Here is a 56,109-nt window from a genome sequence, read left to right as displayed (position 1 = left end):
CATCCAGCCGCGACCCCCGCTCCAGCACCTGCAAGCGCTGGCTTTCAGGAATGCCTGGGCCATCGTCGTCGACCCATAACCGGTACCCGTCGGCAGTAGACACGATACCCAGCCGCACCTCGCTGTCCGCCCACTTGCAGGCGTTGTCCAGCAGGTTGCCGAGCAGCTCCAGCACGTCCTCGCGGTCCCACGGCAGCAGCAAGCCCGGCGGCACATCACGTTCGAGCAACAGCCCTTCGCCATGAATCATGCCCAAGGTGGCCAGCAACCCGGGCAGCTCGGCATCACAGTCGAATTGCGCCCCAGGCAGCGCATCGCCGGCAAGCCGCGCCCGGTTCAACTCACGGGCCAGGCGTTGCTGGATCTGCTCCAGTTGTTCACGCAGTTGCGCACGCACCTCGGGCAAGTCCTTGAGACGCTCGCTGGACGCCAGGCTCAGCAGCACCGCCAGCGGCGTCTTCAGCGCATGGCCAAGGTTGCCCAACGCATTGCGCGAGCGGCGCAGGCTGTCTTCGGTATGGCTGAGCAAGTGGTTGATCTGCCCCACCAGCGGCGCCAGCTCACTGGGCACCTCGGCATCGAGTTGCGAGCGCTGGCCTTGCTGCAACTGGGCGATCTGCTGGCGCGCACGCTCCAGCGGGCGCAGCGAGCGGGTGACGGTAATGCGCTGCAGCACCAGCACCAGGATCAACGCCACCAGCCCCATGCCCAGGCCGATCTGCTGCAGGCGCCGGAAGCCCTCGCGCACAGGCGAATAGTCCTGGGCCACGCTGATCGAGATGTCCTGCCCCAAGCGCCGATAGTCAGCCCGCAAGGCAAGCAACTGCTGCCCTTCCGGGCCGAGTTCGTGGCTGTCGGAAAGCCCCGGCGCAGAGGGCTTGGGCATATCAAGGTCCCACAGCGAGCGCGAACGCCAGGTACCCTGGTCGAAATCGATGCGGAAGTAATAGCCGGAGAATGGCCGTTGATAGGCCGCGGAAATGCGCCGCTCATCCAGCTGCAAGCCCGATGGCCCACGCACCAGCGCCACCAGCAGGTTCTCGCTTTCCTTGCGCAGGCCGTTTTCCAGGTAGCGCTGCAAGCCGGCCTCGAACAGCCACAAGGTGAGCTGGGCGAGCACCACGCCCACCACCACCAGCACGGCCACCAGGCCCAGGCTCAGGCGTGCCTGGATCGACTTCACGCGGCGCTCCCGGCGTAGATGTAGCCTTGCCCGCGGCGGGTTTCGATGACGCTGCGGCCGAGCTTGCGGCGCAGGTGGTTGACGTGCACTTCAAGCACATTGGAGTCGCGCTCGGTTTCGCCGTCGTACAGGTGCTCGGCCAGGTGGCTTTTGGACAGAATCTGCTGCGGGTGCAGCATGAAATAACGCAACAGCCGAAACTCGGCGGCAGTGAGCTGGATGTCTACCCCCTCGCGGCTCACGCACTGACGGCTTTCATCCAGGTGCAGGCCGGCAGCTTCGAGCCTGGGCTGGTTGGCCAAGCCCCGGGCGCGGCGCAGCAAGGCCTGGATGCGCAGTTGCAGTTCCTCAGGGTGGAACGGCTTGCTCAGGTAATCATCGGCACCGGCCTTGAGGCCCTCGATGCGCTCGGCCCAGGAGCCGCGTGCGGTGAGGATCAGCACCGGCGTGGCCAGGCCGCCTGCACGCCACTGCGCCAGCACCTCCAGGCCCGGCAACCCCGGCAGGCCGAGGTCGAGGATGATCAGGTCGTAGGGCTCACTCTGGCCCTGGTACACCGCATCACGGCCATCGGCCAACCAGTCCACGGCATAGCCCTGGCGCTGCAGGCCGGCGATCAACTCGTCAGCCAGGGGTACGTTGTCCTCGACAAGCAACAGGCGCATTCAGTCGTCTTCCTCGTCTTTGAGCAGGGCGCCGGTACTGGCGTCGAGCTTGATCTCGCGCACCACCCCTTGCGGGGTCAACAGCTCGACTTCGTATTCGTAGCGATCATCGTCTTCTTCCAGCTCGGCCTCCAGCAGACGCGCCCCGGGGTAGCGCCCCAGGGCGGTCTCGAGCAGTTGTTCGAGCGGCAGGATGATGCCCTTCTGGCGCAGCTGCAGGGCTTCATCCTGGTCCAGGTCGCGGGCCGCGGCCAGGGAGCAGACGGCCAGCAGCGATAACGCCAGGTAACGCGCCGGCCGGGATAAGTGGATCATCAGCGGTCCTGTTCGTCCTTCAGTACTTCACCGGTCTTGGCATCCAGATCGACGTCCCACTCGACGTTCTGCTGGTCACGCAGCTCGACCTTGTAGATGTAGCGGCCGTACTCGTTTTCCAGCTCTGAATCGGTGACGGTGGCGCCTGGGTGCTTGGCTACGGCGGCGGCCTTGAGCTCATCCAGCGACTTGATGGTCTTGGCGTTGACCAGCTTGACCACTTCGTCAGGCTGGACGTCTTTGGCCAGGGCAACGTTGGCACCCAAAGCAAGCGCAGCGGCAGTGAACAGGGCAGTCAAAGTTTTCATGGGTTCTCTCCATCGAGATGTGTAATTTGTCTACGGGGTTAAGATTATCCACCGGTCCTTAACTCAACCTGAAAACAACTGGCGCCATGATAGCGCAGGTAAACTGCGTTGCCTGCTTCGCCGGCAAGCCCGCGCCTACAAGCCCTGGAGTCCAATGAGCGCTATCCATATCAAATTTCCCGCCCTGACCTTCAAGGCCGGCCAGCGTGCCTTGCAGCAAATCCGTGAACGCGGCCTGCAGGCAGCTGATGTGGGCGTGCTGCCGGGTGCGGCGGGTGGGCCCAAGCCCTTGGGCATCCAGGGCCTGGACCTTGCACTGTTCGGTGAATGGCTGCCTTCGGCGCCACGCCAGCGGGCCTTGATCGGGGCCTCGATCGGCTCTTGGCGCTTCGCCAGCGCCTGCCTTGACGACCCGGTCGAAGGCCTGCGGCGCCTGGGCGAGCTGTATACCGAACAAGATTTCGCCAAGGGCGTCACGCCGGCCGGCATAAGCCGCAGCTGCCAACGCATGCTCGACGACCTGCTGCAGGGCCGCGACGGGCAGATCCTCGCCAACCCGCACTATCGCCTGAATATCCTGGTGGTCAAAAGCCATGGCCAACTGGCCCACGACCACCGCGGCCGCCTGGGAATGGGCCTGGGTTCGGTGATCGCCAGCAACCTGCTGGGCCGCGCGCGCCTGGCCCGGCATTTCGAGCGCATCATCCTGCACGACGCGCGCGCTGCGCCGCCGCTCGATGCACTCACCGACTTCCCATCACGCTGCTTGCCATTGGCCCTGGGCAACCTGCGCCATGCCCTGCTGGCGTCTGGGTCGATCCCGATGGTGATGGAAGGCGTGCGTGACATTCCAGGCGTTGGCAGCGGCACTTACCGCGACGGTGGCCTGCTCGACTACCACCTCGACTTGCCCTACCGCGGCGACGACCTGGTGCTCTACCCGCATTTCACCGACAAGGTGGTGCCCGGCTGGTTCGACAAGGCCCTGCCTTGGCGCAGGGGCGACGCCACGCGCCTGCAAAACGTGCTGCTAATGACGCCGTCGCCGCAGTACCTGGCCGCCCTGCCCTTCGGCAAGCTGCCCGACCGCAACGACTTCAAGCGCTTCATGGGCGATGCCGCCAGCCGCAAGCGCTACTGGTACAAAGCCATTGCCGAGAGCCAGCGCTTGGGCGACGAGTTGCTGGAACTGATCGCCACCGGGCGGTTGCATGAACGCCTGCAAGCCTTGTAACGGCCATGCTGGTAGACTGCGCGCATTACTGATTCACGCAGAGTTATAAAAGTGGAAATCTTCAAGGAATTTACATTCGAATCGGCCCACCGCCTGCCCCACGTCCCGGCTGGCCACAAATGTGGCCGCCTGCACGGCCACTCGTTCAAGGTCGGCCTGCACCTGACCGGCCCGCTCGACCCGCACACCGGCTGGATACGCGACTTCTCTGAAATCAAGGCGATCTTCAAGCCGATCTACGAGCAGCTGGACCATAACTACCTGAACGATATCCCTGGCCTTGAAAACCCTACCAGCGAAGTGATCGCCAAGTGGATCTGGGACCAGGTCAAGCCGCTGCTGCCGGAGTTGTCGAAGGTGCGTATTCATGAAACCTGCACCAGCGGCTGCGAATACAGCGGCGATTGATTGGCGCCGCGCTAACCGAGCACGGGGTCAAGGTTTGGCAACGAGCGGGCGAGGGTGAGGAGGCACGCAAGGGTTGGATACCTGCAGGCTGAACTGGCCACGCTCGCCGCGACGGTTGTTAAGGTATGCAACCTGCTCGACCTTTCGCCTCACTTGCCGACCGTCCGCGCTGTAGAGCTTCATGTTCAAGAACAATTGCCCTTCTTGCAGCCGCTGCGGATCCAGGCCAGGGATGTGCCACAGTGGCGTTTGTCGCCCGGCGGTCAGCTCGTACAGTACCGTATCCAGATCGATAGGCGAGTCGACGGGTAGCGCCACGGATGTCCCGAAGGGGTCTCGCAACGCAAGCCTGGGCGGGTCGTCCTTGAGCACACCGGCATCCGAGCCCGCCGAGTAAAAGCCCAGGTAACCGTTGCGACTGACGTCGAGCCAGTATTGCAGTGAAGGCCAGCGGTCCACGTTATTGCCCTCATATGCCGGGCGGATCTCGTAAACGAAGCCTGTTGCAAGTCGATAGACACCAAACCAGAAACTGTCACAAAACGCACGCTGACGACCCTCGCCGGGCCACAGCTGGTCAAGCAGGAAGGATTGCAACATTTCTTCGCCGTAGTCCAGGCTGGTCATCAGCCAACCATCGTCACCGTTCCAATCATCGAATTCGGCCCAGAACGGCCGGGTAATTTCATTATCGTCAAACTGGGCAGCCCGCAACGGTGCATCCAGCAATTGCCAGCGGCATGTCGCGGTAAAACTCAGCAGCGGTTCAAAATACAGGTTCGCCATCATCGGTACTCCATACGCTCGATAAAAACGCACAATGGCGCCTTTTCAATGCATGGAGCAGGAAGAAGGCTTACCTCAGCTCGGCACGCAGGAAGGCAGGGGCTATATAGCGCTGGTAATGCGCCTCGGACAGCAGGAAGAATTCGCGGTCGATGGCATCGCGCAACTGCGGCAGATCCCAATCGCGGAATTCAGGCATCAAGGCCATCCCATAGGCCTCCAGGTCGCGAATCATCCGCGCCCCGCGGGCAATCAGCTGATACGCCCAGCAGTATTCGGACTGCTGCTCGACAAAACGGATCGAACGCTGCTGCAGCTGCTGGCGCAGCAAGCCTTTGTCGAACACTTCCAGCTTGGCCATCATCACCTGCGCCAGCAGCTGCTCCAGGCGCAGCCACACAGCGCGCTTCTGCGCCTCGTCATAGCCATTCCAGTGGATCACTTCATGGTGGAAACGCTTGCAGCCACGGCACACCGTGTCTCCATACACCGTGGAGCAAAGGCCGACGCAAGGGGTCTTGATGGATTGGTTGGACATGAAAAAACAACGGCTTGGCGGTGGAACACAGGCCCATGTTAGCCCTTTGTCTAACCACGGTCACTCGTTAAAGTCATGTTCGCCGCCTTACCTTCCGCGACAATTTGCCGTAGAATCATCCCGCCTTTTCAAGGCAACAATGTCCGTTGGAAGCTGTTTTCAAAGCGTCACGAGCACAGTTAATCCGGTAGAACGGCGTTGGCCCGGGCCATGCACCCTCGCATGCCCGCGCCAGCCCTCATCAGCTCCCCGTTCTGCAGGCGTAAAACTTTGAAAGCAGCTTCTGTAAGGATTCTCTGCGACCCTGGCTGGGCGGCCCAAGAAGCCGTGATTGCGCATGGGTGCAGAGAATGCTGGATGAGCGTCCCGGACTCCCTTTAGGGACCACTGATGAGGGTAATAACTGTGCTTGAAGCCTACCGCAAACACATCGAAGAGCGTGCCGCCCTGGGTATCGTGCCCCAGCCGCTGAACGCCGAACAAACTGCAGGCCTGGTCGAGCTGCTGAAAAACCCGCCAGCCGGCGAAGAAGCCTTCCTCGTAGACCTGATCACCAACCGCGTACCACCAGGGGTCGATGAAGCTGCCTACGTCAAGGCCGCTTTCCTCTCCGCCGTGGCCAAGGGCGAAGCCAAGTCCCCGCTGATCGACCGCAAGCTCGCCACCGAGCTGCTGGGCACCATGCAGGGCGGCTACAACATCGAAACGCTGGTCGCGCTGCTGGATGACGCCGAACTGGGCGCCGTCGCGGCCGAAAAGCTCAAGCACACCCTGCTGATGTTCGATGCCTTCCACGACGTGGCCGAAAAAGCCAAGGCGGGCAACGTCCACGCCAAGGCCGTGCTGGAATCCTGGGCTGCTGGCGAGTGGTTCACCTCGCGCCCTGCCATCGCCGACAAGTACACCCTGACCGTGTTCAAGGTGCCTGGCGAAACCAACACCGACGACCTGTCCCCTGCGCCAGACGCCTGGTCGCGCCCTGACATCCCGCTGCACGCCCTGGCCATGCTGAAAATGGCCCGTGACGGCATCGAACCAGAGCAACCAGGCTCGGTCGGCCCACTGAAGCAGATCGAAGCGGTAAGGGCCAAAGGCTTCCCGGTCGCCTACGTCGGTGACGTGGTCGGTACCGGTTCGTCGCGTAAATCCGCCACCAACTCGGTGCTGTGGTTCTTCGGCGACGACATCCCGTACGTGCCGAACAAGCGCGCCGGCGGTTTCTGCTTCGGCACCAAGATCGCCCCGATCTTCTACAACACCATGGAAGACGCCGGCGCCCTGCCGATCGAATTCGACTGCACCAACCTGGCCATGGGCGACGTCATCGACGTGTACCCGTACAAAGGTGAAGTGCGCCGCCATGGCAGCGATGAGCTGGTCACCCACTTCGAACTGAAAACCGAAGTGCTGCTGGACGAAGTCCGCGCTGGTGGTCGTATCCCGCTGATCGTTGGCCGTGGCCTGACCGAAAAAGCCCGTGCCGAGCTGGGCCTGGGCCCTGTCGATCTGTTCAAGAAACCGGAGCAGCCTGCCGCTTCGACCAAGGGCTTCACCCTGGCGCAGAAGATGGTCGGCCGTGCGTGCGGCCTGCCAGAAGGCCAAGGCGTGCGCCCAGGTGCCTACTGCGAGCCGAAGATGACCACCGTCGGTTCCCAGGACACCACTGGCCCGATGACCCGCGACGAGCTGAAAGACCTGGCGTGCCTGGGCTTCTCCGCTGACCTGGTGATGCAGTCGTTCTGCCACACCGCGGCCTATCCGAAGCCGATCGACGTCACCACCCACCACACCCTGCCAGACTTCATCCGCACCCGTGGCGGCGTGTCGCTGCGCCCAGGCGACGGCATCATCCACAGCTGGCTGAACCGCATGCTGATGCCGGACACCGTCGGTACCGGTGGTGACTCGCACACCCGCTTCCCGATCGGCATCTCGTTCCCGGCCGGCTCCGGCCTGGTGGCCTTCGCTGCCGCCACCGGCGTCATGCCGCTGGACATGCCAGAGTCGATCCTGGTGCGCTTCAAGGGCAAACTGCAACCGGGCATCACCCTGCGTGACCTGGTACATGCCATCCCTTACTACGCCATCCAGAAGGGCCTGCTGACCGTCGAGAAGAAGGGCAAGAAAAACGCCTTCTCCGGCCGCATCCTGGAAATCGAAGGCCTGGACGAACTGACCGTCGAGCAAGCATTCGAGCTGTCCGACGCCTCGGCCGAGCGTTCCGCTGCCGGCTGCACCATCAAGCTGCCGGAAAAGGCCATCGCCGAGTACCTGCAGTCCAACATCACCCTGCTGCGCTGGATGATCGGCGAAGGCTACGGCGACCCACGCACCCTGGAGCGTCGCGCCCAGGCCATGGAAGCCTGGCTGGCCAACCCTGAGCTGCTGTCGGCCGACGCCGATGCCGAGTACGCTGAAATCATCGAAATCGACCTGGCCGACGTCAAGGAGCCTGTGCTCTGCGCGCCAAACGACCCGGACGATGCCCGCCTGCTGTCTTCGGTACAGGGCGAGAAGATCGACGAAGTGTTCATCGGTTCGTGCATGACCAACATCGGCCACTTCCGCGCTGCCGGCAAGCTGCTGGAGAAGGTCAAGGGTGGCATCCCTACCCGTCTGTGGCTGGCTCCGCCAACCAAGATGGACGCTCACCAGCTGACCGAAGAAGGCTACTACGGCATCTACGGCAAGGCCGGTGCGCGCATGGAAATGCCAGGCTGCTCGCTGTGCATGGGTAACCAGGCACGTGTGCAGACCGGTTCGACCGTGGTTTCCACTTCGACCCGTAACTTCCCGAACCGCCTGGGCGACGCGACCAACGTGTACCTGGCATCGGCCGAGCTGGCTGCTGTCGCTTCGATCATCGGCAAGCTGCCGACCGTCGAAGAGTACATGCAGTACGCCAAAGACATCGACAGCATGGCTGCCGACGTCTACCGCTACCTGAGCTTCGACCAGATCGCCGAGTTCCGCGAGGCTGCGGCCAACGCCAAGATCCCGGTTGTTCAAGCGTAAGTAGCCGTAAGCTGTAAAAAAACCCCGGCAGAGATGCTGGGGTTTTTTATTACTCTTTCAGGCCTCTTCGCGGGGCAACGCAACCTCAAATCACAAACAAGTCCACAAACCGGTGCACCGCCGTAGCCTCGAGCTTCTGCTGGTCCGTGCACAGTTCGAAGATCTGCTGACAGCGCTGCCGCGCAAACCGCGTCGCCAGGTTCTCCCTGAACTTCGCCTCCAACAGCGGTATGCCCTCCCCGCGCCGGCGCCGGTGCCCAACCGGGTACTCCACCACCACCTGCTCGGTGCTGCTGCCATCCTTGAAAAACACCTGCAAACCATTGGCGATGGAGCGCTTGTCCGCCTCCAGGTACTCACGGGTGAACCGCAGGTCCTCCACCACTTCCATTTTTTCGCGCAAGCGGTCGATGCTCGGGTGGGCCGCGTGAAAAGCGTCCTCGTAATGCTCTGCCACCAGGTAACCAAAAATCAGTGGCACCGCCACCATGTATTGCAGGCAATGGTCACGGTCGGCGGCGTTGGCCAACGCACCGACCTTGGAGATGATGCGGATCGCCGACTCCTGGGTGGTGATGATGATGCGGTCGACTTCATGCAGGCGATTGCGCACCTGCGGGTGCAGGCTCACCGCAGCCTCGCAGGCAGTCTGGGCGTGGAACTCCGCCGCGAAGCTGACCTTGAACAACACGTTTTCCATCACGTAGCTGGCCAAGGGTTGCGGCAACTTAAGTGTTTGTTGGGCGGAAGGCTTGAGCGCCAGGTCCTTGTTGGTGTGGCTGAAGGACACGTCGTAAAACCCCCACTGCGGCGCCGTCAGCACGCCAGGCACACCCATCTCGCCCCGCAGCGCGATATCGGCCAGGCGCACTCCCCGGCTCGAAGCATCACCTGCAGCCCACGACTTGCGCGAGCCGGCATTCGGCGCATGGCGGTAGGTGCGCAGCGCCTGGCCATCGACGAAGGCATGGGACAAGGCCGAGAGCAGTTGTTCGCGGTTGGCGCCCGTCAGCTTGGCGCACACCGCGGTGGACGCCACCTTGACCAGCACTACGTGGTCGAGGCCCACCCGGTTGAATGAATTTTCCAGCGCCAGCACGCCCTGAATCTCATGCGCCATGACCATGGCTTCGAGCACTTCGCGCATCAGCAGCGGGGCTTCACCGTTTGCCACGTGCTTTTGCGAAAGGTGATCGGCCACGGCCAGGATGCCGCCCAGGTTATCCGAAGGGTGGGCCCACTCGGCGGCCAGCCAGGTGTCGTTGTAATCCAGCCAGCGCACCGTGCAGCCGATGTCCCAGGCAGCCTTGACCGGGTCCAGGCGGTAGCTGGTGCCAGGCACGCGGGCCCCATTGGGCACCACGGTGCCTTCCACCAGCGGCCCGAGGTGCTTGGTGCACTCAGGGAAGCGCAGGGCCAGCAGGCCGCAGCCCAGGGTGTCAATCAGGCAATTGCGCGCAGTGTCCAGCGCTTCGGGCGACTCCACCCGATAGCTGAGCACATAGTCGGCAAGGGTTTGCAGCACCTGGTCGTAGTCAGGGCGCTCGTTCAGGTCTACGTTGGCGCTCATATGCAGCTCCTGTGAATTCAGGGCCGCAAGCGGCCCCACTCATCCAAAGCCAAGCGCAGTGATGCCTCAGAAGCTATCGCCAGGCACCCTCACCCAGCCTTCCATCAGCACGCGAGCACTACGGCTCATGATTGCCTTGGTCACCGTCCATTCACCCTTCACCTGGCGAGCCTCGGCGCCAACCCGCAGCGTGCCGGAGGGATGACCAAAGCGCACGGCACTGCGCTCGCCCCCGCCTGCAGCGAGGTTGACCAGTGTGCCAGGGATGGCAGCAGCGGTACCGATGGCCACAGCGGCGGTGCCCATCATCGCGTGGTGCAGCTTGCCCATGGACAATGCGCGCACCAGCAGGTCGATGTCAGCCACCGCAACCGCCTTGCCACTGGACGCAGTGTAGGTGCTTGGCGGCGCAACGAAAGCCACCTTCGGCGTGTGCTGACGCCCGGCAGCCTGGTCGACATGCTCGATCAAGCCCATGCGCACGGCGCCGTAGGCACGTATGGTCTCGAAGCGCGTCAGCGCCTGGGCATCACCGTTGATGGCGTCCTGCAGTTCGGTGCCGGTGTAACCGATATCGGCGGCATTGACGAAAATGGTCGGGATACCCGCATTGATCAGGGTGGCCTTGAACGTGCCGATGCCAGGCACCTCCAGGTCGTCCACCAGGTTACCGGTGGGGAACATCGCCCCACCGCCACCGTCTTCGTCGGCGGCCGGGTCAAGGAACTCAAGCTGCACTTCAGCCGCCGGGAACGTCACACCGTCGAGCTCGAAGTCGCCGGTTTCCTGCACCTCACCTCCGGTGATCGGCACGTGGGCGATGATGGTCTTGCCGATGTTGGCCTGCCAGATGCGCACCGTGGCCACGCCATTGCGCGGAATGCGCGCCGGGTCGACCAGGCCGCTGCTGATGGCGAACGCGCCAACGGCGGCGGACAGGTTGCCGCAGTTGCCACTCCAGTCAACGAAGGCCTTGTCGATGGCGACCTGGCCGAACAGGTAGTCAACGTCGTGTTCGGGCTTGCTGCTGGGCGAGAGGATCACGGCTTTGCTGGTGCTGGAGGTGGCGCCACCCATGCCGTCGATCTGCTTGGCGTAAGGGTCGGGACTGCCGATGACGCGCAGCAGCAGTGCGTCGCGGGCCGGGCCGGGGGCCCGGGCCTGTTCGGGGAGGTCCTGCAGGCGGAAGAACACGCCTTTGCTGGTGCCGCCGCGGATGTAGGTGGCGGGAATCTTGATTTGGGGTGCGTGTGCCATTGCTGTGCTGTCCTGTTCGAAAGTGCAATATGCCTTGGGGCCGCTGCGCGGCCCATCGCCGGCAAGCCGGCTCCTACAGGTGCGGCGCAAGCTTCGAAACAACGCTGCAGGTGTAGGAGCCGGCTTGCCGGCGATGGGCTGCGAAGCAGCCCCAACCACTCAGGCCGAAGCTTCGAGGAAGTCCTGGGCAAAGCGCTGAAGCACCCCACCCGCCTCGTAGATCGAGACTTCCTCGGCGGTATCCAGCCGGCAGGTCACCGGCACCTCGACCCGCTCACCATTACGGCGGGTCACCACCAGCGTCAGCGTTGCACGCGGCTTGCGCTCACCGAGCACGTCATAGGTTTCGCTGCCATCCAGGCCCAGGGTCTTGCGATCGGTACCCGCCTGGAACTCCAGCGGCAGCACGCCCATGCCCACCAGGTTGGTGCGGTGAATGCGCTCGAAGCCCTCGGCCACGATCGCCTCGACACCCGCCAGGCGCACGCCCTTGGCCGCCCAGTCGCGCGATGAACCCTGACCGTAGTCGGCACCGGCAACGATGATCAGCGGCTGCTTGCGCTGCATGTAGGTTTCGATGGCTTCCCACATGCGGGTCACTTTGCCTTCCGGCTCGATGCGCGCCAGCGACCCCTGCTTCACGCTGCCGTCGTCCTTGCGCACCATTTCGTTGAACAGCTTGGGGTTGGCGAAGGTGGCACGCTGCGCGGTCAGGTGGTCGCCGCGGTGGGTGGCGTAGGAGTTGAAGTCCTCTTCCGGCAGGCCCATTTTCGCCAGGTATTCGCCAGCGGCGCTGTCGAGCATGATGGCGTTGGAGGGCGACAGGTGGTCGGTGGTGATGTTGTCCGGCAGCACCGCCAGCGGGCGCATGCCGCGCAGGCTGCGCTCACCGGCCAAGGCACCCTCCCAGTAAGGTGGGCGGCGAATGTAGGTGCTCATCGGGCGCCAGTCGTACAGCGGTGCGACTTTCGGGCCACGGTCTTCCTCGATGGCGAACATCGGGATGTAGACCTTGCGGAACTGCTCCGGCTTGACCGCAGCGCGCACCACCGCGTCGATCTCTTCATCGCTCGGCCAGATGTCCTTCAGGCGGATTTGCTTGCCATCGACCACGCCCAGCACATCCTTCTCGATGTCGAAACGGATGGTGCCGGCGATGGCATAGGCCACCACCAGCGGCGGCGATGCGAGGAACGCCTGCTTGGCGTACGGGTGGATGCGCCCGTCGAAGTTGCGGTTGCCCGACAGCACGGCGGTAGCGTACAGGTCGCGGTCGATGATCTCCTGCTGGATCACCGGGTCCAGCGCACCGGACATGCCGTTGCAGGTGGTGCAAGCGAACGCGACGATGCCGAAGCCCAGTTGCTCCAGCTCTTTTTCCAGGCCGGCTTCTTCAAGGTACAGCTGCACAGCCTTGGAGCCCGGCGCCAGCGACGACTTGACCCACGGCTTGCGGGCCAGGCCGAGCTTGTTGGCGTTGCGCGCCAGCAGGCCGGCGGCAATCACGTTGCGCGGGTTGCTGGTGTTGGTGCAGCTGGTAATGGCGGCGATGATCACCGCGCCGTCCGGCATCTGCCCTGGCACGTCTTGCCATGCGCCGGCAATGCCCTTGGCCGCCAAGTCGCTGGTGGCCACCCGGGCGTGCGGGTTGGACGGCCCGGCCATGTTGCGCACCACGCTCGACAGGTCGAAGTGCAGCACCCGCTCGTACTCGGCGTTGGCCAGGGCGTCAGCCCACAGGCCGGTGGCCTTGGCGTAGGTTTCGACCAGGTTGACCTGCTGTTCTTCACGGCCGGTCAGCTTGAGGTAGTCGATGGTCTGCTGGTCGATGGCGAACATCGCTGCAGTGGCGCCATATTCCGGCGCCATGTTGGAGATGGTCGCGCGGTCGCCGAGGGTAAGGGCACGCGCGCCTTCGCCGTAGAACTCGAGGTAGGCACCCACCACCTTCTGCTTGCGCAGAAACTCGGTCAGGGCCAGCACCAGGTCGGTGGCGGTGATGTTCGGCGCCAGCTTGCCGCCCAGCTCGACGCCGACGATTTCCGGCAGGCGCATCCACGAGGCGCGGCCCAGCATGACGTTTTCAGCTTCAAGGCCGCCTACGCCGATGGCGATTACACCCAGGGCGTCGACGTGCGGGGTGTGGCTGTCGGTGCCGACGCAGGTGTCGGGGTAGGCAACGCCACGGTCGCTGTGGATCACCGGCGACATTTTCTCCAGGTTGATCTGGTGCATGATGCCGTTGCCGGGCTGGATCACGTCGACGTTCTTGAACGCTTTCTTGGTCCAGTTGATGAAGTGGAAGCGGTCCTCGTTGCGACGGTCTTCGATGGCGCGGTTCTTGTCGAACGCCTGCGGATCGAAACCACCGCACTCGACGGCCAGCGAGTGGTCGACGATCAGCTGCACCGGCACCACCGGGTTGACTGCGGCCGGGTCACCGCCTTTGTCGGCGATGGCATCACGCAGGCCGGCGAGGTCCACCAGTGCGGTCTGGCCGAGGATGTCGTGGCACACCACGCGGGCCGGGAACCAGGGGAAGTCGAGGTCGCGCTTGCGCTCGATCAGCTGGCCCAGCGAGGCATCGAGCGTTGCCGGGTCGCAGCGGCGCACCAGGTTTTCGGCCAGCACGCGGGAGGTGTACGGCAGGCTGTCGTAGGCGCCGGGCTTGATTGCCTCGACCGCGGCGCGGGCGTCGAAATAGTCCAGGGCGGTGCCTGGCAGGGCTTTGCGGTGTGCGGTGTTCATATAATTATCGGGCTCGGTCACGGTAATCGGTGGCAGTTCGGGCCATTGGGGGCGCTAAGCGCCCCTTTCGCGACACAAGGCCGCTCCCACAGGGGAACAGCCCTGGATCGCGAAGGCCTGCAACTTAGCGCTGCTCGATTGGCACGAACTGGCGCTGTTCGACGCCGACATATTCGGCGCTCGGGCGGATGATGCGGTTGTTGGCGCGCTGCTCGAACACATGCGCCGCCCAGCCGGTCAGGCGCGAGCAGACGAAGATCGGGGTAAACAGCTTGGTCGGGATGCCCATGAAGTGGTACGCCGAGGCATGGTAGAAATCGGCGTTGGGGAACAGGCGCTTCTGCTCCCACATGGTCTTGTCGATGGCCTCGGAAACCGGGTAAAGCACCTTGTCACCCACCTCGTCGGCCAGCTGCTTCGACCAGCCCTTGATCACCTCGTTGCGCGGGTCGGACTCTTTGTAGATGGCGTGGCCAAAGCCCATGATCTTGTCCTTGCGCTCAAGCATGCGCAGCAGCTCGGCGGTGGCCTCCTGCGGGGACTGGAAGCGCTCGATCAGCTCCATCGCCGCCTCGTTGGCGCCGCCGTGCAGCGGGCCGCGCAGCGAACCGATGGCGGCCGTGACACAGGAGTACAGGTCGGACAGGGTCGAGGCGCAAACGCGGGCGGTGAAGGTCGAGGCGTTGAACTCGTGCTCGGCGTAGAGGATCAAGGATACGTTCATCACCTTGACGTGCAGTTCACTTGGCTTCTTGCCGTGCAGCAAATGCAGGAAGTGGCCGCCGAGGGTGTCTTCGTCGCTGGTGCAGTCAATGCGCACACCGTGGTGGGTGAAGCGGTACCAGTAGCACATCACCGCCGGGAACAGGGCGAGCAGGCGGTCGGTCTTGTCGCGTTGGGCCTCGAAGGTCAGCTCCGGCTCCAGGGTACCCAGCACCGAGCAACCGGTGCGCATCACGTCCATCGGGTGGGCGTCGCGCGGAATGCGCTCGAGCACTTCCTTCAGGGCCTGAGGCAGGTCGCGCAGGCCTTTGAGCTTGTGCTTGTAGTCAGCCAGCTCGGCCTGGGTCGGCAGCTCGCCGTACAGCAGCAGGTAGGCGACTTCTTCAAATTCGGCTGCAGCCGCCAGGTCGCGCACGTCATAACCCCGGTAGGTCAGGCCGGCACCGGCCTGGCCGACGGTCGACAGTGCGGTCTGGCCGGCCACCTGGCCACGCAGGCCTGCGCCACTGAGTACTTTTGCTTCGGCCATGGTGTTTCTCCTTTCTTGAATTTGTTATGGATATCTTTCTGGCTAAATTCGGGTCGCCTGTACCGGCCCTGTCGCTGGCAAGCCGGCTCCCATAACACGCTGTGCAAGGCTCAAGCTTGGCGCCCTACCTGTGGGACCCGGCTTGCCGGCGATGGGGCCAGCACTGGCTCAACCTTTTTTCTGCGCAAACAGGGCATCGAGGCTCTGTTCGAACGCGTGGTAACCAATGGCATCGTAGAGCTCCATGCGGGTCTGCATGGTGTCGATCACGTTCTTCTGCGTGCCGTCGCGGCGCAGCGCGGTGTAGACATTCTCGGCTGCCTTGTTCATGGCGCGGAAGGCCGACAGCGGGTACAGCACCAGCGACACATCGACCGCCGCGAGCTCTTCGGTGGTGTACAGCGGCGTGGCACCGAATTCGGTGATGTTGGCCAGGATAGGCGCCTTCACCCGGTCGGCGAAGGTCTTGTACATCGAGAGTTCAGTGATGGCTTCCGGGAAAATCATGTCGGCACCGGCCTCGATGCAGGCGGCGGCGCGGTCCAGCGCGGCATTCAGGCCTTCGACGGCCAGGGCATCGGTACGCGCCATGATCACGAAGCTGTCATCGGTACGGGCATCCACCGCCGCCTTGATCCGGTCGACCATCTCCTGCTGGCTGACAATCTCCTTGTTTGGCCGGTGGCCACAACGCTTGGCGCCTACCTGGTCTTCGATGTGGATGGCGGCAGCGCCGAACTTGCACATGGAGCGCACGGTACGCGCAACGTTGAAGGCCGAGGCGCCAAAGCCGGTGTCGACGTCCACCAGCAGCGGCAGGTCGCAGACATCGGTGATGCGGCGCACGTCGGTCAGTACGTCATCAAGGCCGGTGATGCCCAGGTCCGGCAGGCCCAGGGAGCCTGCCGCGACACCGCCCCCAGACAGGTAGATGGCCTTGAAGCCGGCGCGCTTGGCCAGCAACGCATGGTTGGCGTTGATCGCACCAACCACTTGCAGGGGGTGTTCGGCGGCAACGGCGTCGCGGAAACGCTGACCGGGGGTGCTCTTCACAGTCATTTCTCACCTCGTGGGCTATTGTTGTTGGCGTCCAGATAGTGACGCTCGATATTGCGCTTGGACGCGCCGATGTGGCGGCGCATCAGGAGTTCGGCCAGCTCGCCGTCACGATCAGCGATGGCATCGAGAATACGGTGGTGCTCGGCAAAGGCCTGGCGCGGGCGGTTGGGCGTGGCGGAGAACTGGATGCGGTACATGCGCACCAGCTGGTAGAGCTCGCCGCAGAGCATCTTGACCAGGGTCTGGTTACCGCTGCCCTGGATGATCCGGTAATGGAAGTCGTAGTCGCCCTCTTGCTGGTAATAGCCCAGCCCGGCCTGGAACGCGGCGTCGCGCTCGTGGGTGTCGAGCACCCGGCGCAGCTCGTCGATGTCGCCCTGGCTCATGCGCTCGGCAGCCAGGCGGCACGCCATGCCTTCCAGCGATTCGCGAATTTCGTATAGCTCGATCAGCTCGGCGTGGTTCAGCGACACCACTCGGGCCCCCACATGCGGCACCCGCACCAGCAGGCGCTGGCCTTCCAGGCGGTGGATGGCCTCGCGCAGCGGGCCACGGCTGATGCCATAGGTGCGCGCCAGCTCCGGCTCGGAGATCTTGCTGCCCGGGGCGATCTCACCCTTGACGATGGCCGCCTGAATACGCCGGAAGACATTCTCGGACAGGGTTTCCGTTTCGTCTGCCAGAGCAGGGCTGGGGTTGCTGAGGTCCAGCATATTGTCGACACCTTGCTAATCGCTTGAGCAGAAACTAGCGAATACCGCGCTTCCCGTCAAAGACAAAATGAACATTGTCGACAATCGTCTAAGAGCGAACTAACCCGCTGCGCGCGCTGTCTGATCGCGATGCGCTGGCGTCAAGACATCGGCGTGATAGAATGCCGCGCCTCCAACGGAGTATGGATAGCGTATCTGTCATTTATTCATGTTGTTGACAGATGAACCGAGGAAGCTTGCGCAGTACCTGCCAGTCGCCTTGCCCCGAATCTTGCACAGCACCGCGCCAGGACTATGAGACTTACACCCGTTTTATTGCTGTTATGCCTCACCCTGCTGCCGGCCCTTGGCCAGGCGGCGGGCAAGACCGTATACGGTCTCAACGAATACGCCCGCCTTGGCGACCTGGACCTCGAGGTGGCCGCCAAGCTCGACACCGGTGCCAAGACCGCGTCCTTGAGTGCCCGCGACATCAAGCGCTTCAAGCGCAACGGTGAGAGCTGGGTGCGCTTCTACCTGGCCATCGACGCCGCCCATTCGCACCCGATCGAACGCCCGCTGGCCAGGGTCAGCAAGATCAAGCGCCGCGCTGGCGACTATGATTCGGAATCGGGCAAGGCCTATACCGCCCGGCCGGTCATTGAACTCGAAATCTGCATGGGCCAGGCCCTGCGCACCATCGAAGTCAACCTCACCGACCGCAGCGCGTTCCAGTTCCCGCTGCTGATCGGTTCCGAGGCGCTCAAGCACTTCGACGCGCTGGTCGACCCAAGCCTTAAATACGCGGCCGGCAAACCTGCCTGTGCCACCGACGCTCCTAAAGCAGAGTAATCCCGATGCGCTCTCTTACCCTCCATCTGAAAGTCCTGATCACCGTACTGGTGTTGCTGGGCGTGGCGGTCACGGCTTATCAGATCTTCTTCCTCGGCATCCCGGTGACCGAGGACGAAACCGACGACCTGTGGAACATCGACGCCAAGGTCGAGTTCGTCGCCAGCACCAAGGACCCGGTCAAGGTACAGATGTTCGTGCCGCCGCTGAACCGCGACTACGTCAGCCTCAACGAGAGCTTCATCTCCAACAACTACGGGGTCAGCGTCAACCGTGCCGATGGCAACCGCAAGGTGACCTGGTCGGCCCGCCGCGCCAGCGGCAACCAGACCCTCTACTACCGCCTGGTGCTGACCAAGCGCTACAGCACCGAAAAGACCACCGTCAAAGGCCCGACCTTCCGTGACAGCCTGGCGGTCGAAGGCCCCGAGAAGATCGCTGCCGAAGCCCTGATGGCGCCTATCCGCCAGCATTCGGCCGACGTCGAAACCTTCGTCAGCGAGACCATCAAGCGGGTCAACAACCTCAACGACGACAACGTCAAGCTGCTGCTGGCCGGCGACACCTCGTCGATGAAAAAGGCCCAGGTCATCGACCTGCTGCTGTCGATCGCCCACGTGCCGATGGAGAAGGTCCACACCATCCGCCTGGTCGCCGATACGCCGCAAACCCCTGAGCTGTGGCTGCGCAGCTTCAACGGCAACGACTGGCTCTACTTCAACCCGGACACCGGCGAGCAGGGCCTGCCCAGCGACCGCCTGCTGTGGTGGACCGGTGACGATAACCTGATCACCGTCGATGGCGGCAAGAAAGCCAACGTCACCTTCAGCATGAACAACAGCGAGATGAACGCCATCCGCCTGGCCAAGCTGACCGACGAGAACACCGACGCCGACTTCCTCGAATACTCGCTGTACGGCTTGCCGCTGCAAACCCAGCAGACCTTCATGATCATGGTGATGATCCCGATCGGCGTGCTGGTGATCCTGGTGCTGCGCAACCTGATCGGTATTCAGACGCTGGGCACCTTCACCCCTGTGCTGATCGCCCTGGCCTTCCGTGAGACGCAACTGGGCTTCGGCATCGTGTTGTTCACGGTGATCACGGCGTTGGGCCTGTCGTTACGGTCCTACCTCGAGCACCTCAAGCTGCAGATGCTGCCACGCCTGTCGGTGGTGCTGACCTTCGTCGTGGTGCTGATTGCCGCCATCAGCCTGTTCAGCCACAAGCTGGGCCTGGAGCGCGGCCTGTCGGTGGCGCTGTTCCCGATGGTGATTCTGACCATGACCATCGAACGCCTGTCGATCACCTGGGAAGAACGCGGTGGCGGCCATGCCATGAAAGTGGCCATCGGCACCCTGTTCGCCGCGTCGCTCGCGCACCTGCTGATGATGGTGCCGGAGCTGGTGTACTTCGTCTTCACCTTCCCGGCGGTGCTGCTGATTCTGGTGGGCTTCATGCTGGCGATGGGCCGTTACCGCGGCTACCGCCTGACCGAGCTGGTGCGCTTCAAGGCATTCCTGAAGAAGGCTGACGCCTGATGTTTGGCCTGATCAAGACGTGGAAAGCCCTGGAGGCCCGGGGCATCATGGGGATCAATCGGCGCAACGCGGACTATGTACTGAAGTACAACAAGCGCAGCCTGTACCCGATCGTCGACGACAAGATCATCACCAAGGAGCGCGCACTGGCCGCCGGCATTCACGTGCCGGAAATGTACGGCGTGATCGAGACCGAGAAGCAGATCGACAAACTTCACGAGATCATCGGCGGGCGCAACGACTTCGTCATCAAGCCGGCCCAAGGCGCCGGCGGTGACGGCATTCTGGTGATTGCCGACCGCTTCGAAGATCGTTACCGCACCGTCTCGGGCAAGATCATCAGCCACGAGGAAATCGAGCACCAGGTCTCGAGCATCCTCACCGGCCTGTACTCGCTGGGCGGGCACCGCGACCGCGCGCTGATCGAATACCGGGTAACCCCCGATCAGATCTTCAAGAGCATCAGTTACGAAGGCGTACCGGATATCCGCATCATCGTGCTGATGGGCTACCCGGTCATGGCCATGCTGCGCCTGCCGACCCGCCAGTCCGGCGGCAAGGCCAACCTGCACCAAGGCGCCATCGGCGTGGGTGTGGACCTGGCCACTGGCGTGACCCTGCGCGGCACCTGGCTGAACAACATCATCAGCAAGCACCCGGACACCACCAATGCGGTGGACGGCGTGCAACTGCCGAACTGGGACGGCTTCATGAAGCTGGCAGCTGGCTGCTATGAGCTGTGCGGCCTGGGCTACATCGGCGTGGACATGGTGCTGGACCAGGACAAAGGGCCGCTGATTCTCGAACTCAACGCCCGCCCTGGCCTGAACATCCAGATCGCCAACGACACCGGGCTGACCCAGCGCACCCATGCCATCGAAGCACACATCGAGGCACTGGCCAAGGAGGGTGTGACCGAGGATGCCGAGCAGCGCGTGCGCGTGACACAGAGCCTGTTCGGCCACGTGCATCCGCGCTGAGCCAGTAACGACGGGGCCCGCTTCGCGAGCCCTTCGCGGGGCAAGCCCGCCCCCACAGGTAGGGTGTTGCGCCAAAGGTGCACGCTGTACTTGTGAGCGCGGGCTTGCCCCGCGAAGGGGCTGCAAAGCAGCCCCGGGCCGCAACCCAATGGTTGAATGTCGCGCCCAGTGCTAGGCGCATTTCCTGCACAGGTCTACAATCGCCCTCCTCGCTTTTACATCGCCGTCCACACTGATGCCGACCTGCACGCTTTACCCCCTGCCCTACCAGCCCGACCCTGCCGCCTATTTCGCCCGCCTGCGCCAGGCGCCCGGGGCGATCTTGCTCGACAGCGCCCGCCCCGGCGCCGAGCGAGGCCGCTTCGACCTGCTCAGCGCCTGGCCACTGCAACACCTGCAGGCCCAGCCCGGCGAAACGGGCCGCGCCTTCCTGCAGCGCCTGCGTGACGGCCTGCAGCAACTGGGCGACGCGCAGCTGCCCGACGGTATCGAGCTGCCGTTTGCCGGCGGCCTGATCGGCTACCTGAGCTACGACTTCGGCCGCCGCCTGGAGCATCTGCCCAGCCTGGCCGTGGACGACCTGGGCCTGCCCGACGCCCAACTGGGGCTGTACGCTTGGGCGCTGGTCACCGACCATCTTCTGGGTACCAGCCAGCTGGTGTTCCACCCTGGCCTTGCCACTGAAGAACGCGAACGCCTGATCGCCCTGTTCGAAGCATCCGACAGCGCTACGGCTGGCGATTTCAACTTGCTCGCGCCGATGCAAGGCGATCTGCAGCCCGAGCACTATCAGGCGGCATTCGATCACGTACAGCGCTATATCCAGGCCGGCGACTGCTACCAGATCAACCTGACGCAACGCTTCCGCGCCCCCTGCAAAGGTGACCCGTGGCGCGCCTACCAGGCCCTGCGCAAAGCCTGCCCGACGCCATTCTCCGGCTACCAGCAACTGGCCGACGGCAGCGCACTGCTGAGCTTCTCCCCAGAACGCTTCATCCGCGTCAGCCAAGGCCAGGTGGAAACCCGGCCGATCAAGGGCACTCGCCCGCGCTCGGCCGACCCGGCCATCGATGCGCGCAACGCCGAGGAGCTGCGCCACAGCCCCAAGGATCGTTCGGAAAACCTGATGATCGTCGACCTGCTGCGCAACGACCTGGGCCGCACCTGCCAGATCGGTTCGGTGAAAGTGCCCGAGCTGTTCAGCCTGGAAAGCTACCCCAACGTGCATCACCTGGTCAGCAGCATCACCGGCCAACTGGCCAGCGACAAGGACGTACTGGACCTGATCGGCGACAGCTTCCCCGGTGGCTCGATCACCGGGGCACCGAAAATCCGCGCCATGCAGATCATCGATGAACTGGAGCCCAGCCGCCGCGCGCTGTATTGCGGCTCGCTGCTGTACGTGGATGTGCGCGGCGAAATGGACAGCTCCATCGCCATTCGCAGCTTGCTGGTGAAGGATGGCCAGGTCAGTTGCTGGGGCGGCGGCGCAGTGGTCGCGGACTCCGACTGGCAGTCGGAATACGAGGAGTCGATTGCCAAGGTGCGGGTGCTGATGGAAACCCTGCAAAGCCTCTGAGGCGGCGTCTACTCCGCCATTTTTTGTTACCATCACCTCATTACGAGCGCACAGCGCCACAGCCTAGATGGAAACCGCCTGATGAGCCAACCCTTCGACGTCGCCGCCCTGGCCGCGACCTACGCCAGCAAGTCCCCCCAGGACATCCTCAAGCTCGCCTTCGAACATTTCGGCGACGATCTATGGATCTCGTTCAGTGGCGCCGAGGACGTGGTGCTGGTCGACATGGCCTGGAAGCTGAACAAGCAGGTCAAGGTATTCAGCCTCGACACCGGCCGCCTGCACCCCGAGACCTACCGTTTCATCGACCAGGTGCGCGAGCAATACAACCTGCCGATCGAAATCCTCAGCCCTGACCGCGCCAAGCTCGACCCGTTCGTCAAGGAAAAAGGCCTGTTCAGCTTCTACAAGGACGGCCACGGCGAATGCTGCGGCATCCGCAAGATCGAGCCACTGCGGCGCAAACTCGCCACCGTCAGCGCCTGGGCCACCGGCCAGCGCCGCGACCAGAGCCCGGGTACCCGCAGCCAGGTCGCGGCGCTGGAAATCGACAGCGCATTCTCCACACCCGATCACACCCTGTACAAATTCAACCCACTGGCGCAGATGACCAGCGCGGAAGTCTGGGGCTACATCCGCATGCTCGAGCTGCCGTACAACAGCCTGCACGAACGCGGCTTCATCAGCATCGGCTGCGAACCGTGCACACGCCCGGTATTGCCAAACCAGCACGAGCGCGAGGGCCGCTGGTGGTGGGAAGAGGCGACCCAGAAGGAATGCGGCCTGCACGCCGGCAACCTGATCAGCAAGGCCTGATTCGCAGGCAAACAAAAACCGGCCCTTGGGCCGGTTTTTTCATGCGGCCCGTACTCAGTGCACCGGCAACTCGACGCCTTCGAACAGCTCTTCGAGTTCCTGCTTGTTGTGGCACTGGATGGCCTTGGCCATCACTTCACGGGTCAGGTGCGGGGCGAACTTCTCGATGAAATCGCACATGAAGCCGCGCAGGAAGGTGCCGCGACGGAAGCCGATCTTGGTGATACTGGCTTCGAACAGCTCGCTGGCGTCCAGGGCGACCAGGTCACTGTCGAGCTTGGTATCGACCGCCATCTTGGCCACGATGCCCACGCCCAGGCCAAGGCGCACGTAAGTCTTGATCACGTCGGCGTCGGCGGCAGTGAATACCACTTTCGGCGTCAGGCCGCGATGGTTGAACGCTTCGTCCAGTTTGGAGCGGCCGGTAAAACCGAACACGTAGGTGACGATCGGGTATTCGGCAACCGCCTCCAGGGTGAGCTTCGGCAGCTTGGTCAGCGGGTGGCCCTGCGGCACCACCACGCAGCGGTTCCACTTGTAGCAGGGCATCATGATCAAGTCGCCGAACAGCTCCAGCGCCTCGGTGGCGATGGCGAAATCGACGGTGCCGTCAGCGGCCATTTCGGCGATCTGCATGGGCGAGCCCTGGTGCATGTGCAGGGCCACTTCCGGGTACTGCTTGATGAAGCTGCTGATCACCGGCGGCAGTGCGTAGCGCGCCTGGGTGTGAGTGGTGGCAATGGACAGCGTGCCCTTCTTCTCGTTGGAGAACTCCTGGGCGATCTGCTTGATGCTCTCGACCTTGCGCAGGATTTCGCCAGCGGTATTGATGATGCGCTCACCCGCCGGCGTCACGCGCGTCAGGTGTTTGCCGCTGCGGGCAAAGACTTCAACACCCAATTCATCCTCGAGCAGGCGGATCTGCTTGCTGATCCCCGGCTGAGAGGTATACAGACTCTGCGCCGTCGCGGAGACGTTGAGGTCGTGGTGCGCCACTTCCCAGATGTAGCGCAGTTGTTGAAGCTTCATAGGTTTCCCTCGAATCAGCGGTAAGTCAGCGGCAGCAGGCAGCGACGAGATATAACTATATTAGTGGTTAACGAAATAAAACTAGAACTATTTTGTTACACGCCGCGCCGAAATAGCCTACTGCCAGCTTCACGTTTTCCTACGGCCGAGATGCTGCGAGAGCGGCACCATGTACACCGGCACCGGTGACAACTGCAGCAAACGCACCGCCGTGCGGCCAATCGGCACATCCACCCCGGCGCCAGCACTGTGGCTGCCGAAGATCAGCAGGTCGACACTCAACCGCTGCGCCTGCTCGAGGATCACCTGCGCGGGGTCACCCTGACGCACCCGTACCGCCTTGATCACTGCAAGATCCGCGTCCTCGCCCAATTCCTCGCGAAAGTTCTCCAACACCCGCTGCTCGATGTTGGCCATCACGGTATTGACGCCCTCGCTGTGCAGTTCATCCAGCGTCTGTTCGTCGAGGTAGCTCTGCAGGAGGGATTCGGCGAACTGGCCCATCGGTTCCACCGCGTGAATCACGTACAGCTCCGCGCCAAAGGTGCGGGCCAAGGCCAGGGCATGTTGCATCACGAAAGGGGCATAGACACCGAGGTCGGTGGCGTACAGCATGGAGCGGATCATTCGACCTCCTCGACTGCCGTTGCGGCAGAGCAAGCTACAGCTTAGCAGCGCGCCGCAGCCTCGCCTGGCCGTCTGGCGCACTGCTGCCGCGGGCTGCAGGAGGGTTCAGCCAGCGCGATTGGCGCGGTCGATAAAGGCCAGCGCCTGGTAAAGCATCTGCATGCGCGGCAGGCTGCAACCCGCCGCGCGTGCCCGGGCCAACGGCTCGGCATAAATGGCCTGCAGTTCCAGAGGGCGTTGCCCGGCGTGATCGTGGTACATGCTCGGCCAGTAGTCAGGCATCTGCTCGGTGACACGGAACAGGTGGTCGGCATAGCCCGCGGGCAGTGCATGGCCACAGGCTGCAGCACCCTGTACCACCTCAGCCATCAACGCCTGAATGAGTTCGCGCGTGTCGCTGTCAGCCATCAACGGCGTGGTGCTGGCACCCAACAACACCGACAGGCCATTGTAGGGCACGTTCCACACCAGCTTCTGCCAGCGGGCCTGGCCAAGGTTGTCCATGGCCTGCGAGTCGACACCGGCGGCACGCAGCAGCGCGGCCCCTTCCTCGACAATCGCAGCACCGCCATCCTCGGCCGGCCCACTGTGATACCCCAGGTTGACCGCCCCCAGCGCCTGATGGCGGATCACACCCGGGCTCAGGCGGTTGACGCAGATAAAGCACAGGCCGCCCAGCAGGTGCAGGCTGCCCGGCAAGGCCGGCCGCAACTGCTCTTCCACCCCCAGCCCGTTCTGCAGCAGCACCACCTTGGCATCAGCTGCGGCCGCCTTTGCAATCAGCGGTGCAAGCTCGGCATTGCTGGTGGCCTTGGCGCCCACCAGCAGCCAATCGCACGGCGGCATGTCGGCGGCACTGGCATAGGCCTGCACCGCCAGTTGCACATCCCCATGCAGCGCGCTTTCCAGCTTCAGGCCTTGCTCGCGAACCACGGCGTATTCGCTTCGCAACAGAAAGTGCACATCGAAACCGGCGCGCGCCAACATCAGCCCATAGAAGCCTCCGATGGCACCACTGCCAATAATGCCGATGCGAGGTTTGCGAGGGCTCATGGGGAACTCCTGATTAGATATTGGTGCGCTTTTTTACACCTTTTTGGGCGTTTAGCGCACCCTAATGGCAGCACAGGGCTGTTGCAGCAGGGAAAAACCCTGTACGGCCGCGGCATAGACCATTGTCGCGCCACCTGTAACGCGCTAAGGTTCGGCTCCCCGCTGCGAACATTCTTGCTGCTGGGCCGCACGGGGATTGCTGGCGGCCGGCACCGTGACCTGACGAGTAACACGATGGCTGATTTACCGATCGACGACCTTAACGTTGCCTCCAACGAGACCTTGATCACCCCCGATCAGCTCAAGAAGGAAATCCCCCTCAGCGCCAAAGCCCTGCAGACCGTGACTGCCGGCCGCGAAGTGGTGCGCAATATCCTCGACGGCAAGGACCATCGCCTGTTCGTCGTAGTCGGCCCGTGCTCCATCCACGACATCAAGGCCGCGCACGAGTATGCCGATCGCCTGAAGGTGCTGGCCGAGGAAGTTTCCGACACGCTGTATCTGGTGATGCGCGTGTATTTCGAGAAGCCGCGCACCACGGTCGGCTGGAAAGGCTTGATCAACGACCCGTACCTGGATGACTCGTTCAAGATCCAGGATGGCCTGCACATTGGCCGCCAGCTGCTGCTGGACCTGGCCGAAAAAGGCCTGCCGACTGCCACCGAAGCGCTCGACCCGATCTCCCCGCAGTACCTGCAGGACCTGATCAGCTGGTCGGCGATTGGCGCCCGCACCACCGAGTCCCAGACCCACCGTGAAATGGCCTCGGGCCTGTCCTCGGCGGTCGGCTTCAAGAACGGCACCGATGGCGGCCTGACCGTGGCCATCAACGCACTGCAATCGGTGTCCAAGCCGCATCGTTTCCTCGGTATCAACCAGGAAGGCGGCGTATCCATCGTCACCACCAAGGGCAACCCTTACGGCCATGTGGTGCTGCGCGGTGGCAACGGCAAACCAAACTACGACTCGGTCAGCGTCGCCCTGTGCGAACAGGACCTGGCCAAGGCCAAGATCAAGGCCAACATCATGGTCGACTGCAGCCACGCCAACTCCAACAAGGACCCAGCCCTGCAGCCGCTGGTCATGGAGAACGTCGCCAACCAGATCCTCGAAGGCAACCAGTCGATTATCGGCCTGATGGTCGAAAGCCACCTGAACTGGGGTTGCCAATCGATCCCGAAAAACCTGGAAGAACTGCAATACGGTGTATCGGTTACCGACGCCTGCATCGACTGGGCCGCCACCGAGAAGACCCTGCGCAGCATGCACGCCAAGCTCAAGGGTGTACTGCCCAAGCGCCAGCGCGCCTGAGCTTCGCTCTAACCAAAACGCCGGGGCCGCTTTGCGGCCCCGGCGTTTATAGATGTGCGGCTTGTGCTGCAGCGCTCAAGCCTTGCTCGAGTGGCGCTGCTGGCGCTCTATGTAACGCTCTACATAAGAGCACGAAGGGATCACCGTGTAACCCATCTGGTCGGCGTACTCCAGGGCCTTTTCGGTCAGCGCTGCAGCAATACCACGGCCGCGCAGGGCGTTGGGTACGAAGGTGCGATAGATATCCAGCGTCTGCTTGCCCAGGTCCATGTACGTCAGGTAGGCACGATGACCGTCCACGTTGGTCTCGAACTGATGACCGGCCTGGTCATGGTGGATGGTCAGCGCTTCAGTCATCACTACTCCTCGCAGGTCATTTCGGCTGACCCTTACCTTAACCGATAGTGGTTTTATCCGGCGAAGGAACCTCTACGCCACCTCATGCCCCTTGGACCGCGGGCGGTTTGCAATGGTTCTACCGGACCGGGCCACCAAATAGTAGGCGCGACAGGCGGGATTGCTCAAGGTGGCGGCTGTTAAAAAGTAGCAGTAACAGGGGGAAACCCATGCCCTGCGCGCCCCGCAACAACAGCCGGATGTTCATGGGCTTAAGACGCTGACGGACCGTTTAAGTCACCCTTAGTTCAACAAAAAAGTTCCCGTACTACAAACGCTTGCGACACCTGCACGGTTTTTTCAGAAAACGCCTGCAAATCGTGACGGCAACGCCATCAGCAACAATTTTTTTGCAGTTCTTGCGCTCAGTCAGTTTACTTACTACAAGTAATGGGTACTATGTACGCCGGCCAGTTTCTCTTTCCTGAGAAATGGCTATTTAATAGAAAGTCCTTGAAGGGGAACACGATGAACAACGTTCTGAAATTCTCTGCTCTGGCTCTGGCCGCAGTTCTGGCTACCGGTTGCAGCAGCGTATCCAAAGAAACCGAAGCTCGTCTGACTGCGACTGAAGACGCAGCAGCTCGCGCTCAAGCTCGTGCTGACGAAGCCTACCGTAAGGCTGACGACGCACTGGCAGCCGCTCAGAAGGCTCAGCAGACCGCTGACGAAGCCAACGAGCGCGCTCTGCGTATGCTGGACAAAGCCAGCCGCAAGTAATAATCCTCACGGATTGTTAAGAAGCCGATCCACTTGTGGGTCGGCTTTTTTATTGCCGTAACAAAAGCATATGGCGCACATGAAAAAGCCTGCGCCAAGGGTTAACCTGGCGCAGGCTCCGGATGCGTCGCTTAAGGCTTACTGCAACTCTGGCGGGATGCTCGACACCATCGGTGCTGCACCCTGGTTATCGACCGGCACGGCAATTTCAACCGGCATGCCATCTTCGGCGGCGACCACATCGCGCACCATGTCCCAGTTCATGCGCAGGTTGTTTGCCAGGTCTTCACGCTTGAGCAGGGCATTGATGACCGCAGTGTGCTTGTCCACCACCGACGGGTTGCCTTGGTCATCAAGCGGTGTGTGCGCCTCGAGATATACCTTGCCGCCACTGATGCCGAACTTGTAGGGCTCGTTGATGATACGCACCGGCGTCCCCACCGGGACCATCTTCGACAGTTCAAGCACATTGTTGTTGAGCATGCGGAAGCAACCATGGCTAGTGCGCATGCCGATGCCGAACTTCTTGTTGGAACCGTGGATCAGGTAACCGGGCACACCCAGGGTGAACTTGAACGGCCCCAGCGGGTTGTCCGGGCCTGCTGGCACCACAGTGGGCAGGATGTCACCGTCGGCGGCGTGCTCGGCACGGATCGAGGCTGGCGGGGTCCAGGTCGGGTTCGGGGTCTTGGCGGTGATCTTGGTGTTGGCGATGGGCGAGCCCCAACCTTCACGGCCGATGCCCAATGGGTAGGTGTGGACTACGTTCTGCCCTTTCGGGAAGTAGTACAGACGGTATTCGGCAAGGTTGATGACCACCCCTTCACGCGGCCCGGGCGGCAGCACGTAACGGGTCGGCAGGATGATCTCGGTACCGGCGCCCGGCAGCCAGGGGTCGACACCCGGGTTGGCGGCGATCATTTCCAGATAGCCGAGGTCGTTGGCGGTGCCGATGTCGGCGAAGGTGTCCTCGTACTTGGCCTTGATCACCTGCACCTGGCCGACGACGTCTTCACCGGGCGGCGGCAGCGGCAGCTCCAGTGCAACGGCGGGGCCAGCTACCAGCAGGCTGGCCAGGGTCAGGCAACGGGTGACGGCGGGAAAGCGCGGCAACATCCGGTAAATCCTTCGAAAGGTGGGACAAGAGGATCGATTGTACACCCGCCCCGAGCCAAGCGGGAGGCATTGGCGGCCTTCAAGCGTTTCAGATGATGAAAGGCGCGAGGAGTTCCTGCGCGAATGGCCCTTTCAGAGCTCTGGCCAGACCGGGCGCATGCCGCGCCGCTGGGCGTCGAGGATCGCCCGGCACAGGTCGCACAGGCGGCCATCCCGGTAGATCGAGCGCTGCACGCCAGACCAGCGCGGTTGTGCCGGCAGCAGCCCGCCGCACAGGGTACGGTCGACCGGCACTCCCAACTCGAGTTGGCGGGCGGCCAGATGGACGCGGATTTCCTGGCAAGCGAACAGGTCGAGCTGCTCATCGGGCTCGATCAGTTGGTAGGCATACAAGGACCAGGCAGGGCGCGGCATTGGGGGCTCTCGAAACGGGGGGCGCAACATTATCCGAAAGCCGGCCCCGTTTAAAGCGTCACAGCAAGGGTTTTATCGCCGGCCAGGCATTTTCCAGCAACCGCTGCTGCGCTCCTTGCGCCGGGTGGATGCCGTCGGCCTGCATCAGCTCGGGCACACCCCCTACGCCCTCGAGGAAAAACGGCACCAACGGCACCTGCTTTTCCGCCGCCAGCTGTTCATACACCTTGGCAAAGGCCGTGGTGTAGCGCACCCCGTAATTGGGTGGCAGGCGCATCCCCAACAGCACCACCTTGGCACCCGATGTGCGCGAGCGCTCGATCATCGAAGCAAGATTTTGTTGCAATTGCTCTGGCGGCTGCCCCCGCAGGCCATCGTTGCCGCCCAGCTCCAGTATCACGAGGCTTGGCTTGTGCGCTGCAAGCAGCGCCGGCAGCCGCGCCTGGCCGCCTGCACTGGTGTCGCCGCTGATCGACGCATTAACCACCTGGTCGTCGAAACCTTCGTCCTTGAGCCGGGTCTGCAACAAAGAGACCCATCCTTGGCGGGTATCCAGGCCAAAACCGGCGCTGATACTATCGCCGACAATCAGCAGTGTTCCCGCCGCCGCGCTCTGGGCCAGGCAATACAGGGCCAGACCGGCACTCAACCACCACACTCGCATTGGATTCTCCATGGGCCCCAGCATTCTCGTTGCGCAGAACCTTAGCAAAGTGGTCCCCAGTGCGGAAGGTGACCTGACCATCCTGCACGCGCTCTCCCTCGACCTTGCCCAAGGCGACAGCCTGGCCATCGTCGGCGCTTCAGGCTCGGGCAAGTCGACCCTGCTGGGGCTGCTCGCCGGCCTCGACCGCCCAAGCGCCGGGCAGGTGACCCTCGCCGGGCATGACCTGGGCCCGCTGGATGAGGACCAGCGCGCCCGCGTGCGCGCCGAACACGTCGGTTTCGTGTTCCAGTCGTTCCAGTTGCTCGACAGCCTCGACGCGCTGGAAAACGTAATGCTGCCGCTGGAACTGGATGGCCGCCGCGATGCCCGCGAACAGGCGCGCACCCTGCTCGAGCGTGTTGGCCTGGGCAAGCGCCTGACCCACACGCCCCGCCAGCTGTCCGGCGGCGAGCAGCAACGGGTGGCGATCGCCCGCGCCTTCGCCGCCCACCCTGCGGTGCTGTTTGCCGACGAACCCACCGGCAACCTCGACAGCCACACCGGTGAGCGCATCAGCGACCTGTTGTTCGAACTGAACAAGGAACGCGGCACCACGCTGGTCCTGGTGACCCATGACGAACGCCTGGCCAGGCGCTGCCGACGCCTGATCCGCCTGGAGGCCGGGCACCTGGTGGCGCCGGTGGAGGCCTGATGACACACATGCCGTTGTCTCGCCTGTGCGGCCTGGCCTTGCGCCAGCTGCTGCGCGATATCCGCGCCAGCGAAGTACGCGTGCTGTTCTTCGCCCTGCTGGTGGCCGTAGCGGCCAGCACCGCCATCGGTTATTTCGGTGCCCGCCTGAACGGCGCCATGCAGTTGCGCGCCAGCGAGTTCCTCGGCGCCGACCTGGTATTGCAAGGCAGCGCCCCGGCGCGTGACGACCAGGTCAACGCCGGCAAGGCGCTGGGGCTGCGCCACGCCCAGGTCGTGGAGTTCACCAGCGTGGTCGGTGGCGACAGCGGCATTCAGCTGTCGAGCATCAAGGCCGCCGATGGCGCCTACCCCTTGCGCGGGCAGGTCCGCAGCGCCGCCGCACCCTATGCCGAGGAAACACCGGGCGGCGGCCCGGCCCCGGGCGAGGTGTGGATCGAGCCGCGCCTGCTGGCGGCCCTCGGGCTGAACATTGGCGACAGCATCGACGTCGGCATGAAAAACCTGCGCATGAGCCGCGTGCTGACCTACGAGCCAGACCGCGCCAACAACTTCTACAGCCTGACCCCGCGGGTGATGATGAACCTGGCCGATTTGCAGGCCACGGGGGTCATTCAGCCGGGTAGCCGGGTCAGCTATCGCGACCTGTGGCGCGGCGATGCGCAAGCCTTGGCGCACTACCGCGAAGGGCTGAAAAAGAACCTGGCAGCCAACCAGCGCCTGCTCGACACCCGCGATGGCAACCGCCAGATAGGCGGTGCCCTGGGCAAGGCCGAACGCTACCTGAACATGGCCAGCCTGGTGGCGGTGCTGCTGGCGGGCGTCGCCGTGGCCATGTCGGCCAGCCGGTATGCGACGCGCCGCCTCGACGCCAGCGCCCTGCTGCGCTGCCTTGGGCTTTCCCGCCACCAGGCGCTGGGGCTCTACTGCCTGCAACTGGCGATGCTCGGGCTGGTAGCCGCACTGGCGGGTGCCCTGCTCGGCTGGTTGGCGCAACTGGGCTTGTTCCGCCTGCTACACGGGCTGCTGCCGAGCGTGGTGCCACCGGGTGGGGTCGCGCCCGCACTGGCCGGCATCGCCACTGGCCTGGTCGCCCTGGCCGGCTTCGCCCTCCCCCCGCTCGCCGCCCTCGGCCAGGTGCCGCCGCTGCGCGTACTGCGCCGTGACCTGCTGCCGGTGCCGACCAGCAGTTGGCTGGTGTATGGCGCCGCCCTTTTCGCGCTGGGGCTGATCATGTGGCGCCTCAGCCTCGACCTGCTGCTGACCTTCGCCCTGCTCGGTGGCGGGCTGATTGCCGCGCTGGTACTGGGCGGCCTGTTGCTGCTTGGCCTGCGCAGCCTGCGTAGACTGCTGGCCGGCGCCCCACTGACTTGGCGCCTGGGCCTGGGCCAGCTGCTGCGCCACCCCCTGGCGGCCGCTGGCCAGGCACTGGCGTTTGGCCTGATCCTGCTGGCGATGGCACTGGTCGCGTTGCTCCGCGCAGAGCTGCTGGACACCTGGCAGGCACAGCTACCCAAGGATGCGCCCAACCATTTCGCCCTGAATATTCTGCCCGACGACCGCGAGCCTTTCGCCCAGCGCCTGCGTGACGTCAATGCGGCCTCGGCACCGTTGTACCCGGTGACACCTGGCCGGCTTGTGCAGATCAACGAGCAACCCGTCCAGCAGATCGTCAGCAAAGACTCCGCCGGCGAGCGCGCGGTGCAGCGCGACCTCAGCCTGACCTGGGCTGCCGACCTGCCGACAGGCAATGCCCTGACGGCGGGCAGCTGGTGGCAGGCACTGCCCTCCGCTGATGAAGTGCCCGGTGTTTCAGTGGAGGCGGAACTTGCCGCTAGCCTGAAAGTGCAACTGGGCGATCTGTTGACCTTCGACATTGGTGGCGAGCAACGCCAGGCCCGGGTCAGCAGCTTGCGCAGCGTGCACTGGGACAGCTTCCAGCCAAACTTCTACATGATCTTCCAGCCCGGCACCTTGCAGGGCTTGCCCACCACCTACCTGACCAGCTTCTACCTGGCGCCGGGTCATGACCTTGACGTCGTCGCGCTGTCGCGGGCGTTCCCGGCAGTGACCATTCTGCAGGTCGATGCCTTGCTGGAGCAGTTGCGCAGCATCCTTGCCCAAGTCACCCTGGCGGTCGAATACGTGCTGCTGTTCGTCCTGGCGGCGGGGCTGGCGGTATTGTTCGCGGGCTTGCAGGCAACACTGGACGAGCGCATCCGCCAAGGCGCCCTGCTGCGCGCACTGGGGGCGGCGCGGCCGCTGCTGGTGAAGGCGCGGCGTATCGAGTTCGGGTTGCTGGGGGCGGCCAGTGGTGCACTGGCGGCACTGGGTTGCGAGCTGATCACCCTGGTGTTGTACCGCTACGCATTCGCCCTGCAATGGAGCCCGCACCCATGGCTGCTGGTGCTGCCCCTGGCGGGTGCACTGCTGGTGGGCGCGGCTGGGGTGCTGGGGACGCGGCGGGCGCTGAATGCCAGCCCGTTGGCGGTGCTGCGGGAGGGTTAGCATTTCGTTTGATACCTTTGAAAAAAACAGAACATGCGATGACGCCGACGGAGACTCCGCCCTCAGCATTAATTTTGCGCACCGCACTGCGAAATGCCACCCAGCCGGGGTAGCATCCGTAGTCACAGTCAAGGAGTCATGAAGATTATGGACATCTCTACGCAGCTGACTCTTACGAGTTTTCCACTATATCTGGCGACTGAACCGGCCGAGCAACCAGTGAGGGAGCAAGAATGAGTCGCTTTTTATTGCCTCCCACTTCCGGCAGCCTAACGTGCGAACGGAGGGAACCCGGCCTGCTGGGAAGCGGACAGCAGGGATTTGCAGGCGAATCGGCCATGGATTTTTACATGCAACCAGGGCGCTTCGCCGGCTTGTATGCAACAGATGACTACACCGCCGCCGTTTATCTGGTTCATCAGCTTTCATCGCGTGATGAACAAATGACTACCGATGAGTTCAAGAGTGCTGCGCTGCTGCTCCGCAGGCTTCTAAAAAAATTGCAGTCCGCTACCAATGTATCGGTTGAGGCGTTGCAAACCTTGCAACAGGCCGCCGAAAAAATCCCGGGAATCGGCTCACTAATGTTCTCCGGCGGCAATTTTCCTGGCACCCTCTCTACTGCCGCAGGCGGCATCATGGCCGCAGCCCAGAGCAGAAAGGTGACAGATCTTCTAGATTTGACTTCAGAGCAGAAAGCAAAGCTTCACGCGTGGGCTGATAGTAGGGGCGAGCCCGGCGCACAGTCCGCTAGAAAAACCTTCAAAGGCAGCATCAAAATCATCGCCAAGGAGGGGCAGCTATTTTTCGAAGTGCCTGTGACAGCCGTTGCGAAACACTACAAGATTCTCAGTGCTGTAGGGCCATCCGCTGCCCATATACCCGTGGGAGATACCAGAGCCGCACTCAATACACGCGCTCAATTGCATGCGAATGGTGCTACCGGCACCCTGAAGGTTATGGGGAGCAACCCTGTTGGCTTTGCACTGGCTGTAGTACCGCAGGGTTATCTTGATTATTCGAGCTCAACAACGGCCACAGAGTTCTACAATAAGTCTGTTTATAGCCAACCTACCAATATTGCGTCCTTTGCTGCTGGCGTGGGCGCGGGTTACGCCCTGGCAACCGCGACAACTCTACTGGCGGTTCCAGCAGCACCGTTGCTAGTAGTCGTGGCAGTTGGGTTCTTAGCAGGGCTGGGCGTGCAGGCGTTGTTCATTGAAACTGGACTCGACAAAAAGATCGGGAATGCCCTAAACATAGAGAACCACAATGATTGACGCAACCAACATCAAAAAAGTCAGCTGGATTTTATTTGGAACTTTTATTTTTTTTCTGGCCTTTGGACCTTCAAATCTAAAACTGTTCTGGCCTGCCTTCTTCTTAATTTCACTAGCTGCGCTCGGATGGACGATACACCTAATTTATATTTGTGAAAAATTCACTGTATATGTGATGTCGCTTGTGGTCACTACGGCCGGGGTATTTTCTTTATTGTCGTGCAATTTAGCTTATTATGCTGCTGCCAGAATCTTGGGTGAAGCGAGCACTGCTGCCTTCATGATAGGTATTGTCCCTATGGTCATCACAATATTGACATACGTGGTCTTGGCTAACGGAAAACCGTCATTTCACCCCTTCGAATATGATGGAATCAAGGTCCGACCGCGTCCGCAAAAAAAGCAAAATCCGTCGACCGCATATAGCCCGCTCCTAGTGGCTGGCGCGACGACCTTGGCGGCAAGTGTTTTTACTAAAACGGTCGGAATTCTTACATCGGGAATGGTCGCGCTATTCGGGCTACTGGCTTGCTCCCTTACTCTATTATTTTACTTGCGCCATATAATCAGGGGCCTCCGCACTCTCCGCAATCAAGAAAAAAGCATGCCCACCCCGTACACATTTATGCAAATTGACGAAATTCGTAAAGCTCGCAGTCATTGGTGGATGAGTAGGTTAGTCAAGTGGATTGCATCCTGGGGCGGATCACCCAGCACCTGATTTTCGATGTTGACTCAATTCAGACTACTCACGCTGGCGACCTGTACCGCACTTAAGGAGAAGTTAAGCTCATGGATCTGTCCTCATTGTTTTCAGCGCAGAACAGGCGCCTATTCAAGCTAACCGTTGGCCTTAAAGGAGGTCAGGAACTGTTACTTGACTCCTTTGCCGGGAGTGAAGGCTTATCAACAAATTTTGGGTTTCAGCTAGATATGATCTCAGAGGATCCGAGCGTGAAACTCAAGTCCGCCATCGGGCAAGCTGCCACGATTGAAATCGAACTCGCTAACGGCGGTAGCCGATACATCAACGGCCACATATTGAGCTTCGGCAACAACGGCAGCGATGGGGGAATTTCCCGCTACTCAGCCCTTTTAGGTTCATGGCTGAGCTTGATCGGCCAGCGGTATGATTCTCAGATTTACCAGGATCAAACTGTGGAGCAAGTGATCAGGAAAGTCTTCGATCGCTATCAAGGCTTGGCAAACTACGAGTTCCGCATCAACCGCGCACTCAAGCCACATAGTTATATCACCCAGTACCGCGAAAGCGACAGCCACTTCGTCATGCGACTGCTTGAGCAAGAGGGGCTGTTCTTTTACTTTGAACACACTTTCAACAGCCATACGCTCATCATCATGGACGATTCCACCGTTCTGGCGCCGCTGCCTGAACAGCCGCAAGTGCGCTTTCATAGAGCTTCAGTGACCGAAAACGCTGATTCGATCACTCACTGGTGCTCTGCGCGGGAGTTTCAATCTGGCAAGATCTCAGTACAGACCTTCGATTACCGACAGCCGCGAAATCGTATCCCCATAACGATGAGCAGCCTCAATCAACAAGGCGATACACCATCTTATGAAATCTTCGACTACATGGGGCAATATACCCACGGCACCCATGAAGATGGCGAGCTCATGGTGCGTCATCGTATCGAAGCGCTGGAGCTCAAAGGCAAGACATTCGTCGGCACAAGTAACTGTCGGGCAATGCGACCCGGCCATACGTTTGAGCTAACGCAACATTACGAACATGACACTGGCTCTGTTGATGACAGGCAGTTCTTGATGATGAGTATCGAGCATCGCGGCAGCAACAATTACAGCTCAGGCAGCCAGGCTGGGTACGGCAATAAAATTTATTGCGTGCGGAAAAAAATCAAATTCCGTCCGCAGTTGGATCTGCTCAAACCCGCGATCTCGGGCCCACAAACTGCCATCATAGTCGGCCCTCCCGGCGAAGAAATCTACACTGATGAACTGGGCCGTGTGAAAGTACAGTTTCACTGGGACCGATACGGTCAGTTCGACGACAAAAGCTCCTGCTGGGTCCGTGTAGCGCAGTCCGGTGCCAGCGGCGGTTTCGGTAGCATTCTCATTCCCCGAGTGGGCGATGAGGTCGTTGTAGTATTTTTAGACGGCAACCCTGACCGCCCGTTGATCATGGGTAGTCTCTACAACAGTCAAAACACACCGCCATGGTCGCTTCCGGCAAACAAAACTCAGAGTGGGTTTCTGACCCGATCGATGAAGGGCGATGGAAGTACGGCAAATTTCTTCCGCTTCGATGATAAAGCCGGCGCGGAGCAAGTCCTTATGCACGCCGAGCGCAACATGGATACCGAAATCGAGGTCGACGAGACACACAGAGTAGGCAACAACCGCATGATGACGGTCGACGGCACACAAACCGAGATTATCAAAAAAGACACGGTGATGAACGTTCAGGAAGGATCACTGACAATCCAGGTGGATAACCAATTCATCCAGGTAAATGCCAAACAACACATAATACTTCAAGTGGGCGACAGCAGCATTACCCTTACCCCGGATGGAGTTGTGATCAAAGGCAACGCGATTACCACAGAGAGCAAGGGTGCAACTCAAATCACCGGTAGCCAGGTAAGGATCAATGACTGAGACAACTAAAGGCCAGACGATTATCTTGAACGAGTTATTACATTAACACCAACCCACAAAAAAGCCGTAAAATTTGTTAAGTTGCCAGATTTAGATTTGGGATTTGATATTGAATAGATAACAAGAGCATTATGACGACCAACCTTATTACTGAAGCTGGCTACCAATCCTTGAAAGACGAACTGGATTGGCTTTGGCGCGAAGAGCGACCTGAGATTACTAAGAAAGTAGCCTGGGCTGCTTCTTTGGGTGACCGCAGTGAAAATGCGGATTACCAGTACAATAAAAAAAGACTGAGGGAGATAGATCGCCGCGTACGATACCTGCGAAAACGGATCGAAGATCTTCGCGTGGTTCCTTACTCAGTCACTCAGGAAGGCAGGATATTCTTCGGCGCCTGGATAACAATTAGCAACGAAAATAATGAGACTAAAACGTTTCGAATTGTAGGCGGGGATGAAATTTATGGTAGAAAAGATTTCATCTCTATTGACTCACCGATGGCACGCGCGTGCGTGGGCAAATGTGTAGGGGACGAAATTTCGGTACACACGCCAACGGGGGATGCTTATTGGGAAATTACCGACATTCAGTACAGGGCTACGGAAGCTACTCCTCGGTTTATCAAACCCTGAGCGTTTTCCTACAACCAGCCAACACGTGCAAATTATTGGTCAGTAGTGCCGGCTGATACTCGATTGGGTGAACAAGCCATACAGCTGCCACAGAGGGTGACGTCTTTCTGTCGTAAGTTTCATAACCCTCTGTACGCTGTCAGTGCTCAACAGCGCGCTCCTCAGCGTCGGGTAATCAAGCCCTGGCGCGCGATGCGAGTGAGGTGGCCAATGACTTCGGCGGCATCGCCCGGCGCTGGGGCCTGGATGACGGCCAAGTCGAAACGGTCGTTGCCGAACTGCTCCAGGCGGCACGTGGTTTCGGCAAACTGGATCAGAAAAGCGCGGGCCTGGCCCTTGCGGCGCGACAAGCCTTCGAGGTGACGCAAGAGGGTAGGCTGATGCTGGCCACCGAGCAGGATGCGCGGTGTGCGGGCCGCCTGGCTGGCAGGCAGTGGGCTCAAACAGACACTGGTACGTGGACAACTCATGGAGTATTTCTCCGCCTCGCGAATCCCGCTGGGCAGCGGTGGGAGGCGTCACCGAACCAGCGCTTTAGCGGTATTTCGGAGGGCCCGGAGCTGGGCTGTCCTGCGCCCCGCAAGTAGCTGTTTAAATCGGCGCAAGCGGTATGCTAGAGCTACAAGCGGCAAGCTGCAAGCCCCAAGCTGAAAGTGATCAACTTGAGGCCTGCAGCTTTTCTGCTATCAGCGGGCGATCAACCGGTCGACGGAGAAGCGGCCGGCGCCTTCGATCAGCACTGCGACGGTACCGGCCAGCAGCGCCAGGGCGAACTCATAGCCATTGTTGGACATGAACAGGCCGTTGCCGATGTGCACCGAGAAAATCGCCACCACCAGGGTTACGCTCAGTGCCAGTGCCGCCGGGCGAGCCAGCAGGCCGATCACCAGGGCCAGGCCGCCGAAGAACTCGGCGCTGCCGGACAGCAGGGCCATCAGGTAGCCAGGCGCCAGGCCGATACTCTCCATCCATTGCCCGGTGCCTTCCAGGCCGTAGCCACCGAACAGCCCGAACAGCTTCTGCGCACCGTGCGCCATGAAGATCAGACCGACCAGGATACGGACCACGCTCAGGCCCAGGCCGGCGCGGGTGGAGAGCAGTTGGGTGATTGCGTTGTTCATTGGGTGACTTCCTTGAAACTGGGATGTTGTGTTGGGATGGGCGCAATCATAATCAATCTGGTAGATATGAAAATCGCAAAAAACCCAAAATAACAATCGACAGAATCGATTTGTCAGCGCTTGACTACGCGTTCCAGTGCAGCGCGCTCACGGTTGAACGCCAGGAAGTACTTGTTCACGCTGTTGACGAAGTTGACCGGCCCCATGCCTACCTGCTCCATGGCCACACGCTCGGTCTGGAAGAACCACTGGTTGCCATTGAGGCCACGCTTGCGCGCTTCGGCGCGCATCGCCTGCACCCGCTCCGGGCCAAGGTTGTAGGCCGCCAGCACAAAGGCCATGCGCTCGCGCTCGTTGATTTGCGGGCTGGCAAAGAACTTGCGGCGGATCAGCGCCAGGTAGCGAGCGCTGGCCTGCACATTACCGTCGACCGTCGCGGTATTGCTGACCCCAACCCGCTGGGCAGCCGAGGGTGTGATCTGCATCAGGCCATGCGCCCCGCCACTGCCGCGCGCCGTCGGGTTGAGGGTTGATTCCTTGAAGGCCAGCGCAGCCAGGTTGAGCCAGTCGATCTGCTGCGCCGCACCGTGCTTCTGCAGCACCGCGCGCACCGAGGTCAGCCGTTGCCGGTCCTTTTGCGCCAGTGGGTTGTGCACGCGGTACTGGCGCCGGTAGATACGCTCGAACGCTGCATCCTGGTTCTCGGGCGCGCGGTAGCCCTGCAGGAAGCGGTCGACGGTGGCCAGCAGCATCGGGGCATCACGTCGCACATACCAGCGCATGGCTTGCGGCTGGCCCAGTTGCAGCCGGGTGTCCAGGCGCAGCCGCGGCATCACCCTGGCCCAGCGTTGGGCGATTGGCCGCTCCACCACAGTCAGGTGATAAATGCCGGCCTGGACCATCTCCAGCACGTCTTCCACCGCCAAGGTCGAATCGACCCACTCGATCTTGACCGGTGGCCGCTTGCGCAGGGCCAGCTGCTGATTCACCTGCTGGATCAATGCGCCGGCAGCGCTGGCACTGGTCAGCGCGACGGTGCGCCCGGACAGCTGCTCGACACGGCTGAAACTGCGCTCGCCCTTGCGCCCGACCAGCCACAATGGCACCTGGTCCAGTACCGGAGCACTGCTGCTCACGCCACCGACCACCGCCGGGTCGAGCAATTCGCCGGGCGCGGCAAGGTCCCCTTCACCGCGCTGCAGGGCCCCGAGCAGTTGCTCCTTGGCCCGCGGAATGAGCTTGATGCGTACCTGTTGACCGTCGCCGGCCCGGGCATTGAGGTAATGCTCGAGCGCACGCAGGCGGTAGTACTCGATGCCGACGGGCTCGCCCTTGACCTCACCGGAACTGTTGCGGCTCTGGTTCACCAGCACCCGCAATACCTTGCTGCTACGCACCTGTTCCAGGTCGCGGGCCTTGCTCACCGGCACGTTCTGCTGCGGCCCCGGCACGCGTGCATAAGCGGGGCCGACGGTAATCAGCCCAAGCATCAGCAACAGGGTGAGCAGGTATCGCAGCATGCGAAAACGTGTCCAGGGTCGGTAGGCAGCGTCCATGAGGTACGAGCAGTTCGTGATAAATGACCGTAAAAGACCACGGCAACAGCCTGAAGTTCTTGGCTTTTTCCCGATTATCGCGCTTTTTGCTATGCTGGCCGTCCCGCGGCACGAGGTAGCACCATGCAACTGATCGATATCGGCGTCAACCTGACCAACAGCAGTTTCCACGACCAGCAGGCAGCCATCGTCGAGCGCGCCATCGAAGCTGGCGTGGTGCAGATGGTCCTTACCGGCACCAGCCTGGCGGTCAGCGAACAGGCGCTGGAGCTGTGCCAGCAGCTCGACCCCGACAGCAGGCACCTGTTCGCCACCGCCGGTGTGCACCCGCACGACGCCAAGGCCTGGGATGCCAACAGCGAGCGGCAGCTGCGCCAGCTGTTGAATGAAGAACGTGTACGCGCCGTAGGCGAATGCGGCCTGGACTTCAACCGTGACTTCTCCCCTCGCCCACTCCAGGAAAGAGCCCTGGAGGCCCAGCTGGCGTTGGCTGCCGAGTTGCGCCTGCCGGTGTTCCTGCACGAGCGCGATGCCAGCGAGCGCTTGCTGGCGATCCTGAAGGATTACCGTGATCACCTGCCGGCCGCCGTGGTGCACTGTTTTACCGGCGAGCGCGAAGCGCTGTTCGCCTACCTGGACATGGACCTGCACATTGGTATCACCGGCTGGATTTGCGATGAGCGCCGCGGCATGCACCTGCATCCGCTAGTCGGCAACATTGCGCAAGGGCGCCTGATGCTGGAAAGCGATGCCCCGTACCTGCTGCCACGCAGCCTGCGGCCAAAACCCAAGAGCGGGCGCAACGAGCCAGCGTTTCTGCCCGAGGTGCTGCGCGAGGTCGCGCTGCACCGCAATGAAAGCGTTGAACAGACCGCGGCGCACACCACCGCTACCGCCAAGGCGTTCTTCCAGCTTCCCTGAGCGGCGCCGCACATAAACCATTTGTTGATACACATCAAAACCTCCCTGATGCGAGCGGGCACAATGATGGCACCTTGCCAATGTTGTTTCCGCTCAACTCAGAGAAGACCTACCCATGGGTGCCTGGCTTAGCAATATTTCCCTGAAATACAAATTCTGGGCCGTCAACGCGGTGGCCTTTGTCACGACCTTGATGCTGGTGCTCTATGCCGTGCACCTGGAGCAGCGAGCCCGCGCCGACGCCGCGCAGGCCCAGGCGCATTCCCAGGCCGAGCTGTTGAGCGCCTGGCCCGCAGGGCCTGCCCTGCCCCGCCAAGCCAACGTGATCGCCTGGCAGCCCGGCCAGACGCCGAGCTTTGCCGGCCAAAGCCTGGATGCCCTGTGCGACGCGCAAGGCTGGGTAGCCTTGCCAGCCGCCTGGATCCTCGGCGACAACCCCTTGCGTGGCGCCGTGGTACTGCGCCATGGCGACCAGCAGGTGGCAGTCCTCGCCCAGGCCCCGAGCGTGCGCCAGGTATTCTTCGAGCGCTTCGTCAATTACGCCGTGTGCGTGCTGGTGCTGATGCTGGCAATGCTGTGTGCCTCGCAGTTGCTGATCCGCTTCCTGCTGAGCCAGCTCAACACCCTCAAGGACGTCATGCTGCACGTGGAAAAGACCGGCGACCTTGCGGCACGCGTGCCGTTGGCCTGCGGGGACGAAGTGGGCCAGATGGCCGGCGCCTTCAATGCCATGCAGTGCACCTACCACCGCGTGGTCAGCACCGTGGCACGTACCGCCGCGCAGCTCGACTCGGGCGCCGCGCGCCTGGCCACCAGCATGAACGACGTGCGCCACGGCATGCTCGGCCAGCAGAGCGAGACTGATCAGGCCGCCACGGCGATCAACCAGATGTCCGCCACCGTGCACCATATCGCCCAGCATGCCGGCGCCACTCGCGACCTGTCGCAGACCGCCGACACCCTCGCCGGCAGCGGCAAGGAAGTAGTCAACCGGGTGCAGGGCTCGATTGCCGGGCTGTCCAGCGGCGTGCAGCAGACGGCCGAAATGATCCGCCAGCTGGCCGAAGACAGCCAGAAGATCAATGGTGTGGTCAACGTCATCCACAGCATTGCCGAACAGACCAACTTGCTGGCACTCAATGCCGCCATCGAAGCCGCCCGCGCCGGTGACCTGGGCCGGGGCTTTGCCGTGGTTGCTGATGAGGTACGCAGCCTGGCCAAGCGCGTACAGGCCTCCACCGACGAGATCACCGGCATGGTGGCCGACCTGCAGGCCGGTACCCGCGATGCGGTGGAGTTCATGCAGGAGAGCTCCTTCAAGGCGGACGATTGCGTGCGCCAGGCCCAGGAAGCCGGCGTGGCCCTGGCAGACATCACCGGCGCCGTGGCACAGATGCGCGAAAGCAACACACAAATTGCCGTCGCCGCCGAGCAGCAGAGCCAAGTGGCTGAAGAAATGAACCGCGCCGTGGTGAGCATCCGCGATGTCACCGAGCAGACCGTGCAGCAGACCGTCGATTCTGCCACCACCAGCAGCGAACTGGCGACCCTGGCCGGCGAGCTGAACAAAGCCATCGGCCAGCTCAAGCTATAGTCACCATAGCCAGCCTCGATTGGCTGTGATCACAGCGCCGCACTAAGCTTTGGGCATGACCGCGAGGAAATGCCCATGAGCAAACGACTGCCCAACTTGCCCGCCTGGCAATGGCGCGGCTACCACCACAACCATCGTCACCCGACCAACCTGGTGCTGCACCTGATTGCCGTGCCGCTGTTCATCCTCGGCGCACTGCTGGTGCTGTCAGGCCTGTTCGCTCTGGACCTGGGCCAGATCGCCGTAGGCGTCATCGCCCTGATCGCCGGGCTAGGCCTGCAGCGCCACGGCCACCGCCTGGAGGCCGAGCAGCCAGAGCCGTTCGCCAATCGCAAGGACGCCATGCAGCGCCTGCTGGCCGAACAATTCATCACCTTCCCACGCTTCGTGCTCAGTGGTGCCTGGTGGCGCGCCTGGCGGGAGCGGCACAAGCATCGTCGCTAGGCAAACACCGTAACCGTCTGCCGGCTCAAGGCCAGCAACGCTCCCTCTGCCGTCCACAGGGCGGCCGCTGCATGCCCGTAGCCGTCCCGGGCGTGCTCGGTCTCGACGCAGTAGCGGCACCAGTCCAGCGTCGACAGGCGCGCTACCGGCTGGATGAATTCGATGGTCCAGGTCAGCGTGCTGCCTGCAGCGGGTTGTTTCAGGTAAGGCATCAGGCTGGGTGGCCAGGCGTCCACCAGGGCCAGCAAGTGGGCTTCGTTGACCTGCTCCTCGGCAACATCGCGCAAGCGCACCCAGCCGCCCATCTGCCGTGATTGATTGCCACTGAACGGCAGCCCGCCGACTGCCCAGCGCAAAGCGACGTGACGCATGAACTCAGGGGTGATGCCTTTGATGTACGGCAGCTCAGGGGCAGCGTCCTCTAGCGCCTTCATCTGCATGGCGGGCACTGCAGGAACATCCACCACCGATGGCCGCCCCGCACCGAAATTGCCCTGCACCAACGTCACCACCTGGCCATCCTGCACAGCGCGGCCCAGCAGCGTACTGACTGCTTTGCCCTCGCGCAGCACTTCGACTTCAAAACGGGTGGGCACGTCGGGCGCCGCCGGGGCGACGAAACTGATGGCCAGGGAACGCACTGGACGGTTATCGGAGAGTTTCAGGCGCATGGCCTCGTAGACCATGGCAGCCATCAGGCCACCGAAGGCAGCACGCCCCTGGGCCCAATTGGCCGGGATGCTGACCGCGTCCGGGTTTGCTCGCACGGCGTCGAGCAGTTGCTTGAAATTCATGGGCCGGCTCCTGCGTAAGGTGTCAGCCCATACTATCCAGCAAACTGCTCTCGATCAGCCCGCATATCGGTCATTTGCCGGGCTTGCGCCGCTCAAGGGCAGCCAGCAAGGCATCCAGCGTAACGTCGGCGGTGCGTTCGGCTTCGTGCAGCTGCTGCTCCCAATCCACCTTGCAGGGCGCAAGGTCCGCCTGGGCTTGAGCCTGCAGCAACCACTGCAGGTGGTCATGCCAGACACCCAGGTCGCCCTGGGCTTTCTTCAGCAAGCCCTGCAGCCGCTTGCCGGCATGGTCAAACTGGGGATAGGCCTGGTCGCCGTAGCGCACGCGCTTGATCAGCAAGCGCAGGCGATGACGGTCATGGGCGGGGTCCTGCAAGGCTTCATGCAACTTGCGCCACTGCTTGACCAGGCGCTTGTCGACGCGCTTGCCCAGCGCCTTGGCCAGCCCCTCACGCCCCGCTGCACGCAGGAACAACGGGAACGCATCGAGAATAGACAGTACGCGGCCCAGTTGCGGGCTGGCGGCGACGCTGGCGAACGTTGCAGTGCGCCCCTGCAGGCGCCGTTGCCCGGCAGCTGCCAAACCCCGACGCAGCAGCTCGCCCGCCAGCACCTCGCGGTCACGCAACGGCGTGGTCAGCGTGCCAAGCGCCTTTGCAGCGGCCTCCAGCTGCTCTACCCCAGGCAAACCCGCAAGCGGGCGCAGCAGGCTGCGCAGCCGCCGCACGCCTATGCGCAGATCGTGCAGCGCCTCGCTGTCGGTATCGGCAGCCAGGCGCTCGCGACACGCCAGCAGGCGCACCTGCAAGGCCAGTACCTGGGCAACCACATGGTCGAGCATGGCAGACATACAGCGCTCCTCGGTCAGCGCCCGGCGCGCGACTCACGAATGTAGAAACGCGCCTTTTCGGCTTTCTTGCTGCAACCTTCAAAGCCCTCGAACTGCTGCTGGGTCTTGGCCCCGGTCAGCAGCGACAAGGCCTTGGAATAGCTGACAGTACCGGCAAACCCTTCTGCCTTGGCCAGGTCGAGCTCCTTCCAGGCGGCATCCAGCTGCGTCGCGCAGCTGTCACGGTAGGCCGTCTTGCCCGCACAGCCAGCAAGGGCCAGGGCAATCAGAGGAAGGCAGATCCAGGCTTTCATCGGTGGTACCTCAACAGGTTGGAATAGAGTGGCTGTTCGACGCCCGGGCACCTGAAAAGTGCCGCGCTCGGCGTGTTTTGCCTAGAGTCTACATTGAAGCACAGGCGGCGCTCGGTGCATTGTAGGACCATTGTTGCAAAGGCCCGGGGAAGATCATGAGCAAACGTGTAGCACTGGTGTTGGGATCAGGGGGCGCTCGGGGTTATGCCCATATCGGCGTGATCGAAGAAATCGAACGGCGCGGCTACGACATTGCCTGCATCGCCGGCTGCTCCATGGGCGCGGTAATCGGGGGAATCTACGCAGCGGGCAAGCTGGACGAATACCGCAACTGGATCGAAAGTCTGGATTACCTGGATGTGCTGCGCCTGGTCGACGTCAGCTTCCGCCTTGGCGCCATCCGCGGCGACAAGGTGTTCGGGCAGATCCGCAAGATCGTTGGCGAAATCAACATCGAGCAACTGCGCATACCCTATACGGCCGTGGCCACCGACCTGACCCACCAGCAGGAAATCTGGTTTCAGGAAGGCTGCCTGCACCAGGCCATGCGCGCCTCGGCAGCCATTCCCAGCCTGTTCACGCCGGTGATGCAGGGCAACCGCATGCTGGTCGACGGCGGCATCCTCAACCCACTGCCGATCGTGCCGGTGGTGTCGAGCCACTGCGACATGATCATCGCGGTGAACCTCAACTCCACCAACCAGAAGCAGTACCAGTTGCCGGTGATCGAACGGCCGGCAGCGTTCAAGATGCGCTTTGACTCGCTGCTCAGTTCGCTGGGTTCGCACCTGCCGTTCCGGCGCAAGCCGGCCGAAGAGCTGATGCGCATCGAGCAGGAAATTACCGCCGAAGGCCTGGTACCGCCCAACCCCTGGCTGGCCGATGCAGCCTCCCCGGAAGCACAGCAACCGGCGGCGGCACCGGAGAGCGAAGGCGCGCCCAAGTCGGCAACCGGGTCATTCATCATCGACAACGTTGGGCCCGCATCACTGCTTGACCTGATCAACCAGAGCTTCGAGGTGATGCAGACCTCCCTGGCGCAGTACAAGATCGCCGGATATCCACCGGATGTGCTGATCAACGTACCCAAGCGGGTATGCCGGTTCTTCGAGTTCTACAAAGCGCCGGAGCTGATTGCGCTGGGCAGGGAGATTGCGCGGGATACGCTGGATAACTACGAGGGGGAAAAGCGCTAGCGTTGGTCCTGGCACCACAAACGAAACAGGCCGCATTACGCGGCCTGTTTCGTTGCACGGCATCCACTCAGTAGCGAGTGATGTCCGCAGTGCCTTCCAGCTGCTTGCGGTACGCCGCGAAGTCCTGCTGGCCAGCGCGCGAAGCGAGGTAGCGGCGAATCTGCTGCTTCTCTTCGTCGCTGGCGGCGGCGCCTTCGTTGACGCCCTTGAGCTGCAGCACAACCAGGCTGCCATCGGCCAGGACGACACTGCCGTATTCCGGCTTGTCCTTGGCTTCTGGCTTGGCGAGGCGGAACAGCGCCTGCAGCTCGGCCGGGTCGATACCGTCCTGGCCGCGGGTCACTGCCTCGTAGGCCTTCCAGCTCTGCCCGTCGTGGGCGGTGCCGGCGGCGATCGAGCCGTCTTTCAGGCCAGCGATCAGCTTGTCCGCCTTGGTCTTGAGTTCGGCAGTCGCCTTCTCCTTGGCCAGGTGTTCGCTGATGTTCTTGGCCACGGCTTCCAGCGGCATCTGCTCAGGCTTGCGATGCTCCTTGACGCGCAGCACCACGGTGGTTTCCGGGTCCAGCTCGATGGCGGTGCTGTTGGCAGCCTCCTCCAGCACTTCCTCGGAGAACGCAGCCTGGATCACCGCACGGTTGGCAGTGATGCCTTCGCCACCTTCACGGCCGAATGGCGCCGAGGTGTGCACCTTGAGGTTCAGATCCTGGGCCGGCTGGGCCAGGTCGGCAGCCTCGTAGGCGGCATCCTGCAGCTGCTTGCTGGCATCGACGTAACGCTGCTCGACCAGCGGAGTCTTCAGGTCACGCGTGAGCTTGTCCTTCAGGCTGGCGAAGCTCGGTACTTCAGGCGCCTGCTTGCCCAGCAGCTTGATCAGGTGGTAACCGAACTCGGTACGTACCGGGGCCGAGACCTGGCCATCGTCGAGCTTGTAAAGGGCCTCTTCGAAGGCTGGGTCATACACCCCTGGGCCGGCGAAGCCGAGGTCACCACCGGTGTTGGCGGAACCTGGATCCTGGGAGAACTCTTTCGCCAGCTTGGCGAAGTCTTCACCCTTGGCCAGACGCTGCTCGACTTCTTCGACGCGCGCTTTGGCCTGGGCATCGCTGACCTTGTCGTTGACCTCGATGAGGATGTGCGCGGCATGGCGCTGCTCGGCAAGGTTGGCGATGTCTTTTTCGTACTGCGCCTTGAGCTCGTCGTCGGTGACCTTGACCTGGTCGAAGAACGCCGACTTCTTCAGCTCGACGTAATCGATGACCACTTGATCAGGGGTCATGAACTCCTTGGCGTGCTGCTCGTAGTGCGCCTTGACTTCGTCATCGCTGACCTTGACCGCCGCGGGGTTGGCCTTGAAGGTCAACGAGGCGAAGTCGCGGGTCTGGTTTTCCAGGCGGGCAAAGGCGTCTACCTGCTTGTCGGTGACGAAGCTGCTGCCGGCAATACCGGTGCGCACCTGACCGATCAGCATTTCTTCGGCGAGCATCTCGCGGAACTGCATACGGCCATAGCCCATCTGGCGGATGACCTGGTCGAAACGGTCGGCGTTGAACTTGCCATCAACCTGGAATTCCGGGGTCTGCAGGATCACTTGATCCAGCGCGGCCTCGGAGAAGGCGAACTTGGCGTCTTCGGCACCCTGCAGCAGCAGCTTGCGGTCGATCAGCCCTTTGAGCGCGGCGTCGCGCAGCAGTTTTTCGTCCAGCAGCGCCGGGTCGAAATCTTTGCCCAGTTGTTGCATCAACTGGCGACGCTGCATGTCGGTCGCCTGGCTCAGCTCGTTCTGGCTGATGGTCTGGCCGTTTACCTTGGCGGCGTCCTGGCTATGGGTGGCGGCCTGGAAAATGGCTTCGAAGCCGGTCAACGCCATCAACACAACGATGAGGCCGATGATGGTCTTGGCAATCCAACCTTGTGAATTGTCCCTGATATTTTGCAGCATGCGTCCCCCAGAAACGGCTGTACCACTGCGTCGACAACCGCGGAGCGTGGGTAGAATCCTGATAAAAGAAAGGCGCATCCGAGGATGCGCCTTTTCTTAGCAAACGTGTCAGGCGGGAACGTTTGCGACCCGCCTTCAGCGTGCTCGAACCTGGCAAGGCCCGGTCCGGCTGAAAGAGACGACTTAGTTGACGGCGTCTTTCAGGCCTTTGCCAGCCTTGAAACCTGGAACCTTGGCGGCAGCGATCTTGATTGCGTTACCAGTTTGCGGGTTACGGCCGGTGCGCTCAGCGCGCTCTTTGACCGAGAAGGTCCCGAAGCCAACCAGAACGACGTCGTCCCCTGCTTTCAGGGCACCAGTTACGGAGTCGATCACAGCATCCAGAGCCTTACCTGCGGTAGCTTTGGAAATGTCAGCCGATGCAGCGATAGCGTCAATCAGTTCCGACTTGTTCACTCTAAGTCCCCTTTTTCTCTATTTGAGTTTGTTTCTAAGTATGTAATGAAAAGCTTATGAAACGTGCGCTGGGTGGCTTGTTGACAATAGCGTGCCGCTTTATAGCAAGGCCCCGAAAAAACTGTCAAGGAAAGCCCCCCAGCTAAAAACTACTAATGCGTGCTAATTCGTTCCTTAGCATCGCCGTCGCGCTTTTCATCTTTCGCGACAATCTCGGGAGCCACATCTGGCAAGGGCTCCGGGGCGTATTGCAGCGCAATTTGCAGGACTTCGTCAATCCATTTGACCGGTTTGATCTGAAGATCCTGTTTGATATTTTCCGGAATCTCCTTCAGATCGCGAACATTCTCCTCCGGAATGATCACCGTCTTGATCCCCCCACGGTGTGCCGCCAGCAGTTTTTCCTTCAACCCGCCGATGGCCAATACCTGGCCACGCAGGGTGATTTCGCCGGTCATGGCCACGTCGGCACGTACCGGAATCTGCGTCAGCGCCGACACCAGCGCGGTGCACATGCCGATACCGGCGCTCGGGCCGTCCTTCGGCGTGGCACCCTCAGGCATGTGGATGTGCACGTCGTGTTTCTCGTGGAAGTCGGCGGCAATCCCCAGGCTGCGGGCACGGCTACGGACCACGGTCTGCGCGGCAGTGATGGACTCGACCATCACGTCACCCAGCGAGCCGGTCTTGATCAGCTGGCCCTTGCCTGGGATGACCACCGACTCGATGGTCAGCAATTCGCCGCCCACCTGGGTCCATGCCAAGCCGGTAACCTGGCCGATCTGGTCCTGCTGCTCGGCCAGGCCGTAGCGGAACTTGCGCACGCCCAGCAGCTGTTCGAGCTGCTCGCTGGCGACCTTGACCTTGACCTGTTTCTGCCCGGTATGTTCCTTGACCACCTTGCGGCAGACCTTGGCAATCTGCCGCTCGAGGCCTCGGACACCGGCTTCGCGGGTGTAGTAACGGATGATGTCGCGAATCGCCGAGACGTCGACCTCAAGCTCTTCCTTCTTCAGCCCGTTGGCCTTGACCTGCTTGGGCACCAGGTACTTGACCGCGATGTTGATCTTCTCGTCCTCGGTGTAGCCCGGCAGGCGGATGACTTCCATGCGGTCAAGCAGCGCCGGCGGGATGTTCATCGAGTTCGAGGTGCACAGGAACATCACGTCCGAGAGGTCGTAGTCGACTTCCAGGTAGTGGTCGTTGAAGTTGTGGTTCTGCTCGGGGTCGAGTACCTCCAGCAGCGCCGAGGCGGGGTCGCCACGCATGTCGCTGCCCATCTTGTCGATCTCGTCGAGCAGGAACAGCGGGTTGCGCACGCCCACCTTGGTCATTTTCTGGATCAGACGGCCAGGCATCGAACCGATGTAGGTCCGGCGGTGGCCACGGATCTCGGCCTCGTCACGCACGCCGCCCAGCGCCATGCGCACGAACTTGCGGTTGGTCGCGGCAGCGATCGACTCGGCCAGCGAGGTCTTGCCCACGCCAGGCGGGCCAACCAGGCACAGCACCGGGCCGCGGATCTTCTTCACGCGCTTCTGCACGGCGAGGTACTCGAGGATCCGCTCCTTGACCTCTTCCAGGCCATAGTGGTCGGCATCGAGGATTTCCTCGGCCTTGGTCAGGTCCAGGCGCACCTTGCTCTGGGCCTTCCACGGCACCTGCACGAGCCAGTCGAGGTAGGACCGTACCACGGTGGCCTCGGCCGACATCGGCGACATCTGCTTGAGCTTGTTCAGCTCGGCCTGGGCCTTGGCCAGGGCGTCTTTCGGCAGGCCAGCGGCTTCGATGCGCTTTTTCAGCTCTTCGACTTCGTTGTGGCCTTCGTCGCCATCGCCGAGCTCTTTCTGAATGGCCTTCATCTGCTCATTCAGGTAGTACTCGCGCTGGCTGCGCTCCATCTGCTTCTTGACCCGACCACGGATACGTTTCTCGACCTGCAACAGGTCGATCTCGGCATCCAGCATGGCCAGCACGTGCTCGACACGGGTCGACAGGTCGACGATCTCGAGGATTTCCTGCTTCTGCTCGATCTTCAGCGCCATGTGCGCGGCCATGGTATCGACCAGGCGCCCAGGCTCTTCGATGCTGTTGAGCGACGACAGCACTTCGGCGGGCACTTTCTTGCCCAGCTGCACGTACTGCTCGAACTGCGACAGCAGCGTGCGCACGAAGACCTCCGACTCGCGCTCGGCGGCGTCGGTTTCGTCGATCAGGGAAACTTCGGCACGGATGTGCCCTTCTACTTCGGTAAAGCGTTCAACGGCGCCACGCTGCTCGCCCTCGACCAGCACCTTGACGGTGCCATCCGGCAGCTTCAGCAGTTGCAGCACGGTTGCAACGGTACCGACGCGGTACAGGGCGTCTTCGCCCGGATCATCGTCGGCAGGGTTCTTCTGGGCCAGCAGAAGGATCTGCTTCTCGCCAGTCATCGCAGCCTCAAGGGCCTCGATGGACTTCTCACGCCCCACAAACAGCGGGATGACCATGTGCGGATAAACGACGACATCGCGCAATGGCAAAAGAGGCAAGTCGAGGGTGGTCTTCATGATTTCGCCTCTACAGCGGCCTTATGGCCGGAAACCGGTGGAAATATTGCTTGGACCTAATGTGGGGGCACGCTTGGGAAATTACAAGCGCTTGAATAGGAAAAGCAGAAAGGGGCCCGTAGGCCCCTTTCTTGCTTGCTGGCAACAGCCGACTCAGGCGTCGGGTGCGACCTTGGCTTGCGGCTCGCTGTTTTCGTAGATCATCAGCGGCTGCGAAGTGCCTTCGATGACGCTCTCATCGATCACCACTTTGCTGACATCCTTCTGCGAAGGAATCTCATACATGGTGTCGAGCAGCACACCTTCGAGGATCGAACGCAGGCCACGGGCGCCGGTTTTGCGTTCCAGGGCCTTGCGTGCAACGGCCTTGAGCGCATCACTGCGGAACTCGAGGTCGACACTTTCCATCTCGAACAGCTTGGCGTACTGCTTGGTCAGGGCGTTCTTCGGCTCGGTGAGGATCTGCATCAATGCAGCCTCATCCAGCTCGTCGAGGGTCGCCAGAACCGGCAGACGGCCGACGAACTCAGGGATCAGGCCAAACTTGACCAAATCGTCCGGCTCGACTTCACGCAGCGATTCGCCAACCTTCTTGCCCTCTTCCTTGCTGCGTACTTCGGCGCCAAAACCGATGCCACCTTTGGTGGAGCGGTTCTGGATGACCTTTTCCAGGCCCGAGAAGGCGCCACCGCAGATGAACAGGATGTTGCGGGTATCAACCTGCAGGAACTCCTGTTGCGGGTGCTTGCGGCCCCCTTGCGGCGGAACGGAGGCCACGGTGCCTTCGATCAGCTTCAACAACGCCTGCTGCACGCCTTCGCCCGAAACGTCACGGGTGATGGACGGGTTGTCCGACTTGCGCGAAATCTTGTCGATCTCGTCGATGTAGACGATGCCCATCTGGGCCTTTTCCACGTCGTAGTCGCACTTCTGCAGCAGTTTCTGAATGATGTTCTCGACGTCCTCACCCACGTAACCGGCTTCGGTCAGGGTGGTGGCGTCAGCAATGGTGAACGGCACGTTCAACAGGCGTGCAAGGGTTTCGGCGAGCAGGGTCTTGCCCGAGCCAGTTGGCCCGATGAGCAGGATGTTGCTCTTGCCGAGTTCGACCTCGTCACCCTTCTTGTCACGCTGATTCAGGCGCTTGTAGTGGTTGTACACCGCTACGGCCAGCACCTTTTTCGCGCGCTCCTGACCAATCACGTACTGGTCCAGGATGCCGCTGATTTCTTTCGGCGAAGGCAATTTGTGCGCGCTGCTTTCGGCCTGGGCTTCCTGCACCTCCTCACGGATGATGTCGTTGCACAGGTCGACGCACTCGTCGCAGATAAATACCGAGGGCCCGGCAATCAGTTTGCGCACTTCGTGCTGGCTTTTGCCGCAGAAGGAGCAATAAAGCAATTTGCCGCTGTCCTCGCCGTTACGGGTGTCAGTCATTCGATCGATCCAATCCGGTAGGCTTGCAACACAAGATGAAGGCAATTGCGGGCTTTTTCAAGTCCGCAGGTAGGCGCTTTCGACGCCTACCTGCTCTGACACCTGGGTTCAGGAGGCCAGTTGCCGCTTGTCGTATACCGAGTCGATGAGGCCATACTCGGCCGCGCGCGAGGCGCTCATGAAGTTGTCACGCTCAGTATCACGCTGGATGGTCTCGAGATCCTGGCCGGTGTGGTAGGCCAGCAGCTCGTTCAAACGCGCCTTGATGCTGAGAATTTCCTGGGCGTGGATCTGGATGTCGGTGGCCTGACCCTGGAAGCCGCCGAGCGGCTGGTGGATCATGACGCGCGAGTTCGGCAGGCAGTGACGCTTGCCCTTGGCACCCGCGGTCAACAGGAAGGCACCCATGCTGCAGGCCTGGCCGATGCAGATGGTCGACACGTCCGGCTTGATGAACTGCATGGTGTCGTAGATCGACATGCCGGCCGTCACCGAACCGCCTGGGGAGTTGATGTAAAGATGGATATCCTTGTCCGGGTTTTCCGCCTCGAGGAACAGCATCTGCGCCACTACCAGGTTGGCCATGTAGTCTTCTACAGGGCCCACCAGGAAGATCACTCGCTCCTTCAACAAGCGCGAGTAGATGTCATAGGCGCGTTCGCCGCGGGCGGACTGCTCGATAACCATCGGGACCAGGCCGCCTGCGGCCTGGATGTCAGAGCTCTGCTGAATATAAGAATTGCGGGACATGTCCTGCGCTCACTCCCAAATAGTCATGGCTTGAATACGCACAAGCCAGCGCGAAGGCTGGCTTGTGGGGTTTCCTACGAGAGAACCGGATTACTCAGCTTCGGCAGGAGCCTGTACTGGTTTTACGGCTTCTTCGTACGAGACCGACTTGTCGGTCACAGTCGCTTTCTGCAGAACAGTATCTACAACTTGCTCTTCCAGCACAACCGAACGCACTTCGTTCAGTTGCTGGTCGTTTTTGTAGTACCAGGAGATGACCTGCTCAGGCTCTTGGTAAGCCGAGGCCATTTCTTCGATCATTTCGCGAACCTTGCCTTCGTCCGGCTTCAGGTCGTACTGCTTGACCACTTCGGCGACGATCAGGCCCAGCACCACACGGCGCTTGGCTTGCTCTTCGAACAGCTCGGCCGGCAGTTGCTCAGGCTTGATGTTGCCACCGAACTGCTGAACAGCCTGGACGCGCAGGCGGTTGACTTCGTTTTCCAGCAGGGCTTTCGGTACTTCGATCGGGTTGGCGGCCAGCAGACCGTCCATGACCTGGTTTTTCACCTTGGTCTTGATCGCCTGACGCAGCTCACGCTCCATGTTCTTGCGAACTTCGGTGCGGAAGCCTTCCAGGGTCGATTCCTTGATGCCGAACTGGGCGAAGAATTCTTCGTTCAGCTCTGGCAGCACAGGGGCCGAAACGCTGTTGACGGTGATGGTGAACTCGGCGGCTTTGCCAGCCAGGTCCAGGTTCTGGTAGTCCTCAGGGAAGGTCACGTTGACAACGCGCTCTTCGCCTGCTTTGGCGCCAACCAGGCCGTCTTCGAAGCCCGGGATCATGCGGCCGGAACCCAGTACCAGCTGGGTGCCCTGGGCCGAACCACCGGCGAAGGCTTCACCGTCGATCTTGCCGACGAAGTCGATGTTGACCTGGTCGTCTTTCTCGGCAGCGCGCTCGACAGCCTCGAAGCGGACGTTCTGCTTGCGCAGCACTTCCAGCATGTTGTCCAGGTCGGCGTCAGCCACTTCGGCGCTCAGGCGCTCGACGTTGATCGACTCCAGGCCGGAAACAGCGAACTCCGGGAACACTTCGAAGATAGCGACGAATTCCAGGTCCTTGCCCTTCTCGAAGGACTTCGGCTCAACGGCCGGAGCGCCAGCCGGGTTCAGCTTCTGCTCGACGATGGCTTCGTAGAAGGAAGCCTGGACCAGGTCACCGAAGGCCTCTTGGCGAGCATCGGCTTCGAAACGCTGACGGATCACGCTCATCGGCACTTTGCCTGGGCGGAAGCCCGCGACTTTGGCGCGCTTGGCAGTCTGCTGCAGACGCTTGTTGACTTCGTTCTCGACGCGCTCGGCCGGAACGGCGATGGTCATGCGGCGCTCGAGAGCGGAAGTGTTTTCAACAGAAACTTGCATGGATATTCCTCGTTGCACAGACGTTAGCCGGCGATAGCCCGACTCCAGAATCAAGGGCAAGCATTCTAGTGAGTCACGCACCAGAAGTCACCCCACTCGGGACGACGGGAAACCACGCCGGTCGATTAGCTTGCAAGGCCCGCACGGCTTGCCGCCGGGCCTCTTTATATAAGTAGGCTGCGCAACGCCATCGGCGGCGCGCAACCGAAATACCTTGTCAAACAACTGCAGCGTGTGAAAACGCCCTTATTGCGGGTCGATCTCGTTGAACTGGCAGTACTCTTCCCACTCCATGCCCAACGCCTCGGCCACTTCGCGGTGGGTCTCCAGGCGCATGGCTTGCAGCTGCTCGGGGGTTTCGGCGATCAGTTGCAGCGCCAGCTCCCAAGGCTGCAGGCCCTGCTCGTCGGCGGCATCCTCGAACGCCCACTGGATCTGCTGAGCCTGCTCGCGCGCATCCAGCTCACTGATCTCTTCGAGCAGTTGCGGATTGGCTTCGGCGAAGCGCTGCAGCGCCAGGGCCTGGCGGGCTTCTTTTGCAATCATCGGGCTATTCCTCTACCGACCTGTCAGTCGGTGTTTCAACCGGCTGAAATCTATCAGCTTTTATTGGGGTGTCACCAGAGGATTACAAGGGGGTTGCGCGATGTTTTTTTGAGGGCGCACGCTTTGAGTTTTGAGGCGCGAAGCGCTTGCCTTGGGATCTTCAGCGCCCTTGAGATCGAGCGCCGCCCGCGGGGCGCTTGGCTTGGGATCTTCAGCGCCCTTGAGACCGAGCGCCGCCCGCGCGGCGCTTCGCGGGGCAAGCCCGCTTGTATGGTAGGACTTGAAGGGAGGAGGAGGGACATAGCTCGCTTCTGACTGTTCGCAGCAGTACAGACCGTGGGAGAAATCACCCCTCCTCCTTTCAACACCCAAGCG

53 protein-coding genes (1 of these 53 only partly in view) are annotated in these 56,109 nt (G+C 61.9%); 20 read left to right on the top strand and 33 right to left on the bottom strand.

Going from position 1 to position 56,109, the window contains the following annotated elements; translation table 11 throughout:
- The 4 genes in view from ABEH27_RS21380 to ABEH27_RS21365 are tightly spaced (each overlapping or abutting the next) and all read right to left on the bottom strand, a layout consistent with a single transcriptional unit that may run on beyond the window.
- Positions 1–1,183, bottom strand: the 5' portion of a protein-coding gene (locus ABEH27_RS21380) for a sensor histidine kinase (protein WP_346615470.1). It extends 137 nt beyond the left edge of the window; 1,183 of the gene's 1,320 nt are visible here — the first part of the coding sequence; it begins with the start codon at positions 1,181–1,183; its stop codon lies beyond the left edge, outside the window.
- Positions 1,180–1,848, bottom strand: coding sequence for a response regulator transcription factor (locus ABEH27_RS21375; protein WP_346615469.1), 669 nt, complete (start codon positions 1,846–1,848; stop codon positions 1,180–1,182). Before ABEH27_RS21375 ends, ABEH27_RS21380 begins: the two co-directional genes overlap by 4 nt.
- Positions 1,849–2,163, bottom strand: coding sequence for a PepSY domain-containing protein (locus ABEH27_RS21370; protein WP_346615468.1), 315 nt, complete (start codon positions 2,161–2,163; stop codon positions 1,849–1,851).
- A complete protein-coding gene (locus ABEH27_RS21365) occupies positions 2,163–2,471 on the bottom strand; it encodes a PepSY domain-containing protein (RefSeq protein WP_346615467.1) in 309 nt (102 codons plus the stop codon). The genes ABEH27_RS21370 and ABEH27_RS21365 overlap by 1 nt, the downstream gene beginning before the upstream one ends.
- Before the next feature lie 154 nt (positions 2,472–2,625).
- Between ABEH27_RS21365 and ABEH27_RS21360 the strand changes: the two genes are divergently transcribed.
- Together ABEH27_RS21360 and queD are read left to right on the top strand one after the other, a co-directional pair.
- Positions 2,626–3,705 (top strand): patatin-like phospholipase family protein, encoded by a 1,080-nt coding sequence (locus ABEH27_RS21360; protein ID WP_346615466.1) that lies wholly within the window; start codon positions 2,626–2,628, stop codon positions 3,703–3,705.
- A 51-nt stretch (positions 3,706–3,756) separates the two neighbouring features.
- A complete protein-coding gene (queD, locus tag ABEH27_RS21355) occupies positions 3,757–4,113 on the top strand; it encodes a 6-carboxytetrahydropterin synthase QueD (RefSeq protein ID WP_056800268.1) in 357 nt (118 codons plus the stop codon).
- 27 nt (positions 4,114–4,140) lie between these two features.
- On the opposite strand, the gene ABEH27_RS21350 is transcribed toward queD, so the two are convergent.
- Entirely contained in the window at positions 4,141–4,902 is a 762-nt protein-coding gene (locus tag ABEH27_RS21350) for a hypothetical protein (protein ID WP_346615465.1), read from the bottom strand.
- A gap of 67 nt (positions 4,903–4,969) precedes the next feature.
- Entirely contained in the window at positions 4,970–5,437 is a 468-nt protein-coding gene (locus ABEH27_RS21345; protein WP_161773445.1) for a DUF1289 domain-containing protein, read from the bottom strand.
- A 405-nt stretch (positions 5,438–5,842) separates the two neighbouring features.
- Between ABEH27_RS21345 and acnB the strand changes: the two genes are divergently transcribed.
- Entirely contained in the window at positions 5,843–8,452 is a 2,610-nt protein-coding gene (gene acnB, locus ABEH27_RS21340) for a bifunctional aconitate hydratase 2/2-methylisocitrate dehydratase (RefSeq protein ID WP_346615488.1), read from the top strand.
- 85 nt (positions 8,453–8,537) lie between these two features.
- On the opposite strand, the gene prpD is transcribed toward acnB, so the two are convergent.
- The 6 genes from prpD to ABEH27_RS21310 all read right to left on the bottom strand — a co-directional run bounded on the left by prpD (position 8,538) and on the right by ABEH27_RS21310 (position 17,051).
- Entirely contained in the window at positions 8,538–10,022 is a 1,485-nt protein-coding gene (gene prpD / locus ABEH27_RS21335; RefSeq protein ID WP_346615464.1) for a 2-methylcitrate dehydratase, read from the bottom strand.
- 66 nt (positions 10,023–10,088) lie between these two features.
- Positions 10,089–11,279, bottom strand: coding sequence for a 2-methylaconitate cis-trans isomerase PrpF (gene prpF / locus ABEH27_RS21330; protein ID WP_346615463.1), 1,191 nt, complete (start codon positions 11,277–11,279; stop codon positions 10,089–10,091).
- 159 nt (positions 11,280–11,438) lie between these two features.
- The gene (gene acnD / locus ABEH27_RS21325) at positions 11,439–14,027 is read right to left on the bottom strand and encodes a Fe/S-dependent 2-methylisocitrate dehydratase AcnD (protein ID WP_346615462.1); all 2,589 of its coding nucleotides are present in this window, start codon (positions 14,025–14,027) and stop codon (positions 11,439–11,441) included.
- A gap of 124 nt (positions 14,028–14,151) precedes the next feature.
- Positions 14,152–15,279 (bottom strand): 2-methylcitrate synthase, encoded by a 1,128-nt coding sequence (gene prpC / locus ABEH27_RS21320; RefSeq protein ID WP_346615461.1) that lies wholly within the window; start codon positions 15,277–15,279, stop codon positions 14,152–14,154.
- Between the two features lie 168 nt (positions 15,280–15,447).
- Entirely contained in the window at positions 15,448–16,338 is an 891-nt protein-coding gene (gene prpB / locus ABEH27_RS21315) for a methylisocitrate lyase (RefSeq protein ID WP_346615460.1), read from the bottom strand.
- Complete coding sequence (locus tag ABEH27_RS21310) at positions 16,335–17,051, bottom strand: GntR family transcriptional regulator (protein ID WP_346615459.1); 717 nt, start codon at positions 17,049–17,051, stop codon at positions 16,335–16,337. Before ABEH27_RS21310 ends, prpB begins: the two co-directional genes overlap by 4 nt.
- A gap of 294 nt (positions 17,052–17,345) precedes the next feature.
- Here ABEH27_RS21310 and ABEH27_RS21305 point away from each other — a divergent pair, with 294 nt between their 5' ends.
- The 5 genes from ABEH27_RS21305 to ABEH27_RS21285 all read left to right on the top strand — a co-directional run bounded on the left by ABEH27_RS21305 (position 17,346) and on the right by ABEH27_RS21285 (position 22,798).
- Positions 17,346–17,882: an ATP-dependent zinc protease gene (locus tag ABEH27_RS21305; protein WP_346615458.1), complete on the top strand. Its 537-nt coding sequence runs from the start codon at positions 17,346–17,348 to the stop codon at positions 17,880–17,882.
- 5 nt (positions 17,883–17,887) lie between these two features.
- Positions 17,888–19,423 (top strand): inactive transglutaminase family protein, encoded by a 1,536-nt coding sequence (locus tag ABEH27_RS21300; protein WP_346615457.1) that lies wholly within the window; start codon positions 17,888–17,890, stop codon positions 19,421–19,423.
- A complete protein-coding gene (locus ABEH27_RS21295) occupies positions 19,423–20,403 on the top strand; it encodes an alpha-L-glutamate ligase-like protein (RefSeq protein WP_346615456.1) in 981 nt (326 codons plus the stop codon). The genes ABEH27_RS21300 and ABEH27_RS21295 overlap by 1 nt, the downstream gene beginning before the upstream one ends.
- Before the next feature lie 235 nt (positions 20,404–20,638).
- A complete protein-coding gene (pabB, locus tag ABEH27_RS21290; RefSeq protein WP_346615455.1) occupies positions 20,639–21,982 on the top strand; it encodes an aminodeoxychorismate synthase component I in 1,344 nt (447 codons plus the stop codon).
- An 81-nt stretch (positions 21,983–22,063) separates the two neighbouring features.
- Entirely contained in the window at positions 22,064–22,798 is a 735-nt protein-coding gene (locus ABEH27_RS21285) for a phosphoadenylyl-sulfate reductase (protein ID WP_346615454.1), read from the top strand.
- A 54-nt stretch (positions 22,799–22,852) separates the two neighbouring features.
- On the opposite strand, the gene cysB is transcribed toward ABEH27_RS21285, so the two are convergent.
- From cysB to ABEH27_RS21270, 3 genes are all read right to left on the bottom strand, one after another.
- Positions 22,853–23,827: an HTH-type transcriptional regulator CysB gene (gene cysB / locus ABEH27_RS21280; protein ID WP_027593928.1), complete on the bottom strand. Its 975-nt coding sequence runs from the start codon at positions 23,825–23,827 to the stop codon at positions 22,853–22,855.
- A gap of 129 nt (positions 23,828–23,956) precedes the next feature.
- Positions 23,957–24,454: a universal stress protein gene (locus ABEH27_RS21275; RefSeq protein WP_346615453.1), complete on the bottom strand. Its 498-nt coding sequence runs from the start codon at positions 24,452–24,454 to the stop codon at positions 23,957–23,959.
- A gap of 105 nt (positions 24,455–24,559) precedes the next feature.
- Complete coding sequence (locus tag ABEH27_RS21270; protein WP_346615452.1) at positions 24,560–25,507, bottom strand: putative 2-dehydropantoate 2-reductase; 948 nt, start codon at positions 25,505–25,507, stop codon at positions 24,560–24,562.
- 234 nt (positions 25,508–25,741) lie between these two features.
- Between ABEH27_RS21270 and ABEH27_RS21265 the strand changes: the two genes are divergently transcribed.
- The gene (locus ABEH27_RS21265) at positions 25,742–26,818 is read left to right on the top strand and encodes a 3-deoxy-7-phosphoheptulonate synthase (RefSeq protein ID WP_346615451.1); all 1,077 of its coding nucleotides are present in this window, start codon (positions 25,742–25,744) and stop codon (positions 26,816–26,818) included.
- Between the two features lie 75 nt (positions 26,819–26,893).
- Here the strand turns inward: ABEH27_RS21265 and ABEH27_RS21260 are convergent, their stop codons facing one another.
- Positions 26,894–27,175, bottom strand: coding sequence for a GNAT family N-acetyltransferase (locus ABEH27_RS21260; RefSeq protein ID WP_346615450.1), 282 nt, complete (start codon positions 27,173–27,175; stop codon positions 26,894–26,896).
- A gap of 507 nt (positions 27,176–27,682) precedes the next feature.
- Here ABEH27_RS21260 and oprI point away from each other — a divergent pair.
- Positions 27,683–27,934 (top strand): outer membrane lipoprotei OprI, encoded by a 252-nt coding sequence (gene oprI / locus ABEH27_RS21255; protein WP_003259780.1) that lies wholly within the window; start codon positions 27,683–27,685, stop codon positions 27,932–27,934.
- 138 nt (positions 27,935–28,072) lie between these two features.
- On the opposite strand, the gene ABEH27_RS21250 is transcribed toward oprI, so the two are convergent.
- The 3 genes from ABEH27_RS21250 to ABEH27_RS21240 form a co-directional block, all read right to left on the bottom strand.
- A complete protein-coding gene (locus tag ABEH27_RS21250) occupies positions 28,073–29,050 on the bottom strand; it encodes a L,D-transpeptidase family protein (protein ID WP_346615449.1) in 978 nt (325 codons plus the stop codon).
- A gap of 132 nt (positions 29,051–29,182) precedes the next feature.
- Positions 29,183–29,464, bottom strand: coding sequence for a hypothetical protein (locus tag ABEH27_RS21245; RefSeq protein WP_346615448.1), 282 nt, complete (start codon positions 29,462–29,464; stop codon positions 29,183–29,185).
- A 58-nt stretch (positions 29,465–29,522) separates the two neighbouring features.
- Positions 29,523–30,128, bottom strand: a complete 606-nt coding sequence (locus tag ABEH27_RS21240) for an arylesterase (protein WP_346615447.1) — start codon at positions 30,126–30,128, stop codon at positions 29,523–29,525.
- 10 nt (positions 30,129–30,138) lie between these two features.
- Between ABEH27_RS21240 and ABEH27_RS21235 the strand changes: the two genes are divergently transcribed.
- The 6 genes from ABEH27_RS21235 to greB all read left to right on the top strand — a co-directional run bounded on the left by ABEH27_RS21235 (position 30,139) and on the right by greB (position 37,884).
- Complete coding sequence (locus ABEH27_RS21235) at positions 30,139–30,822, top strand: ABC transporter ATP-binding protein (protein WP_346615446.1); 684 nt, start codon at positions 30,139–30,141, stop codon at positions 30,820–30,822.
- Positions 30,822–33,329, top strand: coding sequence for an FtsX-like permease family protein (locus ABEH27_RS21230; RefSeq protein ID WP_346615445.1), 2,508 nt, complete (start codon positions 30,822–30,824; stop codon positions 33,327–33,329). The genes ABEH27_RS21235 and ABEH27_RS21230 overlap by 1 nt, the downstream gene beginning before the upstream one ends.
- A gap of 338 nt (positions 33,330–33,667) precedes the next feature.
- On the top strand, positions 33,668–34,609 hold the full coding sequence (locus ABEH27_RS21225) for a hypothetical protein (protein WP_346615444.1): 942 nt from the start codon (positions 33,668–33,670) through the stop codon (positions 34,607–34,609).
- Entirely contained in the window at positions 34,602–35,330 is a 729-nt protein-coding gene (locus tag ABEH27_RS21220; RefSeq protein ID WP_346615443.1) for a hypothetical protein, read from the top strand. The genes ABEH27_RS21225 and ABEH27_RS21220 overlap by 8 nt, the downstream gene beginning before the upstream one ends.
- A 71-nt stretch (positions 35,331–35,401) precedes the next feature.
- Positions 35,402–37,249, top strand: a complete 1,848-nt coding sequence (gene tssI, locus ABEH27_RS21215) for a type VI secretion system tip protein TssI/VgrG (protein WP_346615442.1) — start codon at positions 35,402–35,404, stop codon at positions 37,247–37,249.
- 131 nt (positions 37,250–37,380) lie between these two features.
- Positions 37,381–37,884: a transcription elongation factor GreB gene (gene greB, locus ABEH27_RS21210; protein WP_346615441.1), complete on the top strand. Its 504-nt coding sequence runs from the start codon at positions 37,381–37,383 to the stop codon at positions 37,882–37,884.
- A gap of 161 nt (positions 37,885–38,045) precedes the next feature.
- On the opposite strand, the gene ABEH27_RS21205 is transcribed toward greB, so the two are convergent.
- The 3 genes from ABEH27_RS21205 to ABEH27_RS21195 all read right to left on the bottom strand — a co-directional run bounded on the left by ABEH27_RS21205 (position 38,046) and on the right by ABEH27_RS21195 (position 40,525).
- Complete coding sequence (locus ABEH27_RS21205; RefSeq protein ID WP_346615440.1) at positions 38,046–38,354, bottom strand: hypothetical protein; 309 nt, start codon at positions 38,352–38,354, stop codon at positions 38,046–38,048.
- Positions 38,355–38,570: 216 nt separating this feature from the next.
- Positions 38,571–39,005: a DoxX family protein gene (locus ABEH27_RS21200; RefSeq protein ID WP_346615439.1), complete on the bottom strand. Its 435-nt coding sequence runs from the start codon at positions 39,003–39,005 to the stop codon at positions 38,571–38,573.
- A 113-nt stretch (positions 39,006–39,118) separates the two neighbouring features.
- Positions 39,119–40,525, bottom strand: coding sequence for a transglycosylase SLT domain-containing protein (locus ABEH27_RS21195; protein ID WP_346615438.1), 1,407 nt, complete (start codon positions 40,523–40,525; stop codon positions 39,119–39,121).
- A 159-nt stretch (positions 40,526–40,684) separates the two neighbouring features.
- On the opposite strand from ABEH27_RS21195, the gene ABEH27_RS21190 reads away from it, so the two are divergent.
- From ABEH27_RS21190 to ABEH27_RS21180, 3 genes are all read left to right on the top strand, one after another.
- On the top strand, positions 40,685–41,482 hold the full coding sequence (locus tag ABEH27_RS21190) for a TatD family hydrolase (RefSeq protein WP_346615437.1): 798 nt from the start codon (positions 40,685–40,687) through the stop codon (positions 41,480–41,482).
- A 115-nt stretch (positions 41,483–41,597) separates the two neighbouring features.
- Positions 41,598–43,076, top strand: coding sequence for a methyl-accepting chemotaxis protein (locus tag ABEH27_RS21185; protein ID WP_346615436.1), 1,479 nt, complete (start codon positions 41,598–41,600; stop codon positions 43,074–43,076).
- Positions 43,077–43,151: 75 nt separating this feature from the next.
- Entirely contained in the window at positions 43,152–43,520 is a 369-nt protein-coding gene (locus ABEH27_RS21180; protein ID WP_346615435.1) for an Mpo1-like protein, read from the top strand.
- Here the strand turns inward: ABEH27_RS21180 and ABEH27_RS21175 are convergent.
- The 3 genes from ABEH27_RS21175 to ABEH27_RS21165 all read right to left on the bottom strand — a co-directional run bounded on the left by ABEH27_RS21175 (position 43,517) and on the right by ABEH27_RS21165 (position 45,457).
- Positions 43,517–44,314 (bottom strand): thioesterase family protein, encoded by a 798-nt coding sequence (locus ABEH27_RS21175; RefSeq protein ID WP_346615434.1) that lies wholly within the window; start codon positions 44,312–44,314, stop codon positions 43,517–43,519. The genes ABEH27_RS21180 and ABEH27_RS21175 overlap by 4 nt on opposite strands.
- A gap of 70 nt (positions 44,315–44,384) precedes the next feature.
- The gene (locus tag ABEH27_RS21170) at positions 44,385–45,164 is read right to left on the bottom strand and encodes a CHAD domain-containing protein (RefSeq protein WP_346615433.1); all 780 of its coding nucleotides are present in this window, start codon (positions 45,162–45,164) and stop codon (positions 44,385–44,387) included.
- Positions 45,165–45,178: 14 nt separating this feature from the next.
- The gene (locus tag ABEH27_RS21165; protein WP_346615432.1) at positions 45,179–45,457 is read right to left on the bottom strand and encodes a hypothetical protein; all 279 of its coding nucleotides are present in this window, start codon (positions 45,455–45,457) and stop codon (positions 45,179–45,181) included.
- Positions 45,458–45,612: 155 nt separating this feature from the next.
- On the opposite strand from ABEH27_RS21165, the gene ABEH27_RS21160 reads away from it, so the two are divergent.
- Positions 45,613–46,653 (top strand): patatin-like phospholipase family protein, encoded by a 1,041-nt coding sequence (locus ABEH27_RS21160; RefSeq protein WP_346615431.1) that lies wholly within the window; start codon positions 45,613–45,615, stop codon positions 46,651–46,653.
- Positions 46,654–46,720: 67 nt separating this feature from the next.
- Here the strand turns inward: ABEH27_RS21160 and ABEH27_RS21155 are convergent, their stop codons facing one another.
- The 8 genes from ABEH27_RS21155 to ABEH27_RS21120 all read right to left on the bottom strand — a co-directional run.
- On the bottom strand, positions 46,721–48,592 hold the full coding sequence (locus ABEH27_RS21155; RefSeq protein WP_346615430.1) for a SurA N-terminal domain-containing protein: 1,872 nt from the start codon (positions 48,590–48,592) through the stop codon (positions 46,721–46,723).
- Positions 48,593–48,775: 183 nt separating this feature from the next.
- Complete coding sequence (locus ABEH27_RS21150) at positions 48,776–49,048, bottom strand: HU family DNA-binding protein (RefSeq protein ID WP_027593949.1); 273 nt, start codon at positions 49,046–49,048, stop codon at positions 48,776–48,778.
- Positions 49,049–49,200: 152 nt separating this feature from the next.
- Positions 49,201–51,597, bottom strand: coding sequence for an endopeptidase La (gene lon, locus ABEH27_RS21145; protein WP_346615429.1), 2,397 nt, complete (start codon positions 51,595–51,597; stop codon positions 49,201–49,203).
- A gap of 153 nt (positions 51,598–51,750) precedes the next feature.
- Entirely contained in the window at positions 51,751–53,034 is a 1,284-nt protein-coding gene (gene clpX / locus ABEH27_RS21140; protein ID WP_346615428.1) for an ATP-dependent Clp protease ATP-binding subunit ClpX, read from the bottom strand.
- A 108-nt stretch (positions 53,035–53,142) separates the two neighbouring features.
- The gene (gene clpP / locus ABEH27_RS21135; RefSeq protein ID WP_012271562.1) at positions 53,143–53,784 is read right to left on the bottom strand and encodes an ATP-dependent Clp endopeptidase proteolytic subunit ClpP; all 642 of its coding nucleotides are present in this window, start codon (positions 53,782–53,784) and stop codon (positions 53,143–53,145) included.
- 90 nt (positions 53,785–53,874) lie between these two features.
- A complete protein-coding gene (gene tig, locus ABEH27_RS21130) occupies positions 53,875–55,188 on the bottom strand; it encodes a trigger factor (RefSeq protein WP_346615427.1) in 1,314 nt (437 codons plus the stop codon).
- A 246-nt stretch (positions 55,189–55,434) separates the two neighbouring features.
- A complete protein-coding gene (locus tag ABEH27_RS21125) occupies positions 55,435–55,734 on the bottom strand; it encodes a DUF6388 family protein (RefSeq protein WP_346615426.1) in 300 nt (99 codons plus the stop codon).
- Positions 55,735–55,794: 60 nt separating this feature from the next.
- Positions 55,795–56,109: hypothetical protein (locus ABEH27_RS21120; protein WP_346615425.1), on the bottom strand; the 315-nt coding region annotated here is incomplete at its 5' end.

Origin of the sequence: Pseudomonas sp. P39-UII1, from assembly GCF_039672635.1 — a bacterium.
GTDB lineage: Bacteria > Pseudomonadota > Gammaproteobacteria > Pseudomonadales > Pseudomonadaceae > Aquipseudomonas.
The sequence above is the reverse complement of the archived record's forward strand: the minus strand, read 5'-3'. Positions and strand labels throughout refer to the sequence as shown.

What these genes read in the sequence shown, in the direction of transcription:
- ABEH27_RS21125 (WP_346615426.1), bottom strand. Translation starts at nt 55,734, where the DNA reads ATGATTGCAAAAGAAGCCCGCCAGGCCCTGGCGCTGCAGCGCTTCGCC.
- prpB (WP_346615460.1), bottom strand. Translation starts at nt 16,338, where the DNA reads ATGACTGTGAAGAGCACCCCCGGTCAGCGTTTCCGCGACGCCGTTGCC.
- ABEH27_RS21165 (WP_346615432.1), bottom strand. Translation starts at nt 45,457, where the DNA reads ATGAAAGCCTGGATCTGCCTTCCTCTGATTGCCCTGGCCCTTGCTGGC.
- ABEH27_RS21160 (WP_346615431.1), top strand. Translation starts at nt 45,613, where the DNA reads ATGAGCAAACGTGTAGCACTGGTGTTGGGATCAGGGGGCGCTCGGGGT.
- acnD (WP_346615462.1), bottom strand. Translation starts at nt 14,027, where the DNA reads ATGAACACCGCACACCGCAAAGCCCTGCCAGGCACCGCCCTGGACTAT.
- ABEH27_RS21220 (WP_346615443.1), top strand. Translation starts at nt 34,602, where the DNA reads ATGATTGACGCAACCAACATCAAAAAAGTCAGCTGGATTTTATTTGGA.
- ABEH27_RS21225 (WP_346615444.1), top strand. Translation starts at nt 33,668, where the DNA reads ATGGATTTTTACATGCAACCAGGGCGCTTCGCCGGCTTGTATGCAACA.
- greB (WP_346615441.1), top strand. Translation starts at nt 37,381, where the DNA reads ATGACGACCAACCTTATTACTGAAGCTGGCTACCAATCCTTGAAAGAC.
- ABEH27_RS21360 (WP_346615466.1), top strand. Translation starts at nt 2,626, where the DNA reads ATGAGCGCTATCCATATCAAATTTCCCGCCCTGACCTTCAAGGCCGGC.
- ABEH27_RS21350 (WP_346615465.1), bottom strand. Translation starts at nt 4,902, where the DNA reads ATGATGGCGAACCTGTATTTTGAACCGCTGCTGAGTTTTACCGCGACA.
- ABEH27_RS21240 (WP_346615447.1), bottom strand. Translation starts at nt 30,128, where the DNA reads ATGCGAGTGTGGTGGTTGAGTGCCGGTCTGGCCCTGTATTGCCTGGCC.
- lon (WP_346615429.1), bottom strand. Translation starts at nt 51,597, where the DNA reads ATGAAGACCACCCTCGACTTGCCTCTTTTGCCATTGCGCGATGTCGTC.
- ABEH27_RS21310 (WP_346615459.1), bottom strand. Translation starts at nt 17,051, where the DNA reads ATGCTGGACCTCAGCAACCCCAGCCCTGCTCTGGCAGACGAAACGGAA.
- cysB (WP_027593928.1), bottom strand. Translation starts at nt 23,827, where the DNA reads ATGAAGCTTCAACAACTGCGCTACATCTGGGAAGTGGCGCACCACGAC.
- ABEH27_RS21275 (WP_346615453.1), bottom strand. Translation starts at nt 24,454, where the DNA reads ATGATCCGCTCCATGCTGTACGCCACCGACCTCGGTGTCTATGCCCCT.
- prpC (WP_346615461.1), bottom strand. Translation starts at nt 15,279, where the DNA reads ATGGCCGAAGCAAAAGTACTCAGTGGCGCAGGCCTGCGTGGCCAGGTG.
- ABEH27_RS21235 (WP_346615446.1), top strand. Translation starts at nt 30,139, where the DNA reads ATGGGCCCCAGCATTCTCGTTGCGCAGAACCTTAGCAAAGTGGTCCCC.
- tssI (WP_346615442.1), top strand. Translation starts at nt 35,402, where the DNA reads ATGGATCTGTCCTCATTGTTTTCAGCGCAGAACAGGCGCCTATTCAAG.
- clpP (WP_012271562.1), bottom strand. Translation starts at nt 53,784, where the DNA reads ATGTCCCGCAATTCTTATATTCAGCAGAGCTCTGACATCCAGGCCGCA.
- oprI (WP_003259780.1), top strand. Translation starts at nt 27,683, where the DNA reads ATGAACAACGTTCTGAAATTCTCTGCTCTGGCTCTGGCCGCAGTTCTG.
- ABEH27_RS21300 (WP_346615457.1), top strand. Translation starts at nt 17,888, where the DNA reads ATGCGCTCTCTTACCCTCCATCTGAAAGTCCTGATCACCGTACTGGTG.
- ABEH27_RS21305 (WP_346615458.1), top strand. Translation starts at nt 17,346, where the DNA reads ATGAGACTTACACCCGTTTTATTGCTGTTATGCCTCACCCTGCTGCCG.
- ABEH27_RS21230 (WP_346615445.1), top strand. Translation starts at nt 30,822, where the DNA reads ATGACACACATGCCGTTGTCTCGCCTGTGCGGCCTGGCCTTGCGCCAG.
- ABEH27_RS21370 (WP_346615468.1), bottom strand. Translation starts at nt 2,163, where the DNA reads ATGATCCACTTATCCCGGCCGGCGCGTTACCTGGCGTTATCGCTGCTG.
- ABEH27_RS21185 (WP_346615436.1), top strand. Translation starts at nt 41,598, where the DNA reads ATGGGTGCCTGGCTTAGCAATATTTCCCTGAAATACAAATTCTGGGCC.
- prpD (WP_346615464.1), bottom strand. Translation starts at nt 10,022, where the DNA reads ATGAGCGCCAACGTAGACCTGAACGAGCGCCCTGACTACGACCAGGTG.
- ABEH27_RS21200 (WP_346615439.1), bottom strand. Translation starts at nt 39,005, where the DNA reads ATGAACAACGCAATCACCCAACTGCTCTCCACCCGCGCCGGCCTGGGC.
- clpX (WP_346615428.1), bottom strand. Translation starts at nt 53,034, where the DNA reads ATGACTGACACCCGTAACGGCGAGGACAGCGGCAAATTGCTTTATTGC.
- ABEH27_RS21190 (WP_346615437.1), top strand. Translation starts at nt 40,685, where the DNA reads ATGCAACTGATCGATATCGGCGTCAACCTGACCAACAGCAGTTTCCAC.
- ABEH27_RS21170 (WP_346615433.1), bottom strand. Translation starts at nt 45,164, where the DNA reads ATGTCTGCCATGCTCGACCATGTGGTTGCCCAGGTACTGGCCTTGCAG.
- ABEH27_RS21345 (WP_161773445.1), bottom strand. Translation starts at nt 5,437, where the DNA reads ATGTCCAACCAATCCATCAAGACCCCTTGCGTCGGCCTTTGCTCCACG.
- ABEH27_RS21365 (WP_346615467.1), bottom strand. Translation starts at nt 2,471, where the DNA reads ATGAAAACTTTGACTGCCCTGTTCACTGCCGCTGCGCTTGCTTTGGGT.
- ABEH27_RS21175 (WP_346615434.1), bottom strand. Translation starts at nt 44,314, where the DNA reads ATGAATTTCAAGCAACTGCTCGACGCCGTGCGAGCAAACCCGGACGCG.
- tig (WP_346615427.1), bottom strand. Translation starts at nt 55,188, where the DNA reads ATGCAAGTTTCTGTTGAAAACACTTCCGCTCTCGAGCGCCGCATGACC.
- ABEH27_RS21205 (WP_346615440.1), bottom strand. Translation starts at nt 38,354, where the DNA reads ATGAGTTGTCCACGTACCAGTGTCTGTTTGAGCCCACTGCCTGCCAGC.
- ABEH27_RS21265 (WP_346615451.1), top strand. Translation starts at nt 25,742, where the DNA reads ATGGCTGATTTACCGATCGACGACCTTAACGTTGCCTCCAACGAGACC.
- ABEH27_RS21295 (WP_346615456.1), top strand. Translation starts at nt 19,423, where the DNA reads ATGTTTGGCCTGATCAAGACGTGGAAAGCCCTGGAGGCCCGGGGCATC.
- ABEH27_RS21375 (WP_346615469.1), bottom strand. Translation starts at nt 1,848, where the DNA reads ATGCGCCTGTTGCTTGTCGAGGACAACGTACCCCTGGCTGACGAGTTG.
- ABEH27_RS21245 (WP_346615448.1), bottom strand. Translation starts at nt 29,464, where the DNA reads ATGCCGCGCCCTGCCTGGTCCTTGTATGCCTACCAACTGATCGAGCCC.
- ABEH27_RS21285 (WP_346615454.1), top strand. Translation starts at nt 22,064, where the DNA reads ATGAGCCAACCCTTCGACGTCGCCGCCCTGGCCGCGACCTACGCCAGC.
- ABEH27_RS21155 (WP_346615430.1), bottom strand. Translation starts at nt 48,592, where the DNA reads ATGCTGCAAAATATCAGGGACAATTCACAAGGTTGGATTGCCAAGACC.
- ABEH27_RS21270 (WP_346615452.1), bottom strand. Translation starts at nt 25,507, where the DNA reads ATGAGCCCTCGCAAACCTCGCATCGGCATTATTGGCAGTGGTGCCATC.
- ABEH27_RS21180 (WP_346615435.1), top strand. Translation starts at nt 43,152, where the DNA reads ATGAGCAAACGACTGCCCAACTTGCCCGCCTGGCAATGGCGCGGCTAC.
- pabB (WP_346615455.1), top strand. Translation starts at nt 20,639, where the DNA reads ATGCCGACCTGCACGCTTTACCCCCTGCCCTACCAGCCCGACCCTGCC.
- ABEH27_RS21260 (WP_346615450.1), bottom strand. Translation starts at nt 27,175, where the DNA reads ATGACTGAAGCGCTGACCATCCACCATGACCAGGCCGGTCATCAGTTC.
- prpF (WP_346615463.1), bottom strand. Translation starts at nt 11,279, where the DNA reads ATGGCACACGCACCCCAAATCAAGATTCCCGCCACCTACATCCGCGGC.
- ABEH27_RS21195 (WP_346615438.1), bottom strand. Translation starts at nt 40,525, where the DNA reads ATGCTGCGATACCTGCTCACCCTGTTGCTGATGCTTGGGCTGATTACC.
- ABEH27_RS21250 (WP_346615449.1), bottom strand. Translation starts at nt 29,050, where the DNA reads ATGTTGCCGCGCTTTCCCGCCGTCACCCGTTGCCTGACCCTGGCCAGC.